The organism is Cytobacillus sp. EB106-05-05-XG126, from assembly GCF_058791715.1.
In genome coordinates this window covers 1-50,051 of the sequence record NZ_JBYTDU010000019.1, presented here as the reverse complement: position 1 = coordinate 50,051, position 50,051 = coordinate 1, and the positions used below count along the sequence as shown (strand labels likewise).

Genomic DNA, 50,051 nt, shown 5'->3' with positions numbered 1-50,051 from the left:
TTTGTCTTTTCGAAAAAGACTAATGATTTAAACGTTGACGTATTGTTCGTTCAGTTTTCAAAGATCAATCCGCCGCTCAGAAGCGACTTTATTAATATATCATTTCTCAATCGCTTAGTCAACAACTTTTTTTAAAACTTTCAAATGCTCTTAGCGTCTCAAGCGACTGTTTTTCTATAATAACACCTGTTGCCCAAAGGGTCAACAAGTTATTCAAAAAAAAACACAAAAAGTTTATTATCCTATCAAATAAAAAGAAACCAGCTGTTTGAACCGCAGCTGGTTTCTTCTATATTATATATCATTGTTTTGAGATGACGATGATATCTTTTTCTTTAAGATCAACAGCGCCAGGCTTATTAATTTTAATTGCCTCACCCTGCTGAAGGTTCGTGAAGACGATCGGTGTAATAATAGAAGTGGCGTTTTCCCCGATATAATCAAGGTCCACTTTCAATAGCGGCTGTCCCGCTTCTACACGGTCATTCTCAGCAATTAACGCTTCAAATCCCTGACCTTTCAGATTAACCGTATCAATACCCACATGAATCAGGATTTCGCGGCCTGAATCAGAAAGGATGCCGATTGCATGCTTTGTCGGGAACATGTTAACAATTTTCCCGTCTACCGGTGAAACTACAGTTCCTTCTGAAGGCACAATCGCAAAACCATCACCCATCATTTTACCTGAGAATACAGCGTCAGGCACTTCTGTAATTGGTTTGATTTCACCTTTTAATGGTGCAATGAATGCATCTTCTTTATGTTCAGTCTGAAGAGCCTCAGGATTTACTTCTTCAATCTGCTGCTCCACTCCGCCTTCTGGAGCTTTTTCAACTGCGCGCGGTCTTTTGCCGCTCATGATATCTTTCATTTGGCCTTTGATTGTTTCAGATCTTGGGCCAAAGATAGCCTGAATGTTGTTTCCAACTTCCAGTACTCCAGATGCGCCAAGTTTTTTCAAGCGTTCTTTGTCTACATTTTTAATATCGTTTACTGATACACGAAGTCGAGTAATACACGCATCAAGATGAGCGATGTTTTCTTGTCCACCCATAGCATCAAGAACTTCATATGGAAGATCTCCACCTTTGCCTGAAGCAGCTGATTCTTCATCTTCTACTTCTTCACGACCCGGAGTCATTAAATTAAATTTGCGGATGGCAAATCTAAAGCCAAAGTAATAGATCACAGCAAATACCAATCCAACCGGAATAACAATCCAGGCATTTGTCTGAGGGTTGATTAATCCGAATAGGATATAGTCAATCAAACCGCCTGAAAAAGTCATGCCGATTTTTACATCCAAGAGATGCATGGTCATAAACGAAAGACCTGCAAACACAGCGTGTACAGCAAACAGGATCGGAGCTACAAACAAGAATGAGAATTCAAGCGGCTCCGTGATACCTGTTAAGAAAGAAGTTAATGCCGCAGACGCCATAAGACCTCCGACTACCACTTTCTTTTCAGGACGTGCTTCATGATAAATGGCTAATGCAGCTGCAGGCAGACCGAACATCATGAACGGGAATTTACCAGTCATAAATGTTCCCGCAGTAAGGTTTTGTACATTGTCACTGATTTGCGCCATGAAAATCCGCTGGTCACCGCGGACTGTTTCACCTGCATTCGTTACATACTGTCCAAATTCATACCAGAACGGAGAGTAGAAAATATGATGCAGACCAAAAGGAATCAGCGACCGTTCAATTAAGCCAAAAATGAATGCTGATAAAGTCAGGTTCGCATGAACCATGTTTTGTGAGAAGGCATTTAATCCTTCCTGGATCGGCGGCCAAATAACCAGCATCAGCAAACCAAGGACTACTGATGTTGCAGCCGTAATAATGGGAACGAAACGTTTCCCGGCAAAGAATCCTAAGTATGAAGGAAGTTCGATTTCATAGAATTTGTTGTATAATGCAGCAGCGATAATCCCAACTATAATACCGCCGAATACACCTGTCTGCAGAGTTGGAATTCCTAAGATATTCGCATAATTAAGCCCATTTACATCCTCTGCCGTTATTCCGGCAGCCGTACCCATTGTCACGTTCATAATCAAATAACCGATAATGGCAGCAAGTGCAGCTACACCTTCACCGCCTGCCAGACCAACAGCTACACCAACCGCAAATAGCACTGGCAAGTTAGCAAAGACGATATCCCCTGCTTTTTGCATAACCTGGGCAACGATCTCGACCCCGCTGTTATCCAGGAACGGAGCCAGCTCAAGAAGCGCCGGATTCTGCAGAGCCGCACCAAGAGCAAGCAGGATCCCCGCTGCAGGCAGCAATGCTACAGGAAGCATCAAGGCTTTCCCGACTTTTTGCAGGACGCCAAATACTTTTTTAAACATATGTTAACCCCCTAAAATTTTTACTCATTAAGCGTTTTCATTTAATAGCGGCAACCATTAAAAAATAAAAAAGGCATGAGGAAAAAAGGATAGAATTCAGGTGCATACAAGGGTATCATACCCTATTTACCTAAATTCAATTACCTTTCTTCACTCATGCCTGATCGAATCAGTAACACGTAAAGACTTGCCATTACTGGACAAGATAATCGTAATTAATTTATTTTCTTTTGAAGCCTTTGCAGATGCATAGTCAGATACACAGCTTCTGCGTTATAGACTGGTTTTTTTAATGTTTGCTGCATTACTTTAATGAGCTTCCAAGAGAGATTGTAGCACACCGGATATTCTTCTTTCAAGAGTGAAGTTATTTTTTCCGGTTCTTCTACGACCTCCCCTTTGTTAACCCTTTCAATGGTGAAGCGGATGTGGCGGACAAGCCTCATATAATCAATGCTGTCTTTATCAATTTGAATATCCAGCTGTTCTTCAATCATGTTAACGAGATGGGTCACCAGCTGAGAATGCTGATTCACTTCGGATAAATCTCGATTCATTACCGCACTATGCACGTGCAGGGCAATAAATCCAATCTCTCCTTCCGGCAAATAAATACCTGTACGATGCCCTATAAGGTTTACAACTTCCTGGGCAATTTCGAATTCAAATGGGTAAAGTGTCTTCGTTTCGACCAGAAAAGGATTCCTCATCTCCATCCCATTCTTCATGCGTGTTATCGCAAACATCAAGTGATCAGTTAACGCAACGTGGATATGTTCATTAAGCATGGAGTTTGCCCTTTGTTTTATCAATTGGATGGAGGAGATAATTGCTTCAAGCAATTGATTATCCACATAGGGCATGAGCTTCAGATAATTCTCCTGCTCTTTTTCATTTTTAAGCACAAAGAGCTTTTCAACCAAACTAGAATCAATTGGCTGGCCCGATTTCCGGTTGAAGCCAATCCCTTTCCCAATCAGGACGACTTCTCCCAATGACTCATGGCTGCCAATCAGGACGTTATTATTCAGTACTTTTTTTACCTTATACTCACCCATTCTCTTCTCCCCGCTCATTAAACAAATGTACTCTCATGGTATAAAAGCATGTCCGGGAAGTCAACGGATCGACTTGAATTAAGAAAAGAGAAAGGTGCTTTAACCTTTTAGACGGATTGAAAGAAATGTTAAGGCGATCGCCCAGGGACGACTATCATAAGACGGTTCCTGTAAAAAGGTGTTTTTTACTTTCGGAAAGGGACGACTTAGACCCGAGAGTCCCTAGGAGCTGAAACTAGACAAGCTTAGGCTTGAGAGCCGATGGCGCCACTTTATAAAAAGAGACCCGCATCCCAGCGGGTCCCACACATCCTGTTACTTCAAGAAAATGAAATACATAACAAATATGACAAACAGCACATACATAATTGGGTGAATCTCTTTGATTCTTCCTTTTACAATCATGGTGATTGGGTAGAAAATAAATCCGATTGCAATTCCTGTTGCGATGCTGTAAGTCAATGGCATTGCAATAATTGTCAGGAATGCCGGGACAGCAATTTCAAACTTTGTCCAATCAATGTTGCCTAATGATGCAACCATCAATACACCGACAATGATCAGTGCTGGAGCCGTCACCGCAGAAGTAATAACTTCTAATAACGGGAAGAAGAATAATGATAGCAAGAAAAATCCTGCAGTGACAATCGATGCAAACCCTGTTCTCGCACCCGCCGCAACCCCTGATGAAGACTCAATAAAGGAAGTTGTAGTGGATGTTCCAAATATAGCACCAACGACTGTTGCTGTTGAGTCTGCCAGAAGTGCTTTACCTGCGCGAGGCAATTTATTTTCCTTCATTAAACCCGCCTGGTTGGCAACACCCACTAACGTTCCTGCTGTATCAAAGAAGTCGACGAACAGGAATGTCAGGACAACGACCAGCATGCTGGTTGAGAAGAATGAAGGGTCGCTGTATGCCCCGAACGCCGCTCCGAACGTTGGAGCCACACTTGGCACGGAATCAACAACCTTTCCCGGAACATCAATTAAGCCAGCAATCATCCCAGCAACTGTGGTGATTACCATACCTATAAAAATTCCGCCCTTAATTCCTTTTGTCATCAGAATAACTGTTATCACAATGCCGAAAATGGCCAGTAGCACATTTCCATCAGTAAAATCCCCTAATCCAACAAGGACAGCATCATTGTTGACAATCAGCCCTGCACTTTGAGCGCCGACAAATGTAATAAACAAACCGATTCCGGCACTGACCGCATACTTTAATTCAGCAGGAATGGAGTTAATAATTTTTTCACGCAGACCTGAAAGGGATAAAAAGATAAAGATAATCCCTGAAATCAAAACCCCGCCTAATGCATGCTGCCAAGGGATTCCCATCGTTAAAACAACAGTATAAGCAAAAAATGCATTCAATCCCATACCCGGAGCAAGTGCAATCGGATATCTGGCCAGCACCCCCATCAATAGGGATCCAATTGCCGCAGCCACTGCTGTTGCCACAAATACTGCCCCATAGTCCATTCTCATGGCATCCGGCAAATCCGGTATATCCATTAACGATAAAGTAATCGGGTTAACGACTAAAATATAAGCCATTGCTAAAAACGTTGTGAGTCCGCCGATGAATTCACGGCGATAGTTAGTACCAAGTTCTTCAAACTGGAAGTACTTCTTCATTTCTTTTCCCCCTATTGTCTATCCTTATTTTCACAATAAAAAAACTCCGGTATTGAGTACCGGAGCATTGACAACTGGCTCGTGCTTGCCATAGGGAAAAACAAAAAAGAATAAAGAATAAAGGCAAAAACATCCCTATTTGCACTTACCTCGTAGTCAAGCTATTTACGGCAGCTCGGTAGAAACTTTTGGGCCATATCCCCAAGATTATACGACGTAAAACGACATATTTAATTCTTCTTTATCATAGCACCTCAAAAAGTCCTAGTCAATAGAAAAAGCGAACATTTTCATGTCCGCTTTTTATTAATGTTCGTATTTTATTCCCACTCAATCGTAGCAGGCGGCTTGCTCGTAATATCGTACACAACCCGGTTGACATGTGATACTTCATTCACGATTCTTGTTGAAATAATCTCCAGTACATCCCAAGGGATACGTGCCCAGTCAGATGTCATGCCATCAATTGAAGTAACGGCACGAATTCCAATAGTATAATCATATGTCCGGGCATCACCCATTACTCCCACACTGCGGATGTCAGGCAGGACAGTGAAATATTGCCAAATATCACGATCCAGGCCTGCCTTTTTAATTTCCTCACGCAAAATGGCATCAGACTCGCGTACAATTTCCAGCTTGTCTTCTGAAATCTCCCCCAGAACGCGGATACCTAATCCTGGACCAGGGAATGGCTGCCTCCACACGATTTCATCTGGAATGCCAAGCTCAGTTCCCAATGCACGCACTTCATCTTTAAACAGCGTGTTAAGCGGCTCAATAAGCTTAAATTGCATATCTTCAGGAAGCCCGCCTACATTGTGATGAGATTTAATCGTCTGGGCAGTAGCTGTTCCACTTTCAATAATATCGGTATAAAGTGTTCCTTGCGCAAGGAAATCAATGCCTTGAAGCTTAGCAGCTTCATCATCGAATACATAGATGAATTCATTGCCGATGATTTTACGTTTTTGTTCAGGATCGCTCACACCTCTAAGCTTATTCATAAAGCGCTCCTGGGCATCCACTTTAATGACATTCATATTAAAGCCATCAGCAAATGTCTTCATGACGCCTTCTGCTTCATCTTTTCTCAGCAGGCCGTGATCGACGAAAATACAAGTCAGCTGGTCGCCGATTGCTTTATGAATAAGAACGGCAACAACAGATGAATCAACACCGCCGCTCAATGCGCAAAGAACTTTCTTATCTCCAACTTCCTGGCGGATCTTTTCCATTTCAATTTCAATGAAATTCTCCATTGACCAATCGCCAGTACAGCCGCAAACGCCGAACACAAAGTTTTTCAGCATATCATTTCCATGAACAGAGTGGCGCACCTCAGGGTGGAATTGAACAGCGTATAAACCGCGCTCTTCATTGCTCATAGCCGCAATCGGGCATGACGGATTGGTTCCATCCACTGTAAAACCTGCCGGAGCCTCTACGACAAGATCGCCATGGCTCATCCAGACAGTCTGTTCTCTAGGAAGATCTGTAAACAATTTAGATTCATTTTCAATTTTCATAATTGCCTTCCCGTATTCACGGTGCTTGGCAGGCTCTACTTTTCCATCAAAATGCATGGTCATCAGCTGCATGCCATAGCAGATACCAAAAATCGGCAATCCCAGTTCAAATATTTCTTCATCGCATCTGAAAGCATTTTCGCCATACACGCTGTTAGGTCCGCCAGAGAAAATAATTCCTTTCGGATTCATTTCCTTGATTTCTGCAGCTGTAATCGTATGCGGATGCAGCTCGCTGTACACACCAAACTCACGAATTCTGCGTGTGATTAACTGATTGTACTGGCTTCCAAAGTCCAGCACTACGATCATTTCCTGATTTTGAAGTTCTGTTTTCCCCGTCACACTGTTCACCCCATTAATTTTGTTATATTGCCTTTAGTCTTCTCTCCTGCAGATAAAATATCTAGTAAAAATATAATTTCTCAAGCATTTCATATATTTCAGCGGGAAGCTGGACAATAAAAAAAACCGGAACTCTTTCTCCACAAAAAAAGTGAAGGCAGAATTCCGGTTTTCACGTATAGCAAAAAACTTCTTCTGCCTTCATAGTCAGATCATTTACGGCGATCCGGTAGAGACTTTCGAACCATATTATCGAGGATATATGAAGGTGCATGATTTAATTGTGTAAAACGGCAAAACCCGAACAATATGCCGCTGTCTTATTTGCCTATTGTAACAACAGCCACAAATCCTGGTCAAGCTATTGTCCTTTTAATTAAATTTTCCCACAATTCCTTCGTATCATTCCAGCTTCCTTCTTTCAGGACCCCCCTGTAGACAAGCTCTTCGTAGTGTGCTGTCAGCCTGCTCATTTCCCTTGTTGAGAAAAAGCTGTCAACATACTTGGCATAATCCCTTAAGGTTTGTCCGCTTTTCCGTTTTAACCCGTATCGGTCTAATTCTTTTAAAAGAATCAGGTAAGCCTTGGAGAAGTGCTCATCATTTCTTGTTCTTTTAAATCTCCAGATGAAATAATGAGGAAGCCATTTACCCCGTTTTTGGAAAATCACGATAACAAACAAAGCAGCTGCCACTACGGCTGCTCCGATGACTTTCCAATGTTCTTTAAAGAAAGACTCTATATTGCCCCAAAGCTTTTCTAAAGTAAAAGCCGATTCTTTCGATGATGTTACTTCAGGCTTGTCCGGCTTGACAGGAGTCTCAGTCTCTTTTGGCTCTTCTGCCTCCGGCTGGCTCGTATTTTGGCCTGCAGCGTCAAAGTTGAACTGAACGTTATTATTGAAACCCTGAGTTGGTTCAAATGGAACCCAGCCCATTTCAGGAAAATAAATTTCCACCCATGAATGGGCATTATTATTGGTTATTTCAAATAAACGGAGACCAGACCCGAGCGATTGCTTGAATTCTCCTTCTGTATAGCCCTTCACCCATCTTGCCGGCAATCCGATTGACCTCGCCATAACCACCATGGAAGAAGAGAAATTGTCGCAATACCCCTGCTTGGTATCAAATAAAAATTGGTCCACATAATCCTCATTCTCATCCGGAACAGCTACGTCTGTCTGGCTGTAGGTATATTCTGCCCTTCGGAAATACCTCTCAAGCTCCCTCGCTTTTTCAAACCAATCCGGCTTATCCTGAGTGATTTCCTGCGCCAGCTCCCTGACTCTTTTTGGTAATTCTTCAGGCAGCTGTGTATATCGGGACAAAAATTCCTCAGGAAGTGATTCCGCTTGTGCTCCCGATGCCTTCATGGCAGTTACACTGTATTCAGGCACCGCAAAACCCAATTTGTAATCTTCCAATGCAAATGGCCTTCCACTATCCAATGTCCGGATCTTTTCTGTGGCCGTTTCCAGCTCATAGGTAATGAAAGGCGAAGCTTTAATACTTTTTAACCCTAATGGATACACCACATGAGGGTAATTCATAAATGTATATACGGAGCTTACTTCTTCAGTGGTTTCAATTGCATCGTTGTCGATGAACGATGTAACCGGGATTTCCTCTCCCAATCCGAACGGAAGATATTCCCCTTCAGGCTGGGAGGTTACCCATCCCTTGCCTGTATACGTATCTTTCGTTTCCACCTTCCAGTAATGGCGGGACTCCACTTCCGCCCTGAAAACAACAGCGTTATCTCCTATAAAAGGGCCGCCAAGGCGGGAATCGTCTTCACCATAGCCGATTTTCTGAATGCCCGGTCCATCACCCCCGCTGTTTTGCCCATAGGATTTAATAAACGGAACAGGATCAGGCCAAATCGGTTCTGCCTTAGGAGCAGCAAATCCCAATCCGGCGCTTAGCGCGATCAGGGCAGTCAGCGGAATCATCCATTTTCGCGATAGAGAGGCTTCTTTCTTCAGCCCTTCCTGCTCCAGAAGGCGGTTAAACGTTAAGATGCCCATAACCGCAAAGCCCGCAATAACTGTCCTGACAATCGCTGTGTCTGCCGCGTAAGGCGTAAAGGTGTCCAGAACTGTTATATAAATGAGTGTCATGAAAAAGAAAATGAAAATCTGCCTGCGATTAATCAGCCAGTACTGAATCAAATAGGTCATCAGCCACAGCAGTATGAAAAACAGCAGGCTTCTGAAAAGATTGGTTATGGCGGGCCAGTCTCTCTCAGCAAGCAAACCAAAGTTGTGCCATATATCCGATGCAAATGCTTCTATCCAGGAAAACTGAAAAAAGGAGCCTTCAAAATATAAATAATGCAGCTCATATAAAATATAAAGCACCTTAATAATACTGCTCATTACTGGACTTACGCCAAAGAAAGCCAGCAGGAGTGACAATACAAGGAACACAAGGAAAACGATAATATTCGACGTATCTGTCAGCTCTTCAACCGGGCGCAGCCATTCCCATAATAAGAAAAAGCCAAGAACATAAAGAAGAAAGGTGGCAAAATCCTTTTGAACCCGCTGATATCCCATTACATGCCCACCCCCGAAAACACATCTGCAAAATGTCCGTTATGAACAAATATTACCCGGATTCCCCTGGCATTCGCAGAGGCTTTAAGCAGCAGTTCATCACCGGAAGGAGATTCAAGCTCATTTTTGATTAAAAATATCGTCAAGGTTCCATTTTTGGACGTAAAAAATCCGGCTTTCTCAATAAGTGCTTTTGTTAATTGTGCTGTAACAATCATCAGCTGACTGTTCTGCTGCAGAAGAAAATGCTCTGCTTCAAGAACCCGGTCCACGGATGCTGCCGAAGCATCTTTTATTTTTGCCAAATGATGAAACAGCTGGAGCTGGTGTGCTTCTCCGCCTCTGATCGGAAAAGCTGTCCGGGCAGCTGCAGAGGTCAAAAACCCAACCTGTGCTCCTTTACGGAGAATAGCCCTCACAATGGAAGCAGTAAACGAAACGATGGCCTCAAATCGGCTATCCGCTGAACAGTCCATCATGATATAGACATCATGGGATTGCCTTTGTTCAAATTCCTTGGTCATAATATCATTTCGCTTTGCGGTAGCTTTCCAGTTAATCCAGGAAAATCTGTCTCCCGGCTGATACTCCCTGATGCCGATTGCCATGGAAGTATCCCTTTGCACCCGCTCTTTTGAAGCAGTCATTCCCTGGTCGTAATGATGTGCCATGGGCTTATAGATGATTTCCTCATACGCCGGGTAGACAATCATCCTGCTCTCAGCGGGAGCTTGCCTTTCTTTCTCTACTAAACCAAGCAGATCACCTGTTTTAAAACGGACAGAGGCAAAAAAATGCTCTCCCCTCGGCAGACTGTTAATCTTGTATTGAATGGACATTTCCTTCTGAAATCCCGGAAATAAGAATCTCTTTGCCACGTTTGACTTCCCGGCATGCAGGAGCTGTTCACTCATTTCATCCTCAATGACGAGGTACAATAAAGGAAAAGCTGATTCCCTGCTTATCCTCAAAGTAATCACAGCCTGCTCACCCGCATTGTATTCTGTTTTCGGCAGAATCCGCTCCACTTTAATGCCGTTTAATGAATAAAACGACAGACCCAGTGCATATAAAGCAAACGGCACAAAGCTGTAAAACAAAAACCAGCTGACAAAGCCGCCCTGGAACATGGCATACGAAAAGGTGAACAAAATAAGCAGAAATAGCACAATCAGCTTCCAGACACCTTTCAGTGTATTTAACAGCTGTTTCATTTTACTTCACTAGCCTTTGTACAGGGACAGAAACCCTGGCAATGACCCGGCCCACCACTTCTTCAGCGGTAATGCCCTCAAATTTCGCCTCGGATCTTAAGATAATTCTGTGAACAAAAACAGCTGGCGCCAAATACTGAATGTCATCCGGAAGAACATAATCGCGGCCATACATGAATGCATAAGCCTGGGCTGCTTTCATTAAAGCAATCGAACCGCGCGGACTGGCCCCTAGATACACACTGCTGTGGTTACGGGTTCCACCCGCAATCTCAACAATATAGCGTTTAATCGTTTGATCCACATGCACTTCTTTAATTTCTGTCTGCAGAGAGCGCAATTCAGCCAGATCCATTACCGTTTCCAGATCTTCTATCGGCGGAATGCGCTGCGCCCGATTCAAGACCTCCATCTCATCCGCGATATCCGGATAGCCCATTTTCATTTTTAAAAGGAATCTGTCCAGCTGCGCTTCCGGTAGTGGATAGGTTCCCTCATATTCGATGGGATTTTGCGTTGCCATAACGAAGAAGGGTCTTTCTAGACGATGCGTCACTCCGTCGATGGTCACACTGCTTTCTTCCATCCCTTCAAGAAGAGCGGATTGCGTCTTGGGAGAGGTTCGGTTGATTTCGTCTGCTAAAATAATATTGCCCATAATGGGACCAGGCCTGAACTGAAACTCCATTTCCTTCGGATTATAGATGGATACACCTGTCACATCCGAAGGCAGCAAATCAGGCGTGAATTGGATGCGTTTAAATGCAGCTCCAACTGACTTGGCCAGCGCACGAACCATCATCGTTTTCCCGACACCCGGAACATCTTCGAGCAGAACATGTCCTTCCGCTAAAAGCGCCACTAGGCTTAACTCTGCGACATCCCGTTTGCCGATCATGACTTTTTCAATATTTCCTAATACCCTCTCAATTGCAGGGTGCATCTGATTTCGATCCATGTGAAATCTCTCCCCTTTATCTATATCTCTAATTCCACTAATTTACAATTTCCTAAATTTAATTCTAACCTATTATATATTCGCTGTCGCGCTGGAAACTCCTGTGTTTTTCTTAGAATGACGCTATCTTCTAAATGGTTTTAGAACATTAATAAAGGCTGCTTCTCAGCAGCCAGATACCAGTTAGTTATGTCGTTTTCCATTCTGATCTATATAAAAAGATTCGATAAGTGTTCTTTCATATGGCTTTCCAGTTTCGCTAATGCCTTTTATTTCCGTTGTCACATTGTATATGCCTTCCTGTGAAAAATCACTACCGGTCATGAGGCCAGGCTTTTCTCCTTTCGCTTCTTGCTGCAGCTTTTTCCCTGAAGAATCAAACCCGAAGCGGATCCATTTTGTTTTATAGGCTTTATGACCTTTTGCAGACTTGCCCTGAATTTTATCATTTAACGGGCTGTTTAGTGTAACGTTGTATAGGTAAGATGCATTTGCCGAAGCCTTTAACAGCCAGCTTCCTGCTTTAGGATACTCGATTTCAAACTGGTGAACCCAAGCTCCTTTGAAGAAATCGGATTCTTCTTTATACGATTTTCCCGTTTTATATTCTTTTCCATCCGGACTAATTAATTTTAAAGCAGACAAATTCTTTTCGCTTAAAAAAGAAACGGTTATGGAGTTTACATTATCCTCCACGGAAAACTGCTCACTTATTGCACTGATAGCTTTCCCGCCTTTTACAATCGAATGGGCGCGAGGCTTGCCGGCAGCGGTTTCTGAGCTTGGAGCTGAGAGAACTGCGGCAGGCTGAGTAATAGTGGTATAGGGCCTGAACACCGGAAATGTATAGGATCCTTCCCGAATGGTTGTATGATTCCAGCCGCCTTCCTGAACAATGGAAGCTCCAGGCAGCCGGGAATTAACTGCTGTCACAACACCATCGTTTTTTCCGTACGTGCTCAGATATAAACCTCCCCAGTAGGAAGCACTGCCAAATGAACCCCATTTGGTGCCGCCAAGTGTATAATAACGATTTTTTCCAGCATTTTGATGGGAATCTGTAAGGCTTCGAAAGTATTGCATACTGCCTGTCTGCAGGGATTCGGTAGCTTCATTATTGTTTCCAAGAAGTGCAGCAAGCCACCAGGCGGCGCTGCTGTGTGCAAGATCTGCAAGCTGGGTGCCATGATGAGGAGAGGATAGAGAGATGACGTTTGATACATAGGGGTGGGCGTTGTAATGCACAAGCGCTGTCTGAATATCCACACCGCCTTTGCTATAGCCAATGACCACCAGTTTTTTTCCGCCGAAATGATGGTACATTTCCTGGAGCTTTTCAGCCAGAATGGCACCATTCGTCCACATATCCCGGTCATGATGAAGATCGATGAAGGCTGTTTCATATCCATTTGCCAAAGCCACTTCATACATATCATTTCCTTCATGCCAGACAGCTGACGAATTATTATAGCCGTGCACAAATACAAGAGGTGATTTGGAAGGGTCAATGCTTGAAGGTGATTCTCCGGCATACCAGTAACCCGGAGTCCCGCTGTCATCACCGCCAAAGCCGCCAGCCTTCACCATACCAGGGAAAATCAGCATCATACAAAAGATCACTCCTGCCATTTGTTTTATCAAGCTATTTCCTCCTTAACGGAGATCCGGACGGAAATCCAGTCAATTTTACTTTATAATTTTCAGAATATTTGTTAAAGGGTATTTCGAATTAATTTCCATTCCTTTGGCAGAGAGAGAGAAGAAAAAAAAGCCACAGGACAAAGCCCCATGACTTTTTGCAGTTTAGTATGATACACCTGTACGGTTATGAGTTTTTTCAAACTCTGCTTGATTCGGATCAAAGTATTTTTCATTGAAAGCTGCCACGAATTTATCATCCTTAATGTAACCCGCTCCCCATGTAGGATCCATCGTGAGCCAGCTTCCATCCACTTTCACTTCCACCCATGCATGCTTCTGCGGCCAGAATCCGCCGAAAGCAGTTCCTTCAATAAAGCGGGCTTCCATGTTGCTGGCCCGAAGCAGCGCAATGGCCAGATAAGAATAATCCTGGCAGACGCCCGTTTTGGAATCAAGTGTCTTGAGCGCACTATCATCCCAGCTGAAGTCATCTGTTTCGAGCTTATTTACATCATATGAAACGGTTTTAGCGACATAATCATAGATGGCCTTCGCCTTTTCCCTTTCACTGCTAACGCCCTCTGTCAGCTCTTGCGCCAATTCGGTAATCTGCGGCGCATCGGACTGAACGCCTCTTGAAGGAAGCAGGTCCCGCTTATCCTCGCCTGTTGACTCCACCTCAAATTTGGCAAATCCATAAAAGCGGAAATAATCACTGTTCTCTTCCTTAATTTCCGGCACACTTAGTGTGACTTCATATGTGCCAGGACCAAACCTTAAATAAAAAGAATCATCAAACGTGAAATCTTTTACAGGGATAACATCCAGTGCTTCGTCTTCACCTTTTTTAGTCGTAATGTAAATATGATCTGTTTCAGGACCGAATTCTGCCTGCGGATCAATTTTTCCTTTTACAGAAAAGACACCGTCAGACTTCTCACCGCCATACTGCGGGTATTCAAGCGCCACTCCCCGCTCCTCATATGTTTTAGAAAATTCAATTGGGCTCATCGTCCTATCAGACTCGTTGTCTATTAAAATGGTTGTGGCTGTCTGATAGTAATTTTCCCGCTCTTTGTCAGGAACGAGCACCTCAAGCTTGTGCAGGCCTTTTCCATAGAATAACGGCACATCATAAGAGAACTTGCCTTCTTTCAGCGAAATGACATGCTTCCACATTTCCGATTCCTTATTCAGCTTTAGCATGATTGTATCGCCGTCTGTCAGACTTCCTGCTTCCCCTTTTAACTTGAATACTTCATTGCCTTTTAGATAGCTTGATTCAATGTCCAAAGTCAGCTCTGCTTCCTGGCCAAACGGAGTAAACGTTACATCGCGCTCTGTATCCTGATTCACATTGTGTACAGTGAACGAGGCAAGATCATAATAATAATTTTCACTATCCGTGCTTGGAAGCTGAACTGTTACCTTATACTCGCCTTCCCCATTAAATAACCGGATATTCTGTTTGAACTTCCCTTCTTTGATGGGTGCGTAGTATTCCTGATCATTCCCTGCCGGTCCCTCCTCTGTGGAACGAACCTTGATCCAGGCGTAGTCTGATTTGAGATCAGAGTACTTCTCAACCTCTCCCTGCACAGCCAACTTGCCATTTGCAGCAAACTCCTTATACTCCGGATTCTTCAGAGCTGCCCCGACTTCCTCGCTGTAAGAAGTCAGCTCAAGGGGTTCGAGCTCAAGTTCCTTGTTTTTCTCTTTAACCAATTTTTCATATTTGTCTTCTTCCTTTTTCTCCGCTTTGGCTTCGGAATTGCTTTCAGAGCTGCTGCAGGCTGAGAGGAATAGGAAGCTGGTTAGTAATACGATTAATATGGTGATGGGGCTTTTCTTTGGCATGGGGGTCCTCCTCTTTGTTTCTTTAACTCTAAATTTACATACGTACATTATCCCTTAAAGTTTCAGAGACTCAGCCCTTTTGGCCTTTACACCCTCAATTATGGATAATAATAAAATGAGCGCTTCCCACATTAGAGCCAAAACCAGGAGAACTGAGCCTTCTTCACTCCAGCTCGATTTGTTTATATAGAGAAATAAGATAGCTAAAAACAACACCAAATTACTTTTCCAAAAAAATAAAAACTCTCTGTTAAATAGGAATTTCTTTTGCTTTCCTTTTGCAGTCAAAATCTCTCCCCCTCTCCCGGTTATTAACGACTTGTATTAGTTAAAAACAGCCACCAGACCGAAGCCTGTAAAGATAAGAAAGAGAAAGAAAAATATAGATGCCAATTTATTAAGAATAATAGGAAGCCTATTTAACATATGCTGAATATGGTAATTCACACCTGAAGTGATAATAGCAATATATTTAAAACAATAGTCAAGGAAAGTCCTAGGCTGTTCATACACATTTACTTCATAGAGGGTAATAACTAGTTTTTGAACAAAAATAGAGAAAAAGGCAAAAACAGCATTTGCTGTAATCATTAGAGCAATATAAGAGCTTGGAATTGGAATATCTATCCCAGTCAGCATTAAAGAAATTAATGTCCATATTAGAAATACTGCAGTAAAGGCGATTAAATTTTTCATATTATTCTCCTTCCGATAGGGAGAGACGGCTGATCTCAAAACAAAAGCTCTTTATAGGGGTGACCCTTAAAGAGCTGCTCTTCACAGTTCCAATATTCAAAGTTAAAATCAAAAATACTCAGATAAGCTTTACTCAATCCTGTGTTCCTGCCTGACATAGTTATCTTCTTCTCTTAACTTATCGAGGTCGATTTTCCGATCCCATACTTTCCTGGCATTGTCATTCATATAAGGAAAAATGTATTGATCTACAATCACCTGAAAATCACCATCATCCAAGAGATTATAGGTGCGAATCTTTATTTTTTGACCATCTAAGGTTTCAATAACAATATCGTTTATAAGGTTTAAAAGATTTCTGACTAAATTGATATTACGAATATTACCTATAGATATCGTTTTCTTTTTAGCATTAACAGTTCCCTTTTCACCCGGAACTATTTTAAACAAAACCTTTCCTGGCATTAATCCAGGCAGGCTCCAAAAAGTCAAATGAAGATAGAAGGGAGTGAAAACAATTCCTCCACCAAGATAGAGAAATAAATATTTAGAATTAAACTTGAGTCCATGAATGATTAAGAAGATACATGCAAGCAAAAATCCAACTGTAGCCAAAAACATCCATACATACATGAACTTAGAACCTTTTATGATTACCGTGTCACCTTTATTCTGAATCATTGACAAACTATACTCACCCCTTGGACCCGGCAGAGAAAGAGAGTTTCACACATAGACGTTATTCAGCCTTTGGTTCTTGCCTCTCATAATTAGCCTGCTGCCGAAGGCTCTCCAGGTTTATTTTTCGATCCCAAACTTTTCTAGCGTTTTCTGTCATATAAGGATATATAAATTGGTCAACTATTATCTGATAGCGAAAATCACCAATCAGGTTATACGTGCGAATTTTAAACTTTTTATCATTGAAAGTTTCAATAACAATATCATTAATTAAATTTAATGGATTTCTTACAAGATCAATGTTTCGAATATCCTTAATTGGAACAATGCCTTTTTTTGATTTAATCAGTCCATTTTCTCCGGGGATAATAGTCAGCAAGGTTTTACCCGGAATTAGGCCTGGTAAATTCCAAAGAGTGATATATAGATAAAAAGGAGTGAAAATTATTCCACCGCCAAGATAGAATAAAGAATATTTAGAGTCAAACTTCAATCCGTGAACAATTAGAAAGATACATGCTATTAAAAAACCTGCAGTAGCAAGAGACATTAGCACATAATAAATTTTTGATCCCTTCACCTTTATGGAGTAATCTTTATTTTGAATCATCGATAGATCGCCCCCTGAGAAAGCTCTCTCCTTTGAGAAGACTTGTTTGATCGATTCAATTAATTTTTATTCAATTTTAGGCTCTTTTCTCTCGTATCTTGCCACTTTACGAAGACGTTCAAGATCTACCTTTCTGTCCCAAACCTCTTTTGCATTTTCAGTCATATATGGATAAATGTATTGATCTACAATCATTTCATAATCTAAGTCCCCAAGAAGATTATACGTTCTAATTTTTATCTTTTTATCATTGAATGTATCAATAACAATGTCGTTGATTAAATTTAATGGATTTCTGACTAAATTGATACTGCGAATATTACTTATAGATACCATATCTTTTTTAGCATTAACTGTTCCCTTTTCTCCCGGGAATATTCTAAACAAAACCCTTCCTGGCATTAATCCAGGCAGGCTCCAAATAGTTAAATAAAGATAGAAGGGAGTTAATACGATTCCTCCGCCAAGATAGAGGAAAGAATATTTAGAATTGAATTTCAGTCCATGTATAATTAAGAAGATACATGCAAGTAAAAATCCTACTGTAGCCAAAAACATCCATACATACATGAACTTAGAACCTTTTATTAATACAGGTTCTCCTTTTTTCTCAATCATGGACAAGAGGAATCCCTCCTTGGACAGAATTGTTAAATAATAGGTTACTAATAGATGTCTCGTCTGCCCTTTGAACATTTAAATCAAGATTATCGTCTCTTGAAATCATCCAGAAGTCCACTTTCCCAGGAACAATAAAAATTAGATCAATTAAATCAGGATTTTTTGCAGAATCATATCCAAGACTAAGTAAACTGTCCATTCTGCCTTTTCTATTGGAAATATCTTTTAAAAACTCAAATGAGAATGAACCATTAACTCTATTTTCCCACTTTTGAGCAGTAGATTCCGACAATGAATCTGATTCACTCATATCACCTAAGAATTCTTCAAATTCTTCATTCTTCAAACTAAAAAGCACTTCATCATGTAAAGGCAGCTGGCTAATTTCGAAGAAATTTTTAATACTTGGTATCATATCTTTTGGAGTGGATTTTGAAATATAATGTACTTGATGGTCATGCAATAACTTATGAAGATAAACTTCCCCATTCCCAAAATGAAAGGATATGTTCTCTTCCCCTTCGAACTTTAAATTAAATCTAGAAGCTTTAACCGTCTTCTCCGCATTACTAAGAATATTAATATAAGACTTATAGTCTTCTTTTAATCTATATTGATTATTAACCTCTACCACCATATCTTTTGCCAGCAAAGAGCGAGCTGCAAACTCAAGCAGTAACTTCAATTCGGAATCTTGGAGTGAAGGAAAGTATGTCTCTTTCATAGATATTCCTTCTTCATATAGCCCTTCACTATAAAATGCAAAGATTAATTCTTCTATACTTAGTTGAATGGTACTCATATTGCCTCCTTAAAAAAAAGATAATTTTTTATCTAAAAATCCCTTTGCTCCATCTATTAAAGATCCAGCTGTCTCCTTTGCCTTTGACAATCCTTTTCCAATATCTTTAATTTTCCCTACCGGATCGGACATTGTTTCTTTAATTTGTTTATTAATAACATCAATACCTTTATTTGCTGCTTCAACAGCTTTTCCAGCTTTCTCAAACCCATCTTTAAAAAACTCGACTCCATGGTGCAAAGGCTCTTTAATAAGGATAGCACCTTTTTCAGCAATTCCAGCAGTTAATTTAGCAGCTTTCTCTCCAATAACTCCACCAACGAATGAACCTGCAGCTGCACCAACAACTGTTCCAACGGGACCAGCTAAACTACCTAAAGCTCCCCCTATTACTGCACCTGTAATTGCTCCTCCCGAGATAGCTACTGTATTATTTACAGCATTACCAATTGCTTTAGCATTTTCACGTTTCAAAACATCGGGGTTATTTCCGTACTTAGCATAGTTCTCTGAAATTTTAAGCCCCATTCCTCCGACTTCCATTGCACCGGTTAAAACAACTGTACTTAATGCATTTGTTTTAGCAAATTTGGCACCCGTACTAACGAAAGATTTGAACGTAGTGGGATTAAAAGTTTTATATTTAATTTCATCCAAAAATGCCCTTGAGCTACTCGTAAAATTCGCCACATCATCCGGCAAGTATTTAGCAATCTTTTTATGAACCAAATCCGCAAGCGGTACATCTTTATACTTACTTTTCAAATATAGTGGACTCAGGAATCCTCTTGTCATCGTTCTTAACTTTTTAGTTTCATCAATTTTATCTGTTACTTGTTGAAGGGCCGCCATATGTTTATAGGTGAATACACCATCAGCATTCTTTATAAATTGAGTAAACCCCAACCCATAAAAAGCAAGCTGTTTTGTCATCAATGCTCCAAGAGCTGTTACGGCCCCATACTGCTCATACAACTTATATAACTTACCTACAAGATTATCTGCATCAGCAAATTTATTTGCCACCATCCGCAGGTCAATTTCCATTTCACTAAGCTGCCCGGTAAGCTGATTACCAGTACCCCATGGATCCCCTACATGATAGAAGCAATGCCTATATTCCGCCGGAGCGCTATTGATTAACTCTGCAAGTTCCATATGGAGATTTCTGTATTCGTCTTCAATTCTGGACAAACGAGTAACCAAGTCATTTGCCAGGTCTTCCAGGCGATCTGGATTTACAGAAATTTCATTTCCCATTTCAAAACCTCTCTTCTTTTATGATTTAATTGCTAATTTTGAATTAAAATAAATTTATTATCTGATAGCCTGCTATAAAAACTTGTATTGGCAATAAAAAAAGATCAACACACCCTGGCGCACATCCGTCATCATATGTCTTACTCTTGTCATATGAACCTTTTTTCTTCTCTTCATTATTAGACATAAAAAACCCATCCATTCTTAATATTCTTCAATCCGCTTTAAGTCTGGCCAATCTCTCTAATTCTCTTTGTCTTTCAATTTCTTCTCTGACTCTGTCAACTTCATTTGCAGCGCTTTCCAATTCTCGGCTGATGTTATAGAGATTATCCGAGTGCCTTTGAAAGAGGACACCTGCTTCTTCCAATGCCGAATCAAATTTGTCCCTGGCTTTCCCTTTCCATTCGTCTGCATGGTTTTGGACACTTTGCTTTAGTTTGAATTCCTCTGTTTTAATATCATCTGAAGCTGTCTGAAATACCCTTGCCAGTGCTCTTACATGTGATGAGTTCATTTTGACACCTCATTTTTAAAAGTTTTTTATTTAGAGTCTCGTTATTTCTTACATCCCTAATTCTTTATTCTATTTTTAGAGGGCAGTTATTTTAGAGGAGTTTGCTGAAGAATTTGGTTGCAGTAATTATGTACATGTCTCCAAACCGGAGACATGTACGGGAATTATTTAATTGTCAGGCTGCTTCGCCATCCTCGGAATGAGGAATCCCATAATCACACCTATGGCAATGACAAGCAGAATAATATAAAGAATCATTAATTTGTTATCTTGTTCTGCGGGTACCTGATCCTCCGCCTTGAAAAAGCTTTCCTGTTTCGAATCGGAAAAAAGCTGAAGCTGGTCCGCTTTTGCGGTGATGGTATTAGTAGTGGTTTCACCGCCGTCGAACAGCTTCTCCTTCACTTCCTTCAAAGGATCCAGGTTCTTTTTTGTAAAAGTAAGATCCTTTTGTTCCTCGGGAATCTGCTTCTTATTTTCATAAAGTGATTTTTCATGGAGGTAATCGGTATTCTCTTTGAATTCCTTTTTTTCATAGGTATTCGGAGTCAAGTTATTAAAGTCAGGAGTCGCCCCGGCGTTTTGGCCAGCTATCAGCCAAAACGCCGGAATCAACAGAATGATTTTAATAATTCTTTTAAGCTTCATAAGCTTGGTCCTCATCCCTCTTTGTGCGCAGGTCCTTTATAGACCGGACTGCAAATGGAATGATAGCAAGGAAGGCAATAATGCCAAGTAGTATGAGGATGGCCGGAATAAACAGGGTTTGTGAGTCATACTGAATGGACATATATACCTTGGACATTGGGTCTTCATAGTTAATATTCGGTGCTGTAAGCGCAAGGAACGGACTGATGAAGAAGGCGATGAGACCTACGCTCAAAATCCATCCTGCCAGATTGCCGATCTTGAACCCTGCCAGTACGATGGCTGAGGCTGCCGTCAGCAGCAATATGGTGAAAATGGTCCACTCTATTGCGCGATCCTGTTCCATTGAGTAAATATTGAGGCCGAATATGCTGATAATCAGACCGACAATAAGATTCAGCAGCACAAACATGGAAGCATGGACAAGCATCGGCGCATTTTTGAAATAATGGCTGAAGTATCCGATCATTAAGCTGCTGAGCAGGACAATGGCCAATACAACAACCGGCGGGAGCTTGCTTTCTTCTTTCTTGGCAGCTGTTTCTCCGCTGATTTGAAGCGGACTGGATAATTGTTCGTATACCGGACCATTCTTTTGGCCATTCACATAGGTGTTTCCAAGAAGATTGTAAATATCATCCCGGAACATCTGAGTTGTCTCTACGTTCGAGCCCCACTTTGAATTCAGTGTATCCGCATCCTGCTGGACACTTTGCACCTTTTGCTCCAGTTCGCTTGTATAGGATACGATATTGCTTTGATTTTCTCCGATGGATCCAACAAGATCATTAATCATCAGCATTCTTTGGCTGATTCCCTCTTGTTTGACCATAACGGAAGTTCCGTCAATGCTATCCCCAGGAACTGGAGTATTTGTTGATGATGTTTGAATTTGCTCCCTAACCGAATTTGCATTTTCCTGCAGAGCTGACAAATCTGTCTCGATGGCTGCTTGCTGTTCTTCAATTTTCTTATTGTATTCTGTGAAGAATGCCGTAAACTGGTTTTCGAATTCTGTTAGCTGATTCTGAGATGATAACAACGCTGTGTTTAGGTCATCCTTAGCTTTTTGTTCTTCCTCATTTACAGCTACAATAGTGTTTAACTTCTGTACAAGCTCTTCCAGCTTATCTGGATTTTGACTGTAGGAATTATTAATTAAATCTTCATACTGAATTAGAGAAGCATAATATTCCATCATTTTCACAGGTTCAGTATTGTTAATTTCTAGACCAAAAGCTTCTGGATTATATCCAAGATCAATTAGTTTTTGCTCTTTCTCCTCTATGAGCTTAATCATGGAATCAAAACTCACAGAAACTCCTAGCTGATCTAAAAGGTTTTTATTATCTTCCTGTAAGTTTTTATTTTCTTCTTGTAAGTTTTTATTATCTTCTTGTAAGTTTTTATAAGCTTTATCTAAATTGGTAAGTTCCTCAATCAATTTAGCATTATTAGCCTTGAGTTCCTCGACTACTTTTTGCAGCGGATTCTCTCCTGAATCTATTGTTGCCATTTTTTGCTCCACAGCTATTAATCGCTGTGATAAAGTTGGCAGAATAGTCAAAGCGGATACAACTTGTTCCGGCTTTGTTCCTTCAATTGTTTCTAAAGTTTCTTTCAAAGTTGCAATCTCATTTTCGATACTCAATATCTCTTTTCTTTCCTCTGCCATACCAGGTACAGTTGGATACTCTATGCTCGCTGCCGTTAGTGTGTTAGTCTTAGCCCCACCTGTAACTTTGTCAGAGGCCCCGCCTGTAACTTTGTCAGAATCTGTACCTGTGCCAGGGTTCTCCGGCTGCGTTCCGTCAGATAGCTCTCCTTTTAATGAGCTAATTCTTTCATCAACCTTTTCAAAAGAAGTTCTGTCTTGTTCTTTAAAATATTTATCCAGCTCACTAAATTGCTCAGTAATTTGTCGATCCACCTGTGCATTTCGGATCTCTGATAGATCCCCAAACACATGGGTATTCTCCTCCAACCGCTTCTCAAAACTCTCAATCCCACTGCCCAAGTCCTGTTTTCCCTCAGTCAAGTCACCACTAAGAGCATCCATATGAGCTGGCATCTTCTGTCCCGCAACAGCTTGAATATCGACTACATTTTCATCCTGCATTTTTTGAAGGATACTTTGCTGATTATCCTGGTATTCTTTGTACTGATCTACAAACTGTACAAACGAGCCAAGGTTATCTTCAAATTGGCCGAGGTTATTTTCGCCCTCGGCAGTGCTTTCCGCAGTAGTCTTCACTGTCGACTGAATGCTCTCCAGCATATTGCGCTGCTGTTCGATTTCCGCTGCCAGGTTCTTTGAGCTGGGCTTATAGAAAGCGAGCATGGCATTCTGGAAGTCTATTTCTTTTTGCAAAATGGTATCAAACTGGGATTTCACATTTTCAAGGTCCTGTGATACATAGGTCCAGTACAAGGTTGAAATCTTTCCATTCACACGGTTGGTGGCTGTCTGGATCTCGCGCAGAACCTTTTCCCGGTTAAGTGAGTTCAGCTGGTTCTGAACGGTATATTCAAAATTTGCTTTTTCAGGCTGCTGGCTTTCATAGGACATGATGTTCTTCGAAAAATTGGAAGGAATATAAACAACTGCATCATACTTGGTATTTCTCAAGCCATTTTCTGCAGCACTTCTGCCGATGACAGTCCACTCATATTGTGAGCCGTCTTCGAGGATCGATGTAATTTCCTCTCCAAAATCAAGTGATTTTTCTTCCTTGTCAGCGCCTGTATCTTCATTAACAACAGCTATGGTTCTTGTGGCATTCTCCCTGACCAGCAGAGGATTATCGCCAATGGAGCCAAAAAAGATGGCTGGCGCGGCGATAATCAGAAGCATCACCAAAACCATTTTCACGATATATTTTGTTTTGGCTGTCATGCTAAGACCTTCCTTTCAGTGGCACATAAAGGAATTTGAATTTTTAATTCCTTTCCGTTTATAACGTAATAACCATATCCCGGCTGAATCTCCGCCTCTTTCCGGTCGTATGGAAGGGTAAAGAGCGTCTGCTCTGATTTTTTCATCAGAACGACTGCCTGGCGGATCTGTTTGATTTCTGCCGTTAAGGAATCGTATCCTTTCGTCAGTTCATTATTGCTGCCTGTAACGATGACACTAAAGCCTAGATGGCTTCCGTTTTTCATCAGCCTTGCCATTCTTTCCTGCAGGCTGTTATCCAATGTCTGTGCAAAACGGGAGTATCCATCCACAGCCAGCACAATCGGCGAAAACTCTATATCTGTATTGCCATGCTGGATTGCATTAAGATATTCTTTTTCCCTAAGGGATAACTGGTCTTCCGCCTTTGCTGCCCAATCGCTGATCTGTTCCTTTGTCTCGATATAGACTGACTTTTCCTCACTGGCATAGGATGATAATCCTCTGTCAAAGGAATCAAAAATACCGATGGATTCAGCACCCTGAGCCAGCATTTGATTGATCATGAGCTTAAGAACATTTGTCTTTCCTTTTTGGGCCTGCCCAAGGATAATGCAATGCTTGGTTTTATTGAAGTTTGCATACACAGGTTTGACGGATTCTTCATCAAGGCCAATTGGTACAAGTCCTGTCTGAGTCTCTCCCGCAGTGTAACGGGTAAAGTTAATCGTATTAAGCTCTGCCGGAAGCATCGGCACCTCTTCAGGCTGACTGCAGTTCTTGTATTTCTCCTTCAGTTCCTGAATGTCGGCCCGGATCGATTCCATGATCTCGAAATCATCCTTGCCCTCTGCCGGCAGGAATACCTGTGAAAAATAAGCCTCTTCCATTTTAATAATGGCTCTTCCCGGTATAGGCTCAGGTGCGAACGGAACTCTTCCAAGAACGGAGTAGGCCTCGCTGCTATCCATCAGATAATGGACGACTTTTGTTTTGAGGTTATTCATGAGCGACTGCCGGATTGAATTGATCCGGGTCGCAGCGAAAATCATATAGATGCCGAGTGACTGTCCATCCCTGGCAATCTGATTAATTTGCGTTTCAAGCTCCTGCATTTCCTCTTTTACTAAATCGAAGTTATCAAATGTAATATAGACGAGCGGCAATTTTTCATTGCTCATCGAATTGTACATCTTAATTCCGCTGACTTCCTGCTGCTGGAATAATAGCTTCCTGCGGGCAATTTCATCCTTGATCAGATTCATGAACTTTTCAATTTTTCGTTCTTCATCCATCAGGAAGAAATCGGCCGTATGCGGCAGCTGCCTTAATGGAAGGAGTGAACCATTGCCAAAATCGAAAATATAATAATGTGCTTCTTCAGGAGACCGCTTTTCGGCAATGCTGAGCAGCAATGTCATAATCGTATGGGATTTTCCATAACCGGATGAGCCGAACACCCCTACATTTCCATCCTCTATGATTTGATAGCTTAATGGATACTGGCTCTGCTTCTCAGGCTCATCCACCATTCCTAAATGAATTTCATTATTCTCCTCAGCGCGATAAAGTTTTCTGCTTAAGCGCCCTTCAAGAGGAGGAAGCCATGGACTTCTAAGTTTCTTAATGCCCATCGAGGATTGTGCTGCTTCAATTTCTTCCACCACTGCCTCAATTTCTGTCTTTCCGCCTTTTTTCTTCCCTTGGCGTGAATTTACATCTGATAATGGCACAAGCCCAAGGTCGGTTACGATTGCAATCTCATCCTCTGTCTCAGAAGAGTCCTCCAAATAAGGGGCCCCGCTCCATGCAGATTGGAACAGTTCATAGACTTCATTATTGCCGACCTGCAGATAGCCGCGGCCGGTTACGGTAATAGCAGCGGCATCGCCGTTTTTAATGATCTCCCGGCTGTCATCTGTGTCCTGAACTTTTAAAGCCACACGGAAACGGGCATTACTCCAGATCTGTTCGTCAATGACACCGCCTGGCTTTTGGGTGGCCAGAATTAAGTGAACTCCCAGGCTTCGGCCGATCCGCGCAGCACTGACAAGCTCTCTGATGAATTCCGGCTCTTCACTCTTAAGCTCCGCAAACTCATCGGAAATCAAAAACAGATGAGGCAGCGGCTCCTTTGCCATATTGTTTTTATAAAGGTCAGTGTAATCGTTGATATGATTTACCTGATATTGATCAAAAAGCCTTTGCCGCCTTTTTAATTCACTTTTGATAGAGGCAAGCGCTCTTGAACTGAAGTTTTTGCTGCCTTCAATATTCGTAATCGTACCCAGAAGATGCGGCATGTTCTTAAACGGCTGGGCCATGCCTCCGCCTTTGTAGTCAATCAGCAGGAAAGCGACCTCATGGGGATGGAAGTGAACAGCAAGTGAAAGAATATACGTCTGCAGAAATTCACTCTTACCCGATCCCGTTGTCCCAGCCAGCAAACCGTGCGGGCCATGCGCCTTCTCATGAAGATTCAAAAGCGACAGGTCTTCTTTTCCTTTTAAACCGATTGGAACTGCCAGAGATTTGGAGGACTCTTTTGCAAGCCAGTTCTCTTTAATCGGAAGTTTCCCTACTTCTTTTACTTTCATCATTTCCAGGAAGGAAACGCTATTTGGAATGGAATTGGTCATTCCAATCTGATGATCAAGCGTTCTTAACAGACGGGAAAATTCCTCATTTCCCTTCTTCTGATGAGCATCAAGCTTAAATGGGACGCTCACGGCTTTTTTGTCCTGAATCAGAATGTCCCCTTCTTCCTGATTGACATATCTGACAAGGGTTTGAATATTATCATGAAGACTTTCCTTTGAGTCTGCTGCAAAGATTACGGAGAGTCCCATATTGGAGTGGTCACCCTCCAAATATTCCAGAATCACATGATCTGCAATCAGCTGCTGATTGGCTATGATGAACACGAGGTGAGGCGAATACGCCTGCTTCTCTTTATTTTCATCCAAATCCCTTTCACGCAGGATTTCATAAAGGGAAGACAGCAGCTGATCCCTCGTTTGTTCGTTATATATCAGCCCTTTTGCATGTGCATGCGGCATCTGGAAATGCGGAAGCCATTTGAGCCATTCCCATTTCTTATATTCCTTTTCATTAAAAATGAATACAAACCGCACATCATGATAGCTGTGAAAAAAGGCCAGCTGTCCAATGATCTGGTGTATCTCATTTTTAACAACCGGCTCTTTTCCGATCAGTCCGATTGGCCCCTTTGCAAGGTCAGCCACTACAGGCACATTTCTAACTTCCTTATACACCTTTTCCATTTGCTGTGACTGTTCAAGCAGATCATCGATTTCACGGTTTGCCATGTCCCCTGAACTGACTTTAACTTCGTAGCTCGCAGGCACATTTCCGGTACCCAGCCTGAATTGAAGGAAATCAAAGCTCTGCAGAGGCCGCTCGTAAATCCGGTCGGATATATGGCCCGTAAAATACTTCATTTTCTCAAAGGATGGAAAGTGGAATTCCAGGACATGCTTCTGCTGGTCAGACAGTGCCTGCAGTTCTTTTCGCTTCTCTTCCAGATAGGCAGTATAGACCCGATGCCTGCGCTCTTTCCGCTTTTTTTGATTGCTTTTATCCTTAAAGTACTGAACTGTTGATGTCACTAAAGTGGTCATGAACATGACCATTGAAATGATAATAAAAATCCCTCTTGGCTGAATTAAAGCCACGATGCCCATTACAACCAGCATAATCAGCGGCGGCATGATAATCAGCCATAATCCTCTGCCTGAATCATCCGGCTCCTGCGATGGAAAGGACAGGGAGACCTTCTCATCCGGCATTTCATAGATCATTCTTGGCGTTCTCCGGTAGAGCGGATATTTCTTTGCCATCTCTGATTGCGGCCTGATGGTAATAGGGAGCTTTGATTCATACCCTTCAAAGCTATCAATCTGGAAAAGATCCTCTTCTATTATTCGTATAGACATGAATGGAAAGAAAAGCACATCTCCCATTTCAAGGAAATTCCTCTCTTCAACTCTTTTTCCGTTTATATAAAGCTGTCCTGAACCCGGCTCTGCCATCCAGCCCTTATTTGTTTTTATCAGGTCAAAAGAATGACTCGCATCCATTAAAATGCCGTGCTTTTTATAAATGGATGCTTCCGGGTTATCAGAGGATATCTCTATTTCCCTTTTATAGCCGGAATAGTAGGTCTGACTTTTAATAGCTTCAGAGGTTCCTATTATCGTCAGGGTTTTCCCTTCATCATTTATCTGAAAGGGTTCTCCATCGTTCAGCTTTCCGAGAACCAACTCATTTTGCTTAACTTCATAGAAGCTGTCGTGCTTTTCTATTGACACAATTCCTTTTGTAAAAGGAAACTCCCTTATTGTCACCAGCTGTTCCAGGTCAGGGCCAATAGTGATCCTGCCGCTTTTTTCAATTGGCATAGACAGCTGCTGGCAGTAATCGCTGTAAAACAACCATAACTGTTCCATCTCTCCACCTCCTGTCTATCTTAATTAGGTTCTGTCTTTTCTGCCTCTTCCTTCTTCTCGGCAGATTTTTCAGCAGAGGTTTCAGCTGTCTTTGCATCTGCAGGCTTTTGCTCTTCAGCAGCTTTTTGTTCTGACTCCTGTTTTACTGTCTGTTCATTATCTCCGCTGCTGCTTTGCTCTTCCTGAAGACGCTGCTCCTCTTCCTCCTGAGCTTTCTGTTCCTCTATATACTCATCAATCTCTGCTTGAATTTCGTCGATTTTCTGCTGTTTTTCATCGGATTCAAGACTATCATCTGCTTTGACAACTTCACGGTATTTAAGCAATGCGAACAGAATTAAGTCCCGATCCTCAAGATCCCGGGAGATATCGAGAGCCTCCTTGGCATCTCCCCTCCCAATATGAATCCAGTAATGATAGTATAGGGGATCCGTCTGCAGGGTGATCGTATTTTGGACATTCTCTTTTTGGTCTTCTGTCAATGCTTCATTTATTATGTAGGACTGTGCCAGTTCGTACTGTACGACTCTTGGCATCTGATCAATATCATAATTGGATAACTCGGAAACGACATCGCTATACTGGCTTTTCAGAAAATGCTCCTGACTGTTAATAAAAGCAGCCTGTTTTGGCTGAGTAAAGATAAGGGAATATAGGCTGAAAGCAACGAAAGGCACTAAAGCAATCAGCAGACCCCACGCCGAATACCTGGTTGCTTTCCACTTTTTCTGCGGAACCTTAGCATATTCCTTATCTTTCTTTTCAAGCATTTCTATGTTAGTCCGGATAATGTCTGACAATTCATTTTCATCCTTGGCCTTGATGACACTTGCCGCTGCAGGCGACAGTTCAATGGTTTCATGAAGTTTGAGGTAATCCCGGAAGGAGCGATTTCCATCTACAGCAGCTGCGATGGTCGCTTTCAATTCCATCCAGAGTTTTTCCTGATTGGTTTCATAAGGCGGAAGGCTTTCACTCACACCATAATGAAGCAAATGCGGTGACAGGCTTTCATCCGCCACAATGTTTTCAGGACAAATAACGAGATGCAGCCTGGAATATGGATGACTTTTCACAAGTTTTAGAAGCTGCGAAGAAAAAATCCATCTGCTTCTCTGGTCTTTCTTTTTTAATTTGGAAAAGGTTAAGTAATTTGAGGGAATTTGCAGGACGAGGCGCAGTTCATCCTCTGTTAAATGGATATCCCTTTTTATAGCTGATTCCATTGCCTGGAGCAATTCCAATTCCTCAGCAGCATCAGCTTTAATTTTTTCTCTTTGAAAAAGAATGGTAAGGGATTGATGATCTGTTTCGACAACCGCTTCAAGCTGCTCTTCAAGGTAGGTTTGACTCTTTTCTGACATTTTTACATGCTCCTTTATAAAATTTCGAAACGGTCCCCAGTGGTAATCCCCTTTTCCGCCAGCTTATCGTTTCCTGACAGAATCATTTGCTTGTTGGGAATTCTAACCCAATAACCTTCCCGGGGCGGCTGAGAAATAGACTTAGCTTGCCAAACAATATCAACTACTTTTTTAACAGAATGATAGTTAGATAGACGGAGATCAAAAGGTTCAGCTTCATAATGTTTTAAATCAATTGTTAATTCTATGTACATATTCAACACCTCATAAAAAAAGAGCGCTTTTCATCCTGTGAATGCAGCGCTCCTTCTCCACTTATTGATTCAGATAAAATTAACCGCGGATTTGGCCAGCGATCTGGTTATCAGCATCTTCAAGAGCTCTTGCAGTATTATTAAGCTGAACAGAAATATCCTCTAATAATTGCTGCATTTGAACAAATGAAGGTCTTAAAGATTGGTATTGTTCAGCAAATGCTCTGCTTGCTTCCCCTTCCCATGCACCTTCCAGTTCACGAATCATATTATCCAAACGGACAATCTGATCCCCAACCTGGCTGCTTTCTCCATTATAACGGTTAGACATGCCTACTAATTCTGCTGGTGTAACGCGAATAACTCCTGACATTCAAATCTCTCCTTTTCAATAGGTTACTATTATTGTAAAAATACACAATCGAAAGGTCAATTACTTACTTGCAAAAAATAACAAAACAGTTATTTATACCCACTAATACCCAATTTGAAGACACTTAAACATTAAATGGTATTTTTTTCATAAACTTTTTCTATTTATTGTTATTCATCAATTCTAGAAATATAAATTTTATACCTATTTATTACTATCATGGCAGTCAAAACTCGTCAAATCGCTTATGCGGACGTGTCGAATTATGTCTGTGGTTTTATTCCTATTAATCCACAAACCCCCGATTGTATTTTGTAGGTGAAATTACCCTTTCACATAGATTTTAATTAAGCTTTATTGAGCCCTTAATTTCCCTAAAATCCTCCTTCCACATTATGTAGTTCTTTGGAATCATTTTCCGGAATAAATTTCAGGTTCATTAAGCAAAAAAAAAGATACAGCTGAATCGCTGTATCTTTTAACAACCTATTTATTCCCCAACCACCTTAGCATCCTTCAGCATGTCCTCTGTCAAAGCAACTCCCTGTTCCTCAGCTGCTTTCTTGTTAATCACAAGCTCAAGGCTCTCCGGGTAGCCGACAGGAATTTCACTCGGCTTTTTGCCTTCAAGAATATCAACAGCCATTTGGCCTGTAGAGTATCCAAGATCATGATACTCAAAGCCGTAGGAAGCAAATCCGCCCCGTTTAACCGAATCGCTTTCCCCAACAAAAGCTGGAATGTCTTTTTCATTGGCTACGTTCAGCACTGATTCAAGGGCAGATACGACTGTATTGTCCTTAGGGATGTAAAATACATCAGCACGTCCCACTAAGGATTCAGCAGCCTGCTTCACCTCGGAGCTAGTTGAGATAGTCGTTTCAACTGCTTCCAGGCCTGCTGCCTCGATAGCTTCTTTTGCATGCTTAACATTTACTACTGAGTTTGGTTCCCCATCATTGTAGATAATGCCCACCTTTTTGGCATCAGGTACAAATGTTTTGATAGAGTCAATTGTATTTTTGATGGCATCCGGATGTGTGTCAGATGTACCAGTTGCATTCCCGCCCGGCTTTTCCATGCTTTCCACAAGCTCAGCTCCCACAGGATCGGTGATGGCTGTAAAAAGGATTGGAATATCCTTCGTGGATTGCACAACCGATTGGGCACTCGCCGTAGCAATTGCCAGAATTAAATCATTTTTGTCCGCGACCAGGTTCTGGGCGATGGACATATTATTGTTCATATCCCCCTGGGCGTTCTGGAAGTCGATTTTAAGATTTTTTCCTTCTTCATATCCAGCATCTTTCAGTGCGGCAATAAATCCCTCTCTCGCAGAATCTAATGATGGATGCTCAACAATTTGCGTGATCCCGATTTTTACGGTTTTCTTTTCTGACACTTCCCCGCTGGTTTCCTCATTTCCTGATCCGCAGGCAGCCAGCATTAATAATGTGCTGCTTGCTAGGATGGCTAACATCTTCTTCATCACAAATATCCCCCCGACAGTCATGCATTTTTTAAAATTTTTATAATATTTTGATATTAACACGTTTAATAAGTATGTAACAATAGCTAATCCCACTTTTTTGTTAGATAAATTGACATTAACAGTTTTAGAAGGCTCTATTTGCGAAAGACTATAATAGTATATAGGGAGGGATACGAGTGGAATTCGATTGGATTTGGAACTCAATCCTTGTCGTCATCGGGGGCACATTGTTATTAAGGATCGCTGGAAGAAAGTCTATTTCACAGATGACATTAGCTCAGGTAGTAATCATGATTGGCATTGGTTCTCTATTAATTGAACCGGTTTCAGGGGAAAGCATTTGGACTACTCTTGCAGTAGGACTCATCCTTGTCCTTACCTTAGTTATTATGGAATATGCACAAATGAAATCAGACAAATTCGAGAAGTTTATCACTGGTCAATCCAAAATTATCATAGAAGATGGAAAATTGAATGAACAGAATCTGAGGAAACTCCGGTTTACTGTGGACCAGCTTGAAATGAAACTGCGTCAGCATAATGTTGCAGTTATCAGCGATGTACGATGGGCAACCCTGGAGCCAAACGGACAAGTGGGCTATGAATTAAAAGAAGAAGCCCAGCCTGTAACGAAAAAGGAATTCCTTCAGCTTCAGGCTGATGTCCAGCAGCTGATTCATCTACTGGAACCTGCCTTTGCCAAGGGCTTCTCTGTCCATATGGTTCCCGAAAATGAAGAGGATATTTTTACAGAAGTTGCAGAAGAAACGACTGATAGTGTACCAGATCACCTTCAGTAAGAATGAGGCTGATTCCAAATGGAACCAGCCTCAGCTGCACTATTAACGAATTGACACCCTATTAGGAATTTCATTATATTCTTCAGGATTCAAATCATAAACACTGCCATCTGCAACACCATCAATGATTCCCATAACCCCAGTTTCCACAGTCTTAACCAGCTGACCTTTCATCTTTTGGCCATAGTTCTGTGTCTGCCCTTTTACTTCAAATAGGACTACCCCGCTTCCGTTCAAGGCAAAGGAACCCAATGCAGTCCCAGGCAAGTCTAAATCCTGGTCATATAAAGAAATATTGGTGAACACTGAATTGCCTTTTTCCTGAAGTGCATCATAAAGTGCCACATTTAACTGTCTTGAGAAATCAAAGCGGTAATTCTCTGCATATTGGCTATATTTCGATCCCTCAGGAGAGCTTGGATCTGGAATAAAATCTGCTGAAATGGACATTGTAACGTCTTCATCCGTTCCTTCGATCTTATAGAAATTTTGGTGATGAAGATCTAAAAAGACTTCTACATTCCCAAACTCCTCTTGCAGACCTTTATATATATCCCGGACGGTTTGGGATTCAGGTGTAATATACCAGCCTGGAGTGCTTGAATTGCCCGGGAAGTCTTCCGCTTTCGGAACATAGTTCAAGTCGGGGTTAAAGTCACGGTTTACATCAAAGCCTGGAGCTCCTGCATAGTCATCCCCCTGCAGGGTGCGTGTGTAATAATTCCAGGTTGGCAGTGCACTATGTAATTGAGGGAACTGCCCCTGTACTTCTTCCCAGGTCATCACATTACCACGCCTGTCCAATTCGGAACCATCGGCATTCATCATCGGGATCGCTACAATCGTCAGTTCTTCCCTAATTCTTTTCGCCTCTGCTGATTGACTTGAACCTAAATATTGAAGAATATTTAATAATGCGACAGTTCCAGTCTTCTCATTGCCATGAATTTCACTCTGTACCAGAACTACTTTATCCCCATGTCCCACTCGAGCTGTAAAGATATCTCTTCCCTGATTTGTTTTACCAGCAGACTCAACCTGAACCAGGCCATTCGATGACTTTTCAAGCTGGCTCAGCTTTCTCTTCAATTCTTCATAATCTACAAAGCCGCTAATAGATATATTTTCCTCTGTCACAGGCTTTGCTCCCTCAGCAAAACTAACTTGAGGTACGAGTATTGATGCTGCCAATGCTGCTGTACTAAGTACTTTCCATAATGACTTTTTCTTCATTTTTTTAGCCTCCCCTGTTTTTTTAATTCGGTATCCGAATTATTTCTATCATGCCTTTTCAGCGGGAGTATGTAAATCTGCTAAAGGAATTAATATTCTGAATAATAAATATCCTACATTTTCCTTATTTGATAAGACTTTCATCATATACAAATGAGCACGTACATTCATTCTTTATCACATTATCGATCTGATTCCTCTTCGTTTTTCTCAAGAATCGAATGGCCCGATTGGAAAAAAGATCAGCATTAAAAAAGGGAAGCATTTCTTAATGATCTCCCCCTGACAGCTATTAATAAGGATATCCAAATCCCGGTCCACAGCAAGGCCGCGGGTAATAATAAGGCGGCGGTGGCGGATACCCATAATATGGACGCGGGTAGAATAAGGCAGTGCCCAATAAACCTCCTGCTAACCCGCCTAAAAAAGGCAGACCAAAGAATCCAAAAAAACGCTGATCCTGCGGCTGATAAGGCCCTCTATAAGGGTACATTCATACATACCTCCATTTCCTCTGTATATGCCTACATTATTGTATATGCGTGGAAATGGGTTTGGCTTGGGCAAATTCACTACATTTGGCGGGGGAATGTTGGGGACATATTAAACGAAAAACCTTGAAAGGCACTTTGCCAATCAAGGTTTCAAATAAAGTACATTATATCTCAGGTATATCAATCTCTTTGTCTGGAGACTTACTAATTAGAACGGCAGGAAGGTCTGGATTATTCTTTTTTATCTTATACTTTTGAATTTTTGTTAATTCAGGGTCAAAAGAAATGTCTTGTGATTTAAATTCTAGGCTTAGTAGTTTAATATAATTCTTCCTCAAAAAAACTTTCCATTACTCTAACGAAGAACTTGAAATTTCTTCTGAACTCTCTAACAAACGATAGCCATCTGCATAATGAAACATGAGTAAACCAGTCCCTAAATCACAAGCCTCATTTTCTAAGATAACTGTTGGTACTTCAAAACCACTATTCCAATTATAATTGGCAGCAAAGTAATGGAGTATTAGTGGATTATCTACTTTTTTTAACTGGCTGATTAAAATATATTTATCTGTATTATAAAGCCACCCCACCGATAAGTAATTTCTGAGTTAACCATCAACTAAATCAATTCTCCATACCTTTAAGATTTCTCTTACTCATAATTTGTAGCAGCAATAAAATCAAAAGCACCTGTTGAACTAATTTCATTTTTATATTCAAAATTATATATTAAAATTACTGCATTATATGATTTCTTTAGGTTTATACTTTTCTGGATTTTTGGAATGACAATTTCTTCATATGAACACCCATCTAATAATGCTGAAATATCACTACTACTATTCTTATAGACAGCTTTTTCTATAGTATCCTCATCTGTTTCATCCATATCAATATTAAAGTCGAGAAAGAATTGGGATGGGACAGACTCGCCATCGTCATCATACGTTAAATCAACATACTCTCCTATTGAGTCCTCATCGTTAATATTTCCTAACCAAATTGAAACCCATCCTTGTTTTTCCATTATAGTAGCCTCCTACTTTAATCTTAGACCTTGTGGTAAAGACGAAACTCCACCCTCTAATCTATAATTAGCCCAATTATTAAGTCGTCTAACAAATGTATTATAGTCGCTAGAAGTATCTATTATTGCTAACAATTCATTATGTGCTTTAGTTGAGCCTAACCCTCCATGAACACCGTTTGGATTTACAAATGTGACATCGGAAATAGCTGTTCTTAAATCTTTAATCTCTTCAGCACCAATATTCCAATACTTAAATTGAGGAGCCCTTGAAACTAAGTGCCACTCATGTAAACCTCCAGGTTCTCTAAGTTGACGTTCAATTTTCTTTCTAATCTTTTTCTCTTTCCAAAGTTCGTCTAGTTCACTACTTGTAAGGGAATTGAAGAATTTATTAAAATTCCCACTCTTTGCAGTTGGTATATCTTCAACAGTTAATTTTGTTATTTCTTTAGCATTATCTATATCCTTACCAGCCGTCTTCCCCGGCAAGACCACATGACCCTTTTCCTCTTTCAATATCCTGACAAGCCCATCAAAGTCGGCCTTTTTGATACTTTTCCGAATGACCTTGGTTCCTTGCTTTCTGACAACAGCCGCGAGCGACAGGTATTCGAGAATTTCAAGCGGGGTTCCGTCAGCTATGGAGTCCAGTTCCCGCACTCCGCCCACTCGGTCTTCTGGAATGGAGTCGACGAATTCGTAGGCTATTCCTTTTTCTCCATAGAATTCCCGGACAATCCGGCCGTCTTCATATAGATGAAACTTTCCGCCCTGATTCTCGCTGCCGATGCCATACTCGTCTATGACATCAATAGCCAGGATCTCCCTGCCGCTCAGAGAAGTAAATTCCTCCGGGGTGATTTCGCTACTGTTTAGCTCTGCTAAAGCCTTCAAGGCTGTTAATTGATAGCGGATGGTCTTTCTTTCGTAGGTACTCTGCCAGATAGCCCAAATGGAATAAGCACCTGGCGGTAGAATTTGACCCAGTGCCGTTACGCCGAGTTCTTTAAAGAATTCCGGAGAACGCACGGAATTTCCTGCTTTATGCCTGATGCCTTCTAAAAGCTCTCCATAGATTGGGCTGGACTGAATCTGTTTGACGGAATAGCCGGAAATGCTGAGATTTCCACTTTGAAAGAGGCTGGAAATTTCATCGATGTATGTCTGTATCAGATGAAGATCCTGCTCAATTGGATCAAGTGCCAGTGTTTGCTGGCTGTCAAAGGTCATTAGATCATCTACCGTATTTCTCCGGTGAAGTTCCGCTCTCCTTACATGTGCCGAAAACTCCCCATCCTGCAGGTGAGGGAGACTTACAATATCAGAAACTTTCTGCATCACCGCATTGGTCTCATCTGTTAGGCTATTGGTAATAGATTCTGTTTTTACCAGGCCCTGTGCTGCTTCTCCATCCAAAAAGCTCTGACGAATGAATCCATTGCTTGCCGGCTCGAGCATCTGAAGGGAAGAAGCTATTCCTTTTAAAGTATTTTGATAGTCTGCAAGAAAACCTTCAAAAAATAAGAGAAAAGGAGAATGACATTCCTGGAAGAAAGCCTGAATAGCGGCTGCTCCCTCTCCCCGGAAGAAGTCCTCAAGCGAGGTAATTCCTTCTACATCACGTGCAATGTTTCTTATCTGCTCTTCTAAGGAGTCGAGACTGGAGTGAAGATCCTTCAATCCGCTGTGCAACTCCCTTGCATCTAATACCTTCAGTATAAATCGCCTCCTGCCAATCGACAACTGGAATAGAGGCTCTTCAGAGAGCCCCTCACTAAAATTTCCATAATTTATACTTTACACTAAAAATTAGAGTAATTTTATTACGAATAGGATTATTTTTACACTTTTGTATAAAACAGTAATAAGTACCCATCGACAGAATGTCTAAAATAAGAAAAATGTATCATTATTACATTATTTTCCTGTGATATAGTAAAATAGATTCTTTTTACCCGGATTAATAATATGAAATTGGCAGTATATGAGGTGAATATTCATGTCTTTAGGATATTACTACAGTTTATTGGCGAAAAAACAAAGTGATCTGCAGAGACTGCTGGACTGTAAGAGGGAGCTCCAAGGAAAACAGCAGGAGTTTAACCACTATCGGCATACCGTCACAAAGCCGGATCTTTCCCCTTTTACCTGGCAGGGAAGGCTGGCAGATGAATTTGAGGATATCCGGTTTGAACAAATGCTTACGAGTTACACGGACATTGAGTCAAATCAGTTTCAAGATGTGTTTTCAGCCATAAGCCGGAAGCTGCAGCAGATCCAGCAGGAAATCGATTCTATCAAACAAACAATCGCTTCCCTGGAAGCACAGCTTGCAGCAGAGAGGTCGAAGAAATAATGAGGAGGTACTGAGAATGGATACTGAGATTAAGATAAGGATAAGTGAAATAGAACAGGCACTTTCTAAACTTCAATCCTCCGCTAACGGGCTCCAGCCAACCCTTCCATCCACTATTGGGGAAAATAATGTCCTTGATTTCATCAATAAATTGAATGCTTTAAATAGGCAGCTTCAGCAGGTGACAGAAGCCTATAAATCTGTATTGCTCAAAAATGAAGAAACAACGGGACTATCCGTACAATTCTTAGATGAATCGGATCGGCTGCTTTCCAGGGGTATACATGCGGTTAAAAAATAATCCCCTTAGCAAACAACCCTTTTTGATAAAAGTACAGAGGCTTTCGATAAGTTTTTCCAGCTTATGGGAAGCCTCTTTTTATCCCCTCAATGCTGGCAGAATACCAGAATTCCGCAGTCACTTCCCCTCTTCCGAATCTTCATTAATAAACCCCTTATAAAAAAACGAAAATAAATAATAATTTATAGAGCTGATGTATTTTGTTATTCTAGTAGATATGCATATTGGGCAGTTTAGGAGTGGATTTTAACCATGAACAAAAAAGACATTGCACAGATTCGGAAACAATTTAAACTAAATAATGACTTACTAAAGATCTCAGATATTTTTAACGTCTATATTATGAAGGAATCAAGCGAGATTTATCATTATGAGAGCCAGCCTTTTGAAATGCTGGATCAGGATCAGCAGGAACTGTTTATGGACAACTTCAAAAAGATGCTGGGCGGCCAATTGGATGAAAAGCTCTTTGAGTTAAAGTTTCAGAGAGATGCGGAAAACAGCAGTCAGCTCATCCTTCATCAAGGATTGTTGACTAATGATGCTGAAGGCTGGACGGAACAAATGCTTCAGATTGTCGGCAAAATGCTGGGAATCCGGCAATATGAAAAGGATATTGTTGTTACGTTCATTCGCGGGGAGTATCTTAAGCCAATGAAACGCCGCAATCCAGAGGCCGAGGAAAGTGAACGGGATGCCGTTTATTCTCATCCCTTTATTCTCTGCAGCATCAATAACACGCAGGAACCGAAGAAAGAACTGCTTTTTGACTATGTCGAACGGGAATTTAAATATCATTTTACCGTTGATCCAATTATCAACCTCAAGTCTCCCATTTCAGGGTTTCTATTTCCTTGCTTCACCGATCACGCGGCTGATGTCAATCATGTCCTGTATTCTGCAGGCAAGGTCCATGAGCCCGACCACCAGTTCATTGAGGACGTTTTAAACGGGGAAGAAACAATGACGGCGCAGGATGATAAAATCGTTTTTGAAGAAATTATTAAAGACGTAACAGGAGATCAGCTTAGCACATCAACACTTTCCAACGTATATGAAGAGATAAACCGGATGATCGTGGAAAACGAAGAGGATGAACCGCCGAAGCTGGATTCCAAAGACGTAGAACATGTTTTAAAGGTGAGCGGCATCGAAGATATTGATTCTGAAAAGGTCCAATCCGCTTATCAAAAAATCATTGATGATGACAAATATGAAATAAAGGCAAGCAGCGTCCTGCCTAAATACAATTCAAAATCAATCAAAATCAGCACAAAAGCAGCCAACATATCCATTTGTCCGCAAGATCTTAGATATGTAAGACAAATTAATTTTGACGGCAAGCGTTACCTGATGATCGAGGTGGAAGAGGATACCGTGATTGAAGGCTTTACGATGATTCCGGAAGCTTTTGGCGGAGGGTCTGATAAAGAATAAAGTAGAGGCGCTGCATTTCTAAAGAAGCAAAAGTTCCGCTTCCCATACTATTTAAAAAAGGAATTCCCAGATAGGAATTCCTTTTTTGACGTATAAGCAGTATAGGGGCCGTTGGGACAAGATGCCTGTCCCTATGTCTCTTGTTTTTTAAATTCGCTATTTCTCCCATAGCTCGACCAGTCTGCCTTCAGGATCTTCAACCCAAATAAACTTTCCAAACTCACTAACCTCTTTTTCCTTAACTAGAGGTACACCAATTTGTTCAAGATGTGTAATCATCTCGTCTAGTTTATGCACCTGAAAATTCAACATCACTTGTTGTTCTGCTGGAAAATAACTGTCATTCTCGGTAAAGAAAGAAAAGATCGTCTCATTTCCTAATTGGGGAGTAATCACAGTTCCATTCCAATTATCTATTTCAATCTTCAGCACTTCACTGTACCATTTTTTCACAACATCAAGGTTCTTGGTTCTCCAAAATACTCCACCGAAACCTTTTATCAGTGTAACCAACCCCAGTCTTTCTTTTAGTTTTTCAATTACATTAGATATTCGAGATGTAATGTTAAGTTCCTTCTTCAACTATACTGTCCCACCAGACTCCTTAAAGAAGAATTTCGGCAAGACACCAAAGATCGTCTATCTCCACGAAACAAACGAAAAAAAGAGGCTTCTCACAAGTTTGCACAACTCATGAGAAACCTCTAATTTTAGGTGAGAAATGATAACATTCCTCTTCGTTGGGCAATGATTACATCATGCCGCCCATTCCACCCATGCCGCCCATGTCAGGCATTGCAGGGCCAGCATTTTCTTCTGGCTTGTCAGCAACAACTGCTTCAGTTGTTAAGAACATAGCCGCAACAGATCCAGCGTTTTGAAGAGCTGAACGAGTTACTTTAGTTGGGTCAACGATACCAGCTTCGATCATGTTTACCCACTCGCCAGTAGCAGCGTTGAAGCCTGTTCCAACTGCTTCGCGCTTTAAGCGGTCAACAATAACTGAACCTTCAAGGCCAGCATTGTGAGCAATTGTGCGTACAGGCTCTTCCATCGCACGAAGTACGATGTTGATGCCTGTTGCTTCATCGCCTTCAGCCTGGATAGAAGCCACTTTGTTGTATACGTTTAGAAGGGCAACACCACCACCGGAAACAATTCCTTCTTCTACAGCTGCACGTGTAGAGTTAAGGGCGTCTTCGATGCGAAGCTTGCGCTCTTTCAATTCAGTTTCAGTAGCAGCACCAACTTTAACCACTGCCACACCGCCAGCTAGCTTAGCAAGGCGCTCTTGTAATTTTTCGCGGTCAAATTCAGAAGTAGTTTCTTCCATTTGAGTGCGGATCTGGTTCACACGGCCGCCGATTTGCGCGCTGTCTCCAGCACCTTCAACGATTGTCGTGTTTTCTTTTGAAACAACCACTTTAGAAGCGCGTCCTAAAGAATCGATTGTAGCAGATTTAAGGTCACGGCCTAGCTCTTCAGTGATTACTTCACCGCCAGTCAGGATCGCGATATCTTCAAGCATTGCTTTACGGCGGTCACCGAAGCCAGGAGCTTTAACCGCTACTGCATTGAATGTTCCGCGAAGCTTATTAACTACTAGTGTAGCAAGTGCTTCACCTTCAACATCTTCAGCTACAAGCAATAATGGCTTGCCTTGCTGTACAACCTGCTCAAGTACAGGAAGGATTTCCTGGATGCTTGTGATCTTCTTATCAGTGATTAAGATATAAGGGTTTTCAAGAACCGCTTCCATCTTATCAGAATCTGTAACCATGTATGGAGAAGCATATCCGCGGTCAAATTGCATACCTTCTACCACATCAAGCTCAGTTGTGAATCCTTTAGATTCTTCGATTGTGATAACACCGTCGTTGCCAACGCGCTCCATTGCTTCAGCGATCAGCTGTCCAACTTCATTGTCAGCAGCAGAAATCGCAGCAACCTGTGCGATAGACTCTTTGTTTTCGATAGGCTTTGAAATAGCTTTTAACTCTTCAACAGCAGTAGAAACCGCCTTTTCAATTCCTTTGCGGATGCCCATTGGGTTAGCACCTGCAGTTACGTTCTTAAGGCCTTCACGGATCATTGCCTGTGCAAGAACAGTTGCAGTTGTTGTACCGTCACCGGCAACATCATTTGTTTTGCTTGCTACTTCAGCAACAAGCTTCGCACCCATGTTTTCGAAAGCATCTTCAAGTTCGATTTCCTTCGCAATTGTCACACCATCATTAGTGATTAATGGAGAACCGAATTTCTTCTCAAGAACCACGTTGCGTCCTTTAGGTCCAAGAGTTACTTTTACCGCATTTGCAAGGGAATCTACACCGCGAAGCATGGCGCGGCGGGCTTCTTCACTAAATTTAATCTCTTTAGCCATTGATAAAAACCTCCTCAAAAATTTTAACTTTATCTTTTAATAATCTGTCTGGAACGGCGATTAGCCAATTACAGCAAGAATGTCATTTTCACGTAAAATTAAATATTCTTTGCCTTCGTACTTTACTTCAGTACCAGCATATTTTGAGAAGATGATACGGTCGCCGTCAGCAACTTCAAGGGCAACACGCTCACCATTTTCAAGAACGCGGCCAGTCCCCACAGCTACAACTTTGCCTTCTTGAGGCTTCTCTTTAGCAGTGTCCGGCAGTACGATGCCGCTTGCAGTTTTTTCTTCAGTTTCAACAAGCTCGATAATGATTCGATCACCTAGTGGCTTTAACAAGTGAAACAACCTCCTCAAATAATATGTAAATATTTTTATTTATTAGCACTCTCTCTGTATGAGTGCTAACACAATTATTATATTAATGAATCTCCTTTCTATTTGCAAGGGTGAAGCTTAAATTTTTTATAAAAAAATTCATTCGTGCCTGCACGCTATTTTTCGACACGGACAACCTCTTAAGTATGCTGCAGAAACACATATTTTAACCATAACAGGTCTCTCCTTGGTGCTGATATTTGAAACCCGCTCCATATAAAGAGTACAATGGCTTTAGGACTTGTTTCCAACACTCAGATTAAGGAGTAAAACATTTTGAAGAAGGAATACTGGATTATATTAATCGCCTATATTGCCATGCAGCTTTCAAGCTTATTTGGCGTTCCGCTCGTTTTATTAGCTGCCGATGCCCTGGGACAGAATCCAGAGAATATGCAGATTCTTGCTGTGGCCTACTGGCTCGTAATCAGTTTCACAATCACGCTGATCATTACGCTTCTATTACTAAGGAAAGAAATGAAACGGGGATTGGATAGGGATGCCTCTTCTGTTGCAGGCTCTGTGGGCTGGGCTATTGGAGGCATATTCTTGGCCCTGATTGCTCAAGCTACTGCTGCAAGTATTGAAAACCTGATTGGCATTGAAATGGGATCTGAAAATACACAGCAGATTATCAGGATTATTGAAGCATCGCCAATCGTCATTTTAATCAGTTCGGTCATCGGGCCAATCCTTGAGGAAATCGTCTTTAGAAAGATTATTTTTGGCTCTCTTCATAAGCGCTTCAACTTCTTCCTTTCAGCCCTGATCAGCTCGGTCATTTTTGCTCTGGCCCATTTTGAGCCTGAACATGTACTGTTATACTCAGCAATGGGATTCACCTTTGCCTTTTTATATGTCAAGACGAAGCGGATCATCGTGCCGATTTTTGCCCATGTGGCGATGAACACCTTCGTCGCGGTTGTTCAGCTGAATCAGGATAATATACAAAAGTGGTTAAAGGAAATGGAAAACATGCAGAGCTTTATCAGCTTTTTCTAGCTGGAGAAATGTTTTAAACGTACTGGGGGATTATCATGAGAAGCACACCTTTGTTTTCAGGCTTTATTTACATCCTTCTCGGATGTCTTTTCACCTTTATAGCCATCCAGAATACCCAGCGGGAAGAAACCTGGGGATTCTTTACTTATTTTCTTATCTTAATTGCCACATTTGATTTTGCCACCGGTCTACGGATGGTTGGCCAGCATTTTAAAATGAAAAAATGAGCCCGCAAAAGGCTCATTTTTTTTACACTTCTTCAGGATAATTTTTCAGAAAATAAACCAATGACTGCAATTCCACTGCCAGATCGATATGGTGAATCCGAATCGAGGACGGCACAGTGAGCCTCGCGGGTGTAAAGTTAAGGATTCCTTTTATTTTCGCATTCACCATCCGATCGGTAATCGTCTGGGCAGGCGGTGCAGGCACCGTTAGAATCGCAACCTGAATATTATTTTTAACTATCACTTCTTCAAGGTCATCCATATGATGGACCGGCACATCGCCGATTTTCGTGCCAACCTTGCTCTTATCCACATCAAATGCCACTTCTATTTTCGTATTATTATTTTTAAGAAAATTATAGTTAAGAAAGGCTGTACCTAAATTCCCTACCCCGACCAAAGCGACTTTGGTAAGCTCGTCCTGGTCAAGAGTCTTCCGAAAGAAGCCCAGCAGGTAATTCACATTATATCCATAGCCTTTTTTCCCTAACGCACCGAAGTACGAAAAGTCACGGCGAATCGTTGCAGAATCCACTTTAACCGCCTCACTCAATTCTGCTGATGAGACTCTTTGTTTGCCGGAGGAATGAAGGTTTTTTAGGAAGCGGTAATATAAAGGCAGCCGTTTAGCTGTTGCCTGCGGTATCTTAATTGGTTCATTGGCCATTCGTCCATCCCCATTTCTTATGATGAATTAATTTCGTTTAAAATCTCCGTTTTTGCCGCCTGTTTTCTCTATTAAAAAGGTTGGCCCAATTACCATTCCTTTATCTACAGCCTTGCACATATCATAAACGGTCAGCGCACAGACAGAAGCAGCTGTTAACGCTTCCATTTCCACACCCGTATTTCCTTTTGTTTTAACAGAAGCTGTAATGATGAGGTCGTACTCTTCCTCTTCTGCTTTCCATGAAAATGAAATGTCCACACCTTTAAGCGGCAGCGGATGGCACATCGGAATAATGTCCCATGTTTTCTTGCTCGCCATAATGCCTGCCGTTTGTGCAACAGCAAGTACATCCCCTTTTTTCATGGAGTTGGATGTGATCTTCTCGTATATCTCCTGATTCACCGTAATACTTGACTGAGCGATGGCCGTCCTTGCCGTCTCAGGCTTATCGCTGACATCTACCATTTTTGCCCTGCCCTCTTGATTAAAATGAGTAAAATCCGCCATTTAAAAACACCTCTCTTCAAAATCATACACTATTTTTCCGTTACTTTGTATGTGCTTTGTAAGGTTCTTCACATATTTATTTACCTTTTTTTATGATTCAATGCCCTTCAGGTGTGCTTATAGTCCTGTCTCCTTTATTGCCGAACATATATGAATGAGTTACACTTACTCTATACCCGAGGTGAAAGAACATGATACTATTACAAGTCAATCAGCTGGCAAAAAGTTTTGGAGCTGATCCCATTTTAACGAATATAAAGCTTGAAGTACAAACCAGGGACCGGATTGCCCTTGTAGGGCGCAATGGTGCAGGAAAATCCACCCTTTTGAAAATAATTGCCGGACACATGGCATATGATTCCGGTGAGATTATAAAGCCAAAGGAAGTAACCATTGGCTATCTTGCACAAAATACCGGACTGGAATCGGAATTATCCATTTGGGATGAAATGCTGACTGTTTTCAGTCATTTGCAGAAGCAGGAAAAACAGCTCCGCAACCTTGAAGAACAAATGGCAGATTCCGATATCCTCAGTAATTCTGATGCCTATGAACGCGTATTGAAAGATTACGACAAACTTCAGGTTGATTTCAAAGAAAATGGCGGCTATCAATATGAAGCAGATATCCGTTCCATTCTCCATGGACTCAATTTCAGCTCATTGGGCTATGATACTAAAATTTCGTCATTGAGCGGCGGACAGCGAACAAGGTTGGCCCTTGGTAAACTTCTGCTGACAAAGCCTGATATTTTAATTCTGGATGAGCCTACCAACCACCTTGATATTGAAACATTATCGTGGCTTGAACAATACCTCCAGGGATACAGCGGTGCTATTCTAATCGTATCACATGACCGGTATTTCCTTGATAAGGTCGTTTCCCAGGTTTACGAGATTTCCCGCCACCAAATAAGAAAGTACCCGGGAAACTACAGTTCCTATTTGGATCAAAAAGCCGCTAATTTTGAAAAAGAAATGAAGCAATTCGAGAAACAGCAGGAAGAAATCGCTAAGCTGCAGGACTTCATTCAGCGAAACCTCGCCCGGGCCTCCACAACCAAAAGGGCACAAAGCCGCAGAAAGCAGCTGGCCAGAATGGACGTGATGGACAGGCCGTTTGGAGACGAGAAGTCAGCTTCCTTTGGGTTTGACATCGAGCGTCAGTCGGGCAATGAGGTTTTAAATATTCATTCTTTAGCTATAGGCTATGAAGAGAAAGTCAGCGAGAATATTTCAATGCGGCTGGCAAGAGGCGACAGCATTGCACTAGTAGGACCAAATGGAATCGGCAAGTCCACATTGCTTAAAACCATCATCAAAAAAATCCCTTCTTTTTCAGGGGAGATTCAGTACGGTTCCAATGTGACAATTGGCTACTATGACCAGGAACAGGCAGAGCTCACAAGCAACAAAAGAGTCCTGAACGAATTATGGGATGAATACCCGCTGAAACCGGAAAAAGAAATCAGGACCATACTTGGGAACTTTCTCTTCTCAGGTGATGATGTTCTTAAAACCGTTTCAACACTGAGTGGCGGTGAAAAGGCCCGGCTCGCACTTGCAAAGCTTATGATGCAGAAATCCAATTTCTTAATTCTGGACGAGCCTACAAACCACTTGGACCTGGACAGCAAGGAAATTCTTGAAAATGCATTGATCGATTATCCCGGAACCATTCTCTTCGTCTCTCATGACCGCTATTTTATCAACAGAATTACAACAAAAGTAGTTGAACTTTCTGGAAGCGGGGCAACTGAATATCTTGGCGATTATGATTATTATGTAGAAAAAAAGCAGGAGCAGGAGGAATTGCTTGCACTTAATGAGCAAGTTGACACCACCGCATCGCTGCCTGTTAAGCAGGACAAAAATAATTATCAGCTGGATAAAGAAGCTAAAAAGCTCGAACGCCAGCGAAAAAGAAGAATGGAAGAAATTGAAGAACAAATAGAAGCCTTAGAAACAGTAATAGATGCTAATGATCAGCTTCTCTGTGATCCGAATGTTTATCAGGACCATGAAAAGGTGATGGAAATTACGAATGAAACAGATGGAGCAAAAGCAAAGCTGGAAGAATTGATGGAAGAATGGACTCTTTTAGCTGAAGAGGATTAAAATAATATTCATAACTTTTAGACTGGTAGAATAGTCACTGCCAGTCTTTTTTATTATCCACAGAGATAATCACAAGAAAAACGCAGTTATACGTACTCTCCACAGAGTTTTCCACATTATCCACAATTCAAGCTGATTTTATCCACATTATCAACATAAATCTCTGAAATTAATGATTTTATCCACAGAAAAAGTCCCCTATGCTGTCGGGGACTTTTACCTAATTATTTATCATTGTGGATAGTAATATCCAAACCGGGGTTAGCATTTAAATCTAGGCCGGCGAATTGTCCTTTTTCAAACAGAACACTTCCTGCAGCTGCTATCATTGCTGCATTATCTGTGCATAAAGATAAGGGTGGAATAATGAGCTTGATATCGGCTCTATTTCCAAACTTCTTTTCCAAAGAAGCCCGAAGTCCTTTATTCGCCGCAACTCCGCCTGCGAGCAGCAGCTGCTTCACCTGATACTCTTCAACTGCTCTTTCTGCTTTCGTTACCAGCACGTCAATAACACTATCCTGGAAGCTTGCCGCCAAATCCTCCGGTACTATCTTTTCGCCACGCTGTTCAGCGTTGTGGACAGTGTTGATAACCGCTGATTTTAAGCCGCTGAAGCTAAAATCGTATGAACCTTCTTCCAGCCAGGCTCTTGGGAGCTGAATAGTTGGGTTTCCTCCATGTGCGAGTTTGTCAATGTGAGGACCTCCCGGATATGGCAGATTTAAGGTTCGGGCAACTTTATCATATGCCTCTCCTGCAGCATCATCCCTTGTCTCGCCAATTACTTCGAAATGTCCATGTTCCTTCATATAGACCAGTTCGGTATGTCCGCCAGAGACTACCAGGGAAAGTAACGGGAATTCCATTTCCTCCACCAGTCTGTTTGCATAAATATGGCCAGCAATATGATGCACGCCTACCAGCGGGATGCCGTGAGCAAACGCTACTGCTTTTGCGGCATTAACCCCAATCAGAAGCGCACCTACAAGGCCAGGTCCTTCGGTCACAGCAATTGCTGAAAGATCAGAATATGTGATGCCTGCCTTATATAATGCCTCTTCCAGTACGATTGTTATCTGTTCAACATGATGACGGGAAGCTATTTCGGGAACTACTCCGCCAAAACGTTTATGGCTTTCAATTTGGGATGCAACGATATTGGCTGCAATTTCGCGCCCATTCTTAATGATGGCTACAGCCGTTTCGTCACAGCTGGTTTCAATCCCCATGATCCATTGATCTTTTTTCATTATAAATTCACCCACATTACTAAAGCATCTTCTTGATTATCAGTGTAGTAGTTCTTCCTGATGGCTCCGTTTTGAAATCCAAGCTTTCGGTATAAGGACTGAGCTGTGAAGTTGGATACTCTTACTTCCAGAGTCATTGTGATGGCTCCCATTTCAGATGCAAGTTCCATTAGCTGCCGCATCAAAGCTTCTCCAAGTTTTCTCCCGCGGTATTCAGGGAGCAGCGCAACATTTGTGATATGAGCCTCATCTACGACTATCCAGGCTCCACAGTATCCTATTACTTTATTTTCTTCTTCTAAAACAACATACAAAGCAAACTGGTTATGTGTTAATTCGTTAAAAAAGGCCTCCCTGCTCCAGGGTGTTGCAAAAGATTTGTGTTCGATCTCCAAAACATCATCAATATCCTCTTCATTCATCAAACGGAAAGTTAAGGATTTATTCATACGTCCGCTTCCTCATCTATAACTTTTTTTCCTTGTTTGCTTTTATCCAATTAGCTTCAGCTTCCGCAATCCTAATGTAATTAGGTACAAAAGAATGGACATCCTCAGCCTCGCGGTCCTTTCCTAATAAAGCAAGTTCGGCCGGCCGGGGATTATGCTCTGCAGGTGAAGCGAACACTGCCCGCTCTTTAAGGAATTCTGCAAATACATCTTGATGTAAGGGCAAATCATTCCCGATGAAAAGAACGTTTTCCTGCTGTTCTGAAAGCATGGCTGCCCAATCTTTTGAAAGCAAGAGCTGGTCTTTGATCAGCGAAACTAACTGTCCTTCCCTATATTGATACAGGCCGGTATATATTTGCCCCCTCCTGGCATCAAACAAAGGTGATATGACGCCATTAAAGTATCTGCCCGCCGAGGCCGCATATACTTCAAGGCTTGATACCCCAACCAGCGGTTTATTTAAAGTCCATGCCAATGTTTTTGCAATCGTTACCCCGATACGCACTCCTGTATACGACCCAGGCCCTTTCGCAACAACAATTTTATCTAATTCAGCTGGCTTAATACCGCAATCTTTCATTAAAATATCAATAGCCGGCATAACCCGGACAGAATGATTCTTTTTTACATTTGTAATATACTCACCTATAACCTGATCACCATCCAGAAGAGCTACTCCCAGAGGGTAATTGGATGTATCAATGGCTAAAACCTTCATAGCATTATCTCCTTACACAATTCCTCATATCTTCTGCCCTGGGGTTCCAGCACAAGCCTTCTTGAGTCATGATCATCAAGAAATAAATAAATCGTCAATAACTCTTCGGGCAGCTGTTCTTTAACAAGATGGGCCCATTCTACAACTGTGACCCCATTGCCATCAAAATATTCATCAAACCCCAAATCCTCAAAGGAATCTTCAACTCTATATACATCCATATGATAAAGGGGTAATCTTCCGTGGTATTCTTTAATAATCGTAAAAGTAGGGCTATTTACATTCCGGGTTATATTAAGCCCTTTGGCCAGTCCCTTGGTGAATGTCGTTTTCCCTGCACCCAAATCTCCTTCCAGAGCAAGGACATCCCCCGGCTGAAGCAGGCTGCCAAGCTTTTCCGAAAACCCCATCGTATCCTCTGGCTTCTTTGAGATAAACTCAAACTGACTCATATGTTTCAACACCTTTTATGGTCTAATCTATCAACGAAAAGAAAAAGCACAAACGCTTACCACCCGCGCCGCCTCGAGACAGCTGGCGATAGGGCAGGACAGTTCTCGAAATTCAACGATCTGAATTCCGAGATTACAAAAAAACCTTAGGATAAATCCTAAGGAGAATAGTCTATATGTAGTTTACCTTATTTTGCAGCAATGGGCAAAATAAGCTATTTTCAATATTAATATCCTATACACTTAGGTTAAAAAGGCAAAAAAAAAGACGAAACTAAGTTTCGTTTTACTTTTTAGAACTATAAAATGGCGGTCCGGACGGGACTCGAACCCGCGACCTCCTGCGTGACAGGCAGGCATTCTAACCAACTGAACTACCG

General features: G+C 41.6%; 44 protein-coding genes, 1 pseudogene and 2 riboswitches. Of the genes and pseudogenes, 7 read left to right on the top strand and 38 right to left on the bottom strand.

What is annotated here, in order from left to right; genetic code table 11:
- Nucleotides 1-301 precede the first annotated feature (301 nt).
- The 24 genes from ptsG to AC3WTL_RS23145 all read right to left on the bottom strand — a co-directional run bounded on the left by ptsG (nt 302) and on the right by AC3WTL_RS23145 (nt 31,849).
- Nucleotides 302-2,362, bottom strand: a complete 2,061-nt coding sequence (gene ptsG / locus AC3WTL_RS23260) for a glucose-specific PTS transporter subunit IIBC (RefSeq protein ID WP_163141768.1) — start codon at nt 2,360-2,362, stop codon at nt 302-304.
- Nucleotides 2,363-2,577: 215 nt separating this feature from the next.
- Nucleotides 2,578-3,420, bottom strand: a complete 843-nt coding sequence (gene glcT, locus AC3WTL_RS23255) for a glucose PTS transporter transcription antiterminator GlcT (protein WP_048010860.1) — start codon at nt 3,418-3,420, stop codon at nt 2,578-2,580.
- A gap of 315 nt (nt 3,421-3,735) precedes the next feature.
- A complete protein-coding gene (locus tag AC3WTL_RS23250) occupies nt 3,736-5,064 on the bottom strand; it encodes an NCS2 family permease (RefSeq protein WP_048010861.1) in 1,329 nt (442 codons plus the stop codon).
- A 133-nt stretch (nt 5,065-5,197) separates the two neighbouring features.
- A riboswitch (purine riboswitch) is annotated at nt 5,198-5,299 on the bottom strand.
- 85 nt (nt 5,300-5,384) lie between these two features.
- A complete protein-coding gene (gene guaA, locus AC3WTL_RS23245; protein WP_163141780.1) occupies nt 5,385-6,905 on the bottom strand; it encodes a glutamine-hydrolyzing GMP synthase in 1,521 nt (506 codons plus the stop codon).
- A 217-nt stretch (nt 6,906-7,122) separates the two neighbouring features.
- Nucleotides 7,123-7,224: riboswitch (purine riboswitch) on the bottom strand.
- 70 nt (nt 7,225-7,294) lie between these two features.
- The gene (locus AC3WTL_RS23240; protein ID WP_163141762.1) at nt 7,295-9,499 is read right to left on the bottom strand and encodes a transglutaminase TgpA family protein; all 2,205 of its coding nucleotides are present in this window, start codon (nt 9,497-9,499) and stop codon (nt 7,295-7,297) included.
- Nucleotides 9,499-10,713: a DUF58 domain-containing protein gene (locus AC3WTL_RS23235; RefSeq protein ID WP_248349440.1), complete on the bottom strand. Its 1,215-nt coding sequence runs from the start codon at nt 10,711-10,713 to the stop codon at nt 9,499-9,501. Before AC3WTL_RS23235 ends, AC3WTL_RS23240 begins: the two co-directional genes overlap by 1 nt.
- A gap of 1 nt (nt 10,714) precedes the next feature.
- Nucleotides 10,715-11,671: an AAA family ATPase gene (locus AC3WTL_RS23230; protein WP_048010864.1), complete on the bottom strand. Its 957-nt coding sequence runs from the start codon at nt 11,669-11,671 to the stop codon at nt 10,715-10,717.
- A gap of 183 nt (nt 11,672-11,854) precedes the next feature.
- Entirely contained in the window at nt 11,855-13,312 is a 1,458-nt protein-coding gene (locus AC3WTL_RS23225; protein ID WP_163141754.1) for an esterase/lipase family protein, read from the bottom strand.
- 162 nt (nt 13,313-13,474) lie between these two features.
- The gene (locus AC3WTL_RS23220; protein ID WP_248349442.1) at nt 13,475-15,169 is read right to left on the bottom strand and encodes a transglutaminase domain-containing protein; all 1,695 of its coding nucleotides are present in this window, start codon (nt 15,167-15,169) and stop codon (nt 13,475-13,477) included.
- Between the two features lie 324 nt (nt 15,170-15,493).
- On the bottom strand, nt 15,494-15,865 hold the full coding sequence (locus AC3WTL_RS23215; RefSeq protein ID WP_163141748.1) for a hypothetical protein: 372 nt from the start codon (nt 15,863-15,865) through the stop codon (nt 15,494-15,496).
- A gap of 129 nt (nt 15,866-15,994) precedes the next feature.
- Complete coding sequence (locus tag AC3WTL_RS23210; RefSeq protein WP_492370110.1) at nt 15,995-16,546, bottom strand: DUF5381 family protein; 552 nt, start codon at nt 16,544-16,546, stop codon at nt 15,995-15,997.
- 58 nt (nt 16,547-16,604) lie between these two features.
- Nucleotides 16,605-17,156 (bottom strand): DUF5381 family protein, encoded by a 552-nt coding sequence (locus AC3WTL_RS23205; RefSeq protein ID WP_163141745.1) that lies wholly within the window; start codon nt 17,154-17,156, stop codon nt 16,605-16,607.
- A 66-nt stretch (nt 17,157-17,222) separates the two neighbouring features.
- Nucleotides 17,223-17,774, bottom strand: a complete 552-nt coding sequence (locus AC3WTL_RS23200; protein WP_163141774.1) for a DUF5381 family protein — start codon at nt 17,772-17,774, stop codon at nt 17,223-17,225.
- Nucleotides 17,767-18,579, bottom strand: a complete 813-nt coding sequence (locus tag AC3WTL_RS23195; protein ID WP_492370109.1) for a YfjC family protein — start codon at nt 18,577-18,579, stop codon at nt 17,767-17,769. Before AC3WTL_RS23195 ends, AC3WTL_RS23200 begins: the two co-directional genes overlap by 8 nt.
- A 9-nt stretch (nt 18,580-18,588) precedes the next feature.
- Complete coding sequence (locus AC3WTL_RS23190) at nt 18,589-19,839, bottom strand: hypothetical protein (protein WP_248349443.1); 1,251 nt, start codon at nt 19,837-19,839, stop codon at nt 18,589-18,591.
- Nucleotides 19,840-19,882: 43 nt separating this feature from the next.
- The gene (locus AC3WTL_RS23185; RefSeq protein ID WP_163141736.1) at nt 19,883-20,026 is read right to left on the bottom strand and encodes a hypothetical protein; all 144 of its coding nucleotides are present in this window, start codon (nt 20,024-20,026) and stop codon (nt 19,883-19,885) included.
- A gap of 27 nt (nt 20,027-20,053) precedes the next feature.
- Entirely contained in the window at nt 20,054-20,356 is a 303-nt protein-coding gene (locus AC3WTL_RS23180) for a WXG100 family type VII secretion target (protein ID WP_048010869.1), read from the bottom strand.
- Between the two features lie 168 nt (nt 20,357-20,524).
- Nucleotides 20,525-21,004 (bottom strand): type VII secretion protein EssA, encoded by a 480-nt coding sequence (essA, locus tag AC3WTL_RS23175; protein WP_163141730.1) that lies wholly within the window; start codon nt 21,002-21,004, stop codon nt 20,525-20,527.
- Nucleotides 20,994-23,900, bottom strand: a complete 2,907-nt coding sequence (esaA, locus tag AC3WTL_RS23170) for a type VII secretion protein EsaA (protein WP_492370108.1) — start codon at nt 23,898-23,900, stop codon at nt 20,994-20,996. The genes essA and esaA overlap by 11 nt, the downstream gene beginning before the upstream one ends.
- Complete coding sequence (gene essC, locus AC3WTL_RS23165) at nt 23,897-28,369, bottom strand: type VII secretion protein EssC (protein WP_492370107.1); 4,473 nt, start codon at nt 28,367-28,369, stop codon at nt 23,897-23,899. Before essC ends, esaA begins: the two co-directional genes overlap by 4 nt.
- 20 nt (nt 28,370-28,389) lie before the next feature.
- A complete protein-coding gene (gene essB, locus AC3WTL_RS23160; protein ID WP_492370106.1) occupies nt 28,390-29,733 on the bottom strand; it encodes a type VII secretion protein EssB in 1,344 nt (447 codons plus the stop codon).
- A 14-nt stretch (nt 29,734-29,747) separates the two neighbouring features.
- On the bottom strand, nt 29,748-29,987 hold the full coding sequence (gene yukD, locus AC3WTL_RS23155; RefSeq protein WP_197245261.1) for an ESX secretion system protein YukD: 240 nt from the start codon (nt 29,985-29,987) through the stop codon (nt 29,748-29,750).
- 79 nt (nt 29,988-30,066) lie between these two features.
- Nucleotides 30,067-30,360, bottom strand: a complete 294-nt coding sequence (locus AC3WTL_RS23150) for a WXG100 family type VII secretion target (protein WP_009336200.1) — start codon at nt 30,358-30,360, stop codon at nt 30,067-30,069.
- 490 nt (nt 30,361-30,850) lie between these two features.
- Entirely contained in the window at nt 30,851-31,849 is a 999-nt protein-coding gene (locus tag AC3WTL_RS23145) for an ABC transporter substrate-binding protein (RefSeq protein ID WP_048010875.1), read from the bottom strand.
- 179 nt (nt 31,850-32,028) lie between these two features.
- Here AC3WTL_RS23145 and AC3WTL_RS23140 point away from each other — a divergent pair, with 179 nt between their 5' ends.
- Nucleotides 32,029-32,652, top strand: coding sequence for a DUF421 domain-containing protein (locus AC3WTL_RS23140; protein ID WP_048010876.1), 624 nt, complete (start codon nt 32,029-32,031; stop codon nt 32,650-32,652).
- Between the two features lie 42 nt (nt 32,653-32,694).
- Here AC3WTL_RS23140 and AC3WTL_RS23135 read toward each other — a convergent pair whose 3' ends face one another.
- From AC3WTL_RS23135 to AC3WTL_RS23115, 5 genes and pseudogenes are all read right to left on the bottom strand, one after another.
- Nucleotides 32,695-33,885, bottom strand: coding sequence for a M14 family zinc carboxypeptidase (locus tag AC3WTL_RS23135; protein ID WP_492370105.1), 1,191 nt, complete (start codon nt 33,883-33,885; stop codon nt 32,695-32,697).
- 292 nt (nt 33,886-34,177) lie between these two features.
- Nucleotides 34,178-34,378 carry a hypothetical protein gene (locus AC3WTL_RS23130; RefSeq protein ID WP_076262170.1) on the bottom strand — a complete coding sequence of 67 codons (201 nt, stop codon included), beginning with the start codon at nt 34,376-34,378 and terminating at the stop codon, nt 34,178-34,180.
- 165 nt (nt 34,379-34,543) lie between these two features.
- A pseudogene (locus tag AC3WTL_RS23125) lies at nt 34,544-34,972 on the bottom strand (DUF4274 domain-containing protein).
- Nucleotides 34,973-35,034: 62 nt separating this feature from the next.
- Nucleotides 35,035-35,409, bottom strand: a complete 375-nt coding sequence (locus AC3WTL_RS23120) for an immunity 22 family protein (RefSeq protein ID WP_492370104.1) — start codon at nt 35,407-35,409, stop codon at nt 35,035-35,037.
- A gap of 12 nt (nt 35,410-35,421) precedes the next feature.
- Nucleotides 35,422-37,155, bottom strand: coding sequence for a ribonuclease YeeF family protein (locus AC3WTL_RS23115; RefSeq protein WP_286675810.1), 1,734 nt, complete (start codon nt 37,153-37,155; stop codon nt 35,422-35,424).
- Between the two features lie 256 nt (nt 37,156-37,411).
- Between AC3WTL_RS23115 and AC3WTL_RS23110 the strand changes: the two genes are divergently transcribed.
- From AC3WTL_RS23110 to AC3WTL_RS23100, 3 genes are all read left to right on the top strand, one after another.
- Nucleotides 37,412-37,768: a YwqH-like family protein gene (locus AC3WTL_RS23110; protein WP_252220627.1), complete on the top strand. Its 357-nt coding sequence runs from the start codon at nt 37,412-37,414 to the stop codon at nt 37,766-37,768.
- Nucleotides 37,769-37,784: 16 nt separating this feature from the next.
- Complete coding sequence (locus tag AC3WTL_RS23105) at nt 37,785-38,069, top strand: YwqI/YxiC family protein (protein WP_252220626.1); 285 nt, start codon at nt 37,785-37,787, stop codon at nt 38,067-38,069.
- A gap of 252 nt (nt 38,070-38,321) precedes the next feature.
- On the top strand, nt 38,322-39,506 hold the full coding sequence (locus AC3WTL_RS23100) for a DUF4317 domain-containing protein (protein WP_222501709.1): 1,185 nt from the start codon (nt 38,322-38,324) through the stop codon (nt 39,504-39,506).
- A gap of 156 nt (nt 39,507-39,662) precedes the next feature.
- On the opposite strand, the gene AC3WTL_RS23095 is transcribed toward AC3WTL_RS23100, so the two are convergent.
- The 3 genes from AC3WTL_RS23095 to groES form a co-directional block, all read right to left on the bottom strand.
- Nucleotides 39,663-40,010: a VOC family protein gene (locus AC3WTL_RS23095; protein WP_252222258.1), complete on the bottom strand. Its 348-nt coding sequence runs from the start codon at nt 40,008-40,010 to the stop codon at nt 39,663-39,665.
- A 247-nt stretch (nt 40,011-40,257) separates the two neighbouring features.
- Nucleotides 40,258-41,889 carry a chaperonin GroEL gene (gene groL, locus AC3WTL_RS23090; protein ID WP_048010891.1) on the bottom strand — a complete coding sequence of 544 codons (1,632 nt, stop codon included), beginning with the start codon at nt 41,887-41,889 and terminating at the stop codon, nt 40,258-40,260.
- 60 nt (nt 41,890-41,949) lie between these two features.
- Nucleotides 41,950-42,234, bottom strand: coding sequence for a co-chaperone GroES (gene groES / locus AC3WTL_RS23085; RefSeq protein WP_009336289.1), 285 nt, complete (start codon nt 42,232-42,234; stop codon nt 41,950-41,952).
- 315 nt (nt 42,235-42,549) lie between these two features.
- On the opposite strand from groES, the gene AC3WTL_RS23080 reads away from it, so the two are divergent.
- Together AC3WTL_RS23080 and AC3WTL_RS23075 are read left to right on the top strand one after the other, a co-directional pair.
- Nucleotides 42,550-43,275 carry a CPBP family intramembrane glutamic endopeptidase gene (locus tag AC3WTL_RS23080; RefSeq protein WP_163141691.1) on the top strand — a complete coding sequence of 242 codons (726 nt, stop codon included), beginning with the start codon at nt 42,550-42,552 and terminating at the stop codon, nt 43,273-43,275.
- A 35-nt stretch (nt 43,276-43,310) separates the two neighbouring features.
- Nucleotides 43,311-43,502, top strand: coding sequence for a YdiK family protein (locus tag AC3WTL_RS23075; RefSeq protein ID WP_048010893.1), 192 nt, complete (start codon nt 43,311-43,313; stop codon nt 43,500-43,502).
- Between the two features lie 22 nt (nt 43,503-43,524).
- Here the strand turns inward: AC3WTL_RS23075 and AC3WTL_RS23070 are convergent, their stop codons facing one another.
- Both AC3WTL_RS23070 and moaC read right to left on the bottom strand, forming a co-directional pair.
- Nucleotides 43,525-44,169, bottom strand: coding sequence for a redox-sensing transcriptional repressor Rex (locus AC3WTL_RS23070; RefSeq protein ID WP_197205727.1), 645 nt, complete (start codon nt 44,167-44,169; stop codon nt 43,525-43,527).
- A 27-nt stretch (nt 44,170-44,196) separates the two neighbouring features.
- Nucleotides 44,197-44,679: a cyclic pyranopterin monophosphate synthase MoaC gene (gene moaC / locus AC3WTL_RS23065; RefSeq protein WP_163141685.1), complete on the bottom strand. Its 483-nt coding sequence runs from the start codon at nt 44,677-44,679 to the stop codon at nt 44,197-44,199.
- A 191-nt stretch (nt 44,680-44,870) separates the two neighbouring features.
- Here moaC and AC3WTL_RS23060 point away from each other — a divergent pair, with 191 nt between their 5' ends.
- Nucleotides 44,871-46,796, top strand: a complete 1,926-nt coding sequence (locus AC3WTL_RS23060; protein WP_492370103.1) for an ABC transporter ATP-binding protein — start codon at nt 44,871-44,873, stop codon at nt 46,794-46,796.
- Nucleotides 46,797-47,020: 224 nt separating this feature from the next.
- Here the strand turns inward: AC3WTL_RS23060 and tsaD are convergent, their stop codons facing one another.
- Genes tsaD through tsaE form a run of 4 tightly spaced genes read right to left on the bottom strand, consistent with a single transcriptional unit; the run spans nt 47,021 to nt 49,671 of the window.
- A complete protein-coding gene (gene tsaD / locus AC3WTL_RS23055; protein ID WP_222501713.1) occupies nt 47,021-48,049 on the bottom strand; it encodes a tRNA (adenosine(37)-N6)-threonylcarbamoyltransferase complex transferase subunit TsaD in 1,029 nt (342 codons plus the stop codon).
- Nucleotides 48,049-48,498, bottom strand: a complete 450-nt coding sequence (rimI, locus tag AC3WTL_RS23050; RefSeq protein ID WP_061794083.1) for a ribosomal protein S18-alanine N-acetyltransferase — start codon at nt 48,496-48,498, stop codon at nt 48,049-48,051. Before rimI ends, tsaD begins: the two co-directional genes overlap by 1 nt.
- Nucleotides 48,499-48,514: 16 nt before the next feature.
- Entirely contained in the window at nt 48,515-49,219 is a 705-nt protein-coding gene (tsaB, locus tag AC3WTL_RS23045; protein ID WP_197245242.1) for a tRNA (adenosine(37)-N6)-threonylcarbamoyltransferase complex dimerization subunit type 1 TsaB, read from the bottom strand.
- On the bottom strand, nt 49,216-49,671 hold the full coding sequence (tsaE, locus tag AC3WTL_RS23040; RefSeq protein WP_163141673.1) for a tRNA (adenosine(37)-N6)-threonylcarbamoyltransferase complex ATPase subunit type 1 TsaE: 456 nt from the start codon (nt 49,669-49,671) through the stop codon (nt 49,216-49,218). Before tsaE ends, tsaB begins: the two co-directional genes overlap by 4 nt.
- Nucleotides 49,672-50,051 lie beyond the last annotated feature (380 nt).

What these genes read in the sequence shown, in the direction of transcription:
- ptsG (WP_163141768.1), bottom strand. Translation starts at nt 2,362, where the DNA reads ATGTTTAAAAAAGTATTTGGCGTCCTGCAAAAAGTCGGGAAAGCCTTG.
- glcT (WP_048010860.1), bottom strand. Translation starts at nt 3,420, where the DNA reads ATGGGTGAGTATAAGGTAAAAAAAGTACTGAATAATAACGTCCTGATT.
- AC3WTL_RS23250 (WP_048010861.1), bottom strand. Translation starts at nt 5,064, where the DNA reads ATGAAGAAGTACTTCCAGTTTGAAGAACTTGGTACTAACTATCGCCGT.
- guaA (WP_163141780.1), bottom strand. Translation starts at nt 6,905, where the DNA reads ATGATCGTAGTGCTGGACTTTGGAAGCCAGTACAATCAGTTAATCACA.
- AC3WTL_RS23240 (WP_163141762.1), bottom strand. Translation starts at nt 9,499, where the DNA reads ATGGGATATCAGCGGGTTCAAAAGGATTTTGCCACCTTTCTTCTTTAT.
- AC3WTL_RS23235 (WP_248349440.1), bottom strand. Translation starts at nt 10,713, where the DNA reads ATGAAACAGCTGTTAAATACACTGAAAGGTGTCTGGAAGCTGATTGTG.
- AC3WTL_RS23230 (WP_048010864.1), bottom strand. Translation starts at nt 11,671, where the DNA reads ATGGATCGAAATCAGATGCACCCTGCAATTGAGAGGGTATTAGGAAAT.
- AC3WTL_RS23220 (WP_248349442.1), bottom strand. Translation starts at nt 15,169, where the DNA reads ATGCCAAAGAAAAGCCCCATCACCATATTAATCGTATTACTAACCAGC.
- AC3WTL_RS23215 (WP_163141748.1), bottom strand. Translation starts at nt 15,865, where the DNA reads ATGAAAAATTTAATCGCCTTTACTGCAGTATTTCTAATATGGACATTA.
- AC3WTL_RS23210 (WP_492370110.1), bottom strand. Translation starts at nt 16,546, where the DNA reads ATGATTCAGAATAAAGGTGACACGGTAATCATAAAAGGTTCTAAGTTC.
- AC3WTL_RS23205 (WP_163141745.1), bottom strand. Translation starts at nt 17,156, where the DNA reads ATGATTCAAAATAAAGATTACTCCATAAAGGTGAAGGGATCAAAAATT.
- AC3WTL_RS23200 (WP_163141774.1), bottom strand. Translation starts at nt 17,774, where the DNA reads ATGATTGAGAAAAAAGGAGAACCTGTATTAATAAAAGGTTCTAAGTTC.
- AC3WTL_RS23195 (WP_492370109.1), bottom strand. Translation starts at nt 18,579, where the DNA reads ATGAGTACCATTCAACTAAGTATAGAAGAATTAATCTTTGCATTTTAT.
- AC3WTL_RS23190 (WP_248349443.1), bottom strand. Translation starts at nt 19,839, where the DNA reads ATGGGAAATGAAATTTCTGTAAATCCAGATCGCCTGGAAGACCTGGCA.
- AC3WTL_RS23185 (WP_163141736.1), bottom strand. Translation starts at nt 20,026, where the DNA reads ATGTCTAATAATGAAGAGAAGAAAAAAGGTTCATATGACAAGAGTAAG.
- AC3WTL_RS23180 (WP_048010869.1), bottom strand. Translation starts at nt 20,356, where the DNA reads ATGAACTCATCACATGTAAGAGCACTGGCAAGGGTATTTCAGACAGCT.
- essA (WP_163141730.1), bottom strand. Translation starts at nt 21,004, where the DNA reads ATGAAGCTTAAAAGAATTATTAAAATCATTCTGTTGATTCCGGCGTTT.
- esaA (WP_492370108.1), bottom strand. Translation starts at nt 23,900, where the DNA reads ATGACAGCCAAAACAAAATATATCGTGAAAATGGTTTTGGTGATGCTT.
- essC (WP_492370107.1), bottom strand. Translation starts at nt 28,369, where the DNA reads ATGGAACAGTTATGGTTGTTTTACAGCGATTACTGCCAGCAGCTGTCT.
- essB (WP_492370106.1), bottom strand. Translation starts at nt 29,733, where the DNA reads ATGTCAGAAAAGAGTCAAACCTACCTTGAAGAGCAGCTTGAAGCGGTT.
- yukD (WP_197245261.1), bottom strand. Translation starts at nt 29,987, where the DNA reads ATGTACATAGAATTAACAATTGATTTAAAACATTATGAAGCTGAACCT.
- AC3WTL_RS23150 (WP_009336200.1), bottom strand. Translation starts at nt 30,360, where the DNA reads ATGTCAGGAGTTATTCGCGTTACACCAGCAGAATTAGTAGGCATGTCT.
- AC3WTL_RS23145 (WP_048010875.1), bottom strand. Translation starts at nt 31,849, where the DNA reads ATGAAGAAGATGTTAGCCATCCTAGCAAGCAGCACATTATTAATGCTG.
- AC3WTL_RS23135 (WP_492370105.1), bottom strand. Translation starts at nt 33,885, where the DNA reads ATGAAGAAAAAGTCATTATGGAAAGTACTTAGTACAGCAGCATTGGCA.
- AC3WTL_RS23130 (WP_076262170.1), bottom strand. Translation starts at nt 34,378, where the DNA reads ATGTACCCTTATAGAGGGCCTTATCAGCCGCAGGATCAGCGTTTTTTT.
- AC3WTL_RS23120 (WP_492370104.1), bottom strand. Translation starts at nt 35,409, where the DNA reads ATGGAAAAACAAGGATGGGTTTCAATTTGGTTAGGAAATATTAACGAT.
- AC3WTL_RS23110 (WP_252220627.1), top strand. Translation starts at nt 37,412, where the DNA reads ATGTCTTTAGGATATTACTACAGTTTATTGGCGAAAAAACAAAGTGAT.
- AC3WTL_RS23105 (WP_252220626.1), top strand. Translation starts at nt 37,785, where the DNA reads ATGGATACTGAGATTAAGATAAGGATAAGTGAAATAGAACAGGCACTT.
- AC3WTL_RS23100 (WP_222501709.1), top strand. Translation starts at nt 38,322, where the DNA reads ATGAACAAAAAAGACATTGCACAGATTCGGAAACAATTTAAACTAAAT.
- groL (WP_048010891.1), bottom strand. Translation starts at nt 41,889, where the DNA reads ATGGCTAAAGAGATTAAATTTAGTGAAGAAGCCCGCCGCGCCATGCTT.
- AC3WTL_RS23075 (WP_048010893.1), top strand. Translation starts at nt 43,311, where the DNA reads ATGAGAAGCACACCTTTGTTTTCAGGCTTTATTTACATCCTTCTCGGA.
- AC3WTL_RS23070 (WP_197205727.1), bottom strand. Translation starts at nt 44,169, where the DNA reads ATGGCCAATGAACCAATTAAGATACCGCAGGCAACAGCTAAACGGCTG.
- moaC (WP_163141685.1), bottom strand. Translation starts at nt 44,679, where the DNA reads ATGGCGGATTTTACTCATTTTAATCAAGAGGGCAGGGCAAAAATGGTA.
- AC3WTL_RS23060 (WP_492370103.1), top strand. Translation starts at nt 44,871, where the DNA reads ATGATACTATTACAAGTCAATCAGCTGGCAAAAAGTTTTGGAGCTGAT.
- tsaD (WP_222501713.1), bottom strand. Translation starts at nt 48,049, where the DNA reads ATGAAAAAAGATCAATGGATCATGGGGATTGAAACCAGCTGTGACGAA.
- rimI (WP_061794083.1), bottom strand. Translation starts at nt 48,498, where the DNA reads ATGAATAAATCCTTAACTTTCCGTTTGATGAATGAAGAGGATATTGAT.
- tsaB (WP_197245242.1), bottom strand. Translation starts at nt 49,219, where the DNA reads ATGAAGGTTTTAGCCATTGATACATCCAATTACCCTCTGGGAGTAGCT.
- tsaE (WP_163141673.1), bottom strand. Translation starts at nt 49,671, where the DNA reads ATGAGTCAGTTTGAGTTTATCTCAAAGAAGCCAGAGGATACGATGGGG.